Consider the following 56,542-nt stretch of genomic DNA (forward strand, 5'->3'; position numbering starts at 1 on the left):
GGCGAGGGCGTGAAGGAGGTGGGGAAGAAGGCGAAGCGCGGGGAAGGCGAGGCGAAGAGGGGTGGTGCGGAAAGGTGGGGTCGAGAAGAAGGGCCCGCCAGGGTGCTCACCGGGCGGAACGTGGTTACCGCATCAGGCGGGCGAAGACCTCGGCCAGGGCGTCCGCCGAGGTCTCCGGAGGGCCGGACGGCAACATCAGGTGGCTCACGGTGAGCCGCACGATCGACTCGCCGGCCAGCCTCGTGGTCGCCGGATCGGCCGCCGGCAGGCAGGCCGCGGCCCACTCCTCGATCACCGCGCAGGCCGCGCTCAGCAGCAGGTCGGAGCGGGTGGTGAGGAAGGGGAGCAGCTCGCCGGCCCCGCCGGGCGCGCTGGTCAGGATCGCCTTGATCAGCGGGTTGCCGGCGGCCTCGCGCAGCGTGTGCAGGATGGCCGCGTGCCCGGCGGCACGGACGTCGTCGCCGTGCTCGTGCAGCCGGGCCCGGACCGCGGTGGTGAACTCGTCGATCTCCCGGACGGCGAGCGCCTCGGCGAGACCGGCCCGGGTGCTGAACTCGTTGTAGACGGTCTGCCGGCTGACGCCGACCGAACGGGCCACGTCGGCCATCCGCACCCGGTCCCAGCCGTTGGCCACGGTCAGCTCCCGGGCCGCGGTGACCAGGGCGTCCCGCAGCCTGGCCCGGTTGGCGTCACGGTAGGAGAGCGCTGATTCCATGGCGCGCCCAGCTTACCCAGCACCCGGGTCACCGGCTTCCGGCCGTACCGAAAGCTATTCAGCGGTGATGTGCCACAGCCGGACCTTGTCGTCCGCGCCCGCCGTGATCAGGCGTTTGCCGTTGCGGCTGATCCGCAGCGCCCAGATCGGGCCGGTGTGCCCGGTCAGCGGCTTTCCCTCGGGGCTGCCGGTGGCCGGGTCCCACAGGCGTGCGGTGCCGTCGTCGCTGCCGGTGGCGAGCACCTTTCCGTTGCGGCTGAACCGCATGGCGCGCACCGGTCCGCTGTGGCCGGTCAGGGGAGCGGTGGCCGCCCGGCGGGTTGCGGTGTTCCACAGCTGGACGCTGTTGTCGCCGCCGGAGGAGGTGGCCAGCAGTTTGCCGTGGCGGCTGAAGGTGAGGGCGTAGACCGGCCCGGTGCTGGTCGTGATCGGTTCGCCGGCGGGCTTGCCGGTGGCCGGGTTCCACAGCCGGACCAGGTTGCCGCCACCGGAGGCGGCCAGCAGCTTGCCGTCCGGGCTGAAGCTCATCGCGTAGATCGGGGCGGCGCCCACGATCAGCGGCTCGCCGATGGGCCGGCCGGTGCCGGTCTCCCACAGCCGCACCGTGTTGTCCGCGCCGGAGCTCGCCAGGCGCTTGCCGTCCGGGCTGAACACCACCGAACCGATGGCGCCGGCGTGACCCCGCAGGGTGCGCAGCGCGCGGCCGGTGGCCGGATCCCACAGCCGGATGGTCGCGTCGTCGCCGGCGGTGGCGAGCAGGTCGCCGGCCTTGGTGAACGCCACCGAGCGCACCGCCCCGTCGTGGCCGGTCAGCGGCGGCCCCGATCGCTTGCCGGTGGCCGGATCCCAGAGCGACACCTCGCGATCACCGGCGACCGCCAGCAGCTTGCCGTCGGAGCTGTACATGATGGTGCGGACCGCTCCGGCGTAGCCGGCGAGCGGCGGTCCCGACGGGCGACCGGTCGCGGCGTTCCACAGGCGCACCGCTCCCTTGCTCACGGTGGCGAGGACCTTGCCGTCCGGGCGCAGGGCGATGAGCCCGTTCTCGCCGGGCACGACGGCGCGGGAGCGGGCGGTCCTGGCGGCCGAGGCGTGCCCGACGGCGCGGGAGCGGGCGGTCCTGGCGGCCGAGGCGTGCCCGTCGGTGCGGGAGCCGGCGGTGCCGGTGACCGAGGCGTGCCCGACGGGATTCGGCGGCGCGGCGAGCGCGGGCTGCGAGATGGCGATGACGGTGGAAGCGAGCAAGCCGGTCACGGCCGCGGCGACGACCCCGTAGCTGATGTTCTTGGTAGTCACTTTGGCAATGTAACCGCCTTGTTGGGGGGATTTGCGCTGTTAGTCGCAGTCCATCACCCCGGGTGGTCACGGACCTCGGTGCGGAAGGGCTGTCCCGCCGGGGGAGTGCGGTCACGGCTCCAGCGGTACCGCGTACCGCGCCGCGATCTCCGCCCGGCCGGTGTCCGGCCGAGCCGGCCCGCACCGCCGTCGGGGTGACTGCGGTGCGGGCCGGGGGACTCGGCTCAGAAGGTGACCTGGGCCGGGGTGAGGTGCGCGGTGGTGGTGCCGTCGCCGAGCTGGCTGTTGGCGTTGTTGCCCCAGCACCAGAGGCTCGCGTCGGCGCGGAAGCCGCACGTGTGGTAGCCGGTGACGTGCTGCGGCGTCCAGGTGGTGGCGGTGCCCACGCGTACCGGAGCAGTGCGGTTGGTGGTGGTGTCGTCGCCCACCTGGCCGGCCATGTTGTTGCCCCAGCACCACAGGGTGCCGTCGGTACGGTCGGCGCAGACCGAGTTGAAACCGGCGTCAACCCGGCTCCAGGTGGTGCCGGCGACCTGGACCGGCGCGGTCTGGTAGGTGGTGCCGGTGCCGAGCTGGCCGTAACCGTTGTCGCCCCAGCACCACAGGGTGGCGTCGGTGCGGGTGGCGCAGGCGAAGGCGTATCCGGCCGAGACGCTCGCCCAGGTGGTGCCGGTGCCGACCTGGGCCGGCGTGGTGGCGGCGGTGAGCCGGCCGAGGCCCAGCTGACCGTCGCCGTTGTCGCCCCAGCACCACAGGGTGCCGTCGGTACGCGTCCCGCAGGTGTGCCCGAACCCGGTGGAGACACCGGCCCAGTTGGTAGCGGTACCAACCTGCAGCGGGGCCGTCGCGTAGTACACCGACGAGGTCACGCCCAGCTGGCTGAGCCGGTTGAAGCCCCAGCACCAGAGCGTGCCGTCGGTACGGGTGGCGCAGGTGTGACTGTCCCCGGCGCTGACGCTCGCCCAGCCGGTCAGGGTGCCCACCCGGGTCGGGGTGTTGCGGTTCGTGGTGCTGCCGTCGCCGAGCTGGCCACGGGTGTTGGCGCCCCAGCACCACAGCGAGCCGTCCGCCTGGGTGCCGCAGGTGTAGCTGGTGCCGGCGTCGATGCTCGCCCAGGTGGTGGCGGTGCCGACGCGTACCGGACTGGTCTTCTTGACGGTGGTGCCGTCGCCGAGCTGGCCCTTGGTGTTGTCGCCCCAGCACCACAGGCTCGCGTCGGCGCGGATGGCGCAGGTGTGCGAGTAGCCGGCGGCGACGGTGGTGGCCGATGGCGGGGCGGCGGTGGCCGGCCCGGCCGTGCCGCCCAGAGCCAGCACCGTCAGTGCGGCGGTGGTGAGAAGGCGCGCCATGAATGTGCGCATGTGTCGATCACTCCAAGCCGGGTCGGGATGTGTGGGAGCGCTCCCACGACTCGTAACAAAGTTCATACCATTGACAACCGACATTGACTAGGAGCGATGTCGTCAGGCGGGACCCGCGGAACCGCCCGGCCGGCGTGCCGATACCGGCTTCGTGCCAGACCCTCTCCCGGGTGCTGTCCCGGCTTCCCGGCCGGCCATAGAGTGCGCGGAAAGTCGGCCCGGCCAGGGAGGATCCCCGTGAGACGGCGTTGGTTCATCGCGGTTCTGTGCGCCATGGTGGTCCTGGCGGTCATCGCCGGGATCGCGTTGTCCCGGATGCGACACCCCCGGGACAGCGCCGCCCCCAGGGTCTCCGTGAGCGCGACCGCCGGCTCGGAGCCGGACGTCACCGCCAGTCCGGAGCCGGACGTCACCGCCACCCATCGCCCGAGGTCCGTACCGACCCACCACGTCACGGCAGCGCCGATCGTCACCGCGACCACGGACGGCCCGGCCATCGCCTACTTCCGGGTCACCGGCAAGCCGTCCTGCCCGTCCGGCACCAACCAGGCCCCGCACCCCGGCGACCCGGTCACCCTGGAATGGAAGGTGACCGGCGCCGACAAGACCACCCTCTCGGTCGACGGTCCCGGCGTCTATGCCGAATACCGCGCCAAGGACTCCGCCACCCTCACCTTCTCCTGCGGCGGCGACCCCGGCGCCTACCAGACGCACACCTACCTGCTCACCGCGATCACCCCGGACGGCACCAGGACCAAGAAGCTGACCGTTCAGGCGAAGATCAACGAGATCACCACCGTCTGATCGGCCCGGGCCGTCCACCCCGAGGCGAGACCGATTTCCGGTACGGCCGGGGCGCCCCCGCGCCGTCGCCGGCGGCACGGCACCGGGAACGGGCGACGGCAAGCGACGACTAGAAACCGTTGTCGGCCAGCCAGCGGGGGTCCGGGGCGACCGACTGGAGCACCTCGACCAGCAGCCCGTCCGGGCCGGCGACCTGGAACCGGCGCTGCCCCCACGGCTCGGTCACCAGCGGCATGACCACCTCCAGGCCGGCGTCCCGCAGCCGGGTGTACTCGGCGTCGACGTCGGCGACCAGGAACGCCAGCAGCGTGCCGACCACGTTCTTGCCCCGCGTCACGGCCGGCCACGACGGGTGGTCGCGCTGCACGAAGTCCAGGCTCAGGCCCGGGTGGCCGGCGTGCCGGGTGTTGACGTACCAGCCCAGGTCGATGCCGACGGCGAACCCGAAGTGCTCGGCGAACCAGGCGGCGCTGGCGGCCGGCTCCACCGCGGCCAGCGCCATCCCGACCAAACTGAACTTCATCAGTGCCTCCTAGCGGGAACCACGATCTGTGGCGGTTCCACGATCGCCGCCGAGCCGGAACCGATCAACGGCGAAGCCGGCAACCGCCGATAACCGGCGGGTTATCGGCGGCCGACCAGCTCGCCGACCTCGGTCCGGGACGAGACGCCGAGTTTGCGCAGGATGTTCGACACGTGCACGGCGGCGGTCTTCGGTGAGATGTAGAGGCGCCGGGCCAGCTCCGTGTTGGTCAGGCCGTCGCTGATCAGCACGGCGACCTCACGCTCGCGCGGCGTCAGCGCGGCCGGACCGGTCACCGCCGCCGCCGCGTCGGCCGGGGCCATCCCCAGCCGGGCGCGGACCTGGTCGAGCTGCGCCACCCGCCAGCCCCGCCACTGGGCGAGCAGCGACGCGGCCGCCTCGACCTGGGCGGCCGCCTCCGCCCGCCGGTCGGCGGCGAGCAGGCAGCGGGCCGCGCCGACCCGCACCGTCCCGCGGGTCGACGGCCCGAGGATGTGCGCGTCGGCCACCGACAGGTAGAGCTCGAGCGCCTCGGCGTGCCGGCCGAGCACCTCGGCCAGCTGGGCGTCGACGACAGTCCGGTACGCGTCCCACACGCTGGCGTCCAGCAGCGTCCCGGCCAGCCGCTGCAGCCGGTCCGGCGACAGCCCGGCCTGCAGCGCCGCGGAGATCAGGTCGTGCGCCTGCTCGCCGCTGCGCCAGGTCTGCTCGTCGATGGCCACGACCAGCTCGTCCATCGCCGCCTCGGCGCGGGGCAGGTCACCGCGGCGGCAGGCGAGGTGGAACACCAGCCCGGGAAGCATCGCCGGCGGATTGTTGGGCAGCGACGCCAGGTCGGTGATCAGCCGCTCGACCCGGTCCAGCTCGCCGGCCTCCAGGTAGAGCCCGGCCAGGAAGACGCCGTGATAGTCGGCCCACCGGCCGCGCCGGCGGAAGCTGAGGTCCTGCTCCCGGCCGTTCTCCAGGGCGGTGAGCGCGCCACCGAGGTCGCCGGCGCGGACGGCGAGCCGGGCCCTGTTCTGGTAATAGGTGGCCTCGGCCAGGGACTCGAAGCCGGCCCGCTCGGCGTCGACGCGCATCCGCTCCAGCATCGCGGCGTGCTCGGCCGGCGACGTCGGTGGCTCGCCCTGCACCAGCGCGTTCAGGGCGCGGGCGGCCAGCACCCACTCGCCGGCGCGTTCCGCGTCGTCGACCAGCCCGGCCAGGATCTTGCGGCCGTCGGCGGCGGTCCGCGGCCGGTCGGCGAGCACCGAACCCTTCTCCACCAGCGCGGCCAGGCGCACCGCCGGCAGGTCGAACTCGTCGGCGAGCGCCAGCGCCCGGTCCGACCAGAGCAGGGCGGCGTCCAGCTCGTCGCGCAGCGTGGCCGACTGGGCGATGGCGGTCATCGCGCGGGCCTGGTCGGCGCCGGGCGGCAGCTGCGCGATGAGCGTCTCGATGTCGTGCGTGAGCGCCCGCATCTCGTCGGTCGCCCGGGCCTCCCAGGCGACCCGGACCAGCAGGTACAGCGACTCGGCGCGATCGGTGGCGGTGGCCGCGAGGTCGCGCCAGCGCCGGCCGTAGCGCAGCGCGTCGTCGAGCAGCCCGGCCAGCCACGCCGCCCGGGCGGCCGAGGCCAGCAGGCCGGCGTCGTCGGCGACCTCGTCGAGCCCCATCTCGGCCAGCTGCAACGCCTGGTAGGCGGAGCCGATCGACAGGTACAGCGCGGCGCCGTCGCGGGCCGCGGCGACCATGTCGTCGTACCGCCCCGCGCCGCGGGCGTGGTGGGCCACCATGGCCGGATCGGAGGTGCCGCCGCGCAGCAGCGTGTCCAGCGCCGCCTCGTGCAGCCGCCGCCGCTGCCGGCCCAGCATCTGGTCGGCGATGGCCTCGCGGACCAGCGCGTGCCGGAACGCGAACTCGTCCTCGCCGGACTCCACCAGCACGCCCCGGGTGACCAGGTCGCGCAGGACGGCGATCAGCTCGTCCTCCCCGCTGCCGGTCACCGCGGCGAGCAGGTCGAACGGGATGCGGTGGCCGAGCACGGTGGCCGCCTCGACGATCCGGTGGCTGACCGGGTCGAGGTCGTCGACCTGGCGGCGCAGCACGTCGGCGAGGCTCCACGGGAGGGGCTGCTCGACCAGGCCCTCCACGTCGTACCCCGGAAGGGCTCGCAGCAGCTCCTCCAGGAAGAAGGGATTGCCGCCGGTGCGGTGATGCAGCGCCGTCGCGGCGCGCAGCGGCGCCGGCGCGCCGGTCGCGGCCGCCAGCATGGCGGCGGTCTGCGCCGGGGTCAGGCGATCGAGGCGTACGTGGGTGAGCGCGTGCCGTCGCTCCATCCGCGCCAGCAGCCCGGCCACCGGCTGGCGGTGCGACACCTCGTCCGGCCGGTACGTCCCGATCAGCAGGTGCGGCCCGTGCTGGTCGGCGATCCGCTCGAACAGCGCGGCACTCTCCGAGTCGGCCCAGTGCAGGTCCTCGAAGACGATCACCGCCGGCGCGTCCCCGATCAGCTCGGTGACGATCGCCAGGCCGACGTGCAGCCGCTCGACCGGGCTGCGCCGCGGGTCGCCGAGCGCGGCCAGCTGCTCCTCGTCGACCTCCGGGCGCCCGTCGATCGCGTCCAGCAGCACCTCGTAGGGCCGCGACAGCGAACCCGGCTCGGCCTGCCCGACCAGCACCACGGTCCCGGCCGGCACGGTGCCGAGCAGCTCGTGCACCAGCCGCGTCTTGCCGATCCCGGGCTCGCCCGCGATGATCGCGACCGCCGGCTCACGCGCGGAGGCGAGCCGCGCCAGGCGGCGCAGCTCGCTCTCCCGCCCGATCATCACTGGGCTGGCACCGCCGCGGACCGTTCGCACGACGCCAGCGTACTGGTGGGCTGACCGCGCACCGCCGAGGCGTTGACCACCCTGCGGGCCAGGCGGCTCAGACGGGCGACGCGCGCCAGCCGCTCCCGGTCCGCCTCCGCGATCAGCTGGTCGCGGCGCTCGTTCGCCACCGTGAGCAGGATGTCCGAGTGCATCATCATGGCCGATCTCCCTATCGTCGTCCGATGTGTCCATCATCGATCGACAGGATCACTGCCACATCCGGCGCGCTTACCTATCTTCCCAGCTCAGGTCGCTTTAGGTGGCTCGCGTGAGCGGCCTAGGCATACCTACGCGGCCCTCCGCGCGCTGCTTGATGCCGAGCAGCATCCGCCGCTCCATGATCAGCGATCCGGGCTCCATCAGCAGCCGGTCGACCAGCCTGCGGACCCACGTCGGGTCCGGCACGCTGATCCGGTTGCGGCTCAGCAGCCGGGTGCCCGGCGCCCGGTCGTCCAGCTGGAAGGTCCACAGCCAGGCGCCGTCGGTGGAGCGCAGCGCCAGTGTGCGCGCCGGATCGCAGATCTCCACCCGCATCGCCGGGCCGTCCGTGCCCAGCGGCAGCACGTCACCGGTGGACAGGTCCTGGAACTGCGGCAGGATCACGTCGCTGCTGTGCATGTCGAGGCCGAACAGGTTCTCGATCCAGTCGTAGGTGTAGGCGCCGGCCCGGCCACTGCCCATCTGGACCAGCCACGGCCAGACCGCTTCCGGCGCCGCGTTGATCGTCACGGCGCGGGTCGACTGCACCCGCGGCCGGGGCACCAGGTCGTCGCCGGGCAACGGCCGGGCGGCCTCCGCAGCGGTGGCGCCGTAGGTGAGGTACCAGCGCCGGGCCGGCGGCGCGTAGGCCACCGCCACGAGCAGCGCCGCCGTGCCCACGCCGAGCCATCTCCGGTTCATGGCCGCCTCCCTCCGAGGTCGTCCCGCCCATCGTCGCGCCGCCGGTACCGCGCGGCCCAGGGGCGCAGGTCATCGGCACACCTGTCACCCGGCCCGGTGCTACCGCCCGCGGGGTGGCGGGGGACCGTACTTGGCGGCTGCCGCGTTCGCGGTGGGGCAGCGGCCCTCGTCGCGGCCGCAGGCGTGCAGGTCGCAGAGGCGGCAGATCCAGGCGCCGCCGTCCTTGTCCTCGACCACGGCGGCCAGCAGCCGGCCGAGCAGGTCGTGCAGCGTGCCCCGCTGGTCCGGGCTCAGGTTCCGCAGGGCCCGCTCCAGCACCGTGGAGCGGGCGCCGGACACCCGGGCCGCGGCCTGCCGACCGGCCGGGGTCAGGGTGACCGCCCGGGACCGGCCGTCGCCGCCCGGACCGCGGGTGACCAGGCCCTCCGACACCAGGCGGTCGACCAGCCGGACCGCGCCGGAGTGGGTGAGGCCGAGGACCCGGCGCAGCGTGTCGACGCTCGGCGCGTCCAGGAAGTGGTGGAGGGCGGAGAGGGCCGCGCCGCGGGCGCCGGACTCGCCCGCCTCGGTGGCCGCGCGTGCCGCCATCTGGTCGGTGAGGACCAGGGCGAGGGCGCCGAGCACGTTCGCCTCCGGACTGAGCGGGTCAGCCACAGTCGTACGCCAGGGTGAGCGGCATCCAGGGATAGTCGCCGTGGGTGGAGCTGCTGGTGGCGGTGCCGGTGAGGCCGGACAGCTCGCCGGTCGCGTCGATCACCCGGAACTCGCCGCGCGCCGTGGTGCCGTCGAAGGTGCCCTCGCCGGCCAGGACCACGGTGCCGGTCCGGCCGTCGAGCGTGCCGGCCAGCGACATCAGCGTCACGTAGGTGCTGGTGCCGTCGGCGCGGTAGTACAGCAGCGCCTCGAAGGCACCCTCGGTGAGCTGCTCACCGCCGGCGAGCACCACCTCGGCGCGGGCCAGCTTGGTGCCGTCGGCCCGCTCCCGGTACGGCTTCTCGTCCCACGACTTGATCTCGAATGTGGTGGCCAGTGTCGTCGTCATACCGGCACCATATATGAGTCAGTCATATATCGCGTCCGGGGGCCGGCCAGCGGACATCCGGTGACCGCAATGGCGGGCAGGCTGGGCACATGACATCGACGTGGAAGATCGAGTTGATCCCGGTACCGGTCGCCGACGTGGACCGGGCCAAGGCGTTCTACCAGCGGATCGGCTTCACCGCCGACATCGATCGGCAGGTCCGCGCGGGGCTGCGTTTCGTGCAGCTCACCCCGCCGGGCTCGGCCTGCTCGATCGCGATCGGGGAGGGCATCACCGAGAAGGTCCCGGGCACCCAGGAGATCCAGGTGGTGGTGGCCGACGCCGAGACGGCCCGCGAACAGCTGCTGGCGGCCGGTATCGAGGCGAGTGAGGTCGACGTGCAGCCGTGGGGGAACTTCGTGTACTTCCGGGACCCGGACGGCAACCGGTGGTCGCTGCAGGCGGTCGAGTACCGCCCGAACGGCTGACCGGCCGCGGACGTCCCGGCCTCCGAGACCCGGCGTGGCCGCCGGATCACCGATGGGTACGACTGGCTAGCGTCGACCTCGCGACAAACCGTGGGCAGAGGTCGGGGAGGCACAGTGGGGACGACATCCAGCACGGCGACGGTCCGGTTGCCCGGCTCCAAGTCGGTGACCGCCCGGGCGCTGTTCCTGGCGGCTCTCGCGGACGGCACCAGCCGGCTGATCACGCCGCTGGAGTCGGCCGACACCATCGCCTTCGCCAACGGACTGGTCGAGCTCGGCTTCCCGGTGCGGCGTGACGGCGACGTCTGGACCGTCACCGGCAACAGCACCGGCCCGCTCGCCGGCGCGGCGAACGTGTGGTGTCACGACGCCGGCACCGCCGCCCGCTTCCTGCCCGCGCTGGCCGCGCTCGGCACCGGCGAGTACGTGATCGACGCGAGCGAGCAGATGCGGGCCCGGCCGATGGGCCCGCTGCTGAGCGCGCTGCGGGCCCTCGACGTCCAGGTGCAGGCGGCGGACGGCGACCGGCTGCCGTGGCGGATCGCCGCCGACGGGGTGGCCGGCGGACCGGTGCGGGTGGACGCCGGCACCTCCAGCCAGTACCTCAGCGCGCTCTGCCTGATGGCCCCCGGCACCAAGAACGGCCTGGTCATCGAGGTCCTCGACGAGGTCTCGGTGCCGTACGTCGAGCTGACCCTGGCGATGATGCGCGACTTCGGCGCGGACGCCTCGCGGCGGGGGTCGACGATCACCATCGCGCCCGGCGGCTACCGGGCCCGGGAGTTCGTCGTCGAGCCGGACGCGTCGACCGCCTCGTACTTCTTCGCGGCGGCAGCCGTCACCGGGCGGACGGTCACCGTCCTGGGGCTCGGGCGGGACTCCCGGCAGGGCGACCTGCGGTTCGCCACCGAGATCCTGCCGGCCATGGGCTGCGAGGTCGTCGTGGCCGACGATCGGACCACGGTGACCGGTCCGGATCGGCTGCGCAGCCCCGGTGAGGTCGTGATGCGCGACATCAGCGACACGATGATGACGCTGGCCGCGATCGCGCCGTACGCCGACGGACCGGTCCGGATCACCGACGTGGGTAACTGCCGGGTCAAGGAGTCCGACCGGATCGACGCGATGGCCGTCGCGCTGGGCGCGTGCGGCATCGAGACCAGCACCGGGCCGGACTGGCTGGAGATCGTTCCCGGCCGGCCGCGGGCGGCGCTGGTGCGGACCCGGGCCGACCACCGCATCGCGATGAGCATGAGCGTGCTGGGCATCCGCACCCCGGGCGTGCGGTTCGACGACCCGGACTGCGTGCGCAAGACGTTCCCCGGTTTCCACCAGGCCTTCGCCGACCTGCAGCGGACCTGGCACGACTGACGCCGGGCGGCCGTCGCGGGTGCGGCGGGCCCGGAAGCGATACGGTGGGCTCAGGTGTGCCGGGAAGCCTGGTCGGCGAGTCGTCGCCCGCTGTCCCCGGAGCCCGCCATGCTGATTCGCCTTCTGCTCGCCGCCGCCGGCCTGGTGCTGCTGACCGTCGCGGCCGACCATCTCGTCATCGGCTCGTCGCGACTGGCGGCCCGGATGCGGATCCGGCCGGTGGTGGTCGGCGTCGTGGTGATCGGGATCGGCACGTCCACGCCGGAGTTCCTGGTCTCCGGCGTGGCGGCCGCCCGTGGCGACGCGGGCATCGCCCTGGGCAACCTGATCGGTTCCAACATCCTCAACCTGACCCTGATCCTCGGCGTCGCCGGCCTGATCGCGAGGGTCGCGTTCGCCTCGACGGTGATCCGCCGTGAGGTGCCGCTCGCCATCGCCGGAACCGTCCTGTTCGCGATCCTGGCCTGGAGCGGGATCAACCTGCTCAGCGGCCTGATCCTGGCGGTCGCCAGCGGCGCGGCGCTGTGGCTGCTGGTCCGCTGGGCGGAGCGCGGCCGCAACGCGGAGCTGGCCGGGGAGACCAGCGAGTTGGTGGCCGAGACGCCCACCCGGCCCGCGTGGCTCGAGCCGCTCCGGGCGCTGCCCGGCCTGGCCGGCGTCCTGATCGGCGCGCAACTGCTGGTCACCAACGCGTCGGCGATCGCCGCCCGGCTCGGCGTCTCGCAGCTGATCATCGGCTGCACGCTGGTCGCCCTCGGCACGTCGCTGCCGGAACTGGTGACCACCGTGCAGGCCCAGCGGCGCGGCGAGTCCGAACTGGTCATCGGCAACCTGTTCGGCTCGAACCTGTTCAACAGCCTGATCGGCGGCACGCTGGTCGGCCTCGCCGCGCCGGCCGGCGTCGGCCCGGCGAGCGGCGTGCTGTTGCTGGTCATGGTGCTGACCGGGGGTGCCGCCTGGGCCCTGCTCCACCGCGGCATGACCCTGACCCGGCCGGAGGCGGCGCTGCTGCTCGCCGCCTACGCCGCGACGATGCCGCTGCTGCTCACCACGTGATCAGCGGAGCGGACGCCACCTGAGCGTCCGCGCGGGCCCGTCCCGGGCCGCGGCCCGGTGAGCTGACCGGTCCGGGGCGCGCTCGCCCTGCCCGGCGAGGTGCGATCCGGCCCGGCGATGGCACGGACGTCGCTCACCCGGCCCGGATGGCGAGCACCGTGATGTCGTCGTGGCCGGCGCTGGCCAGCCAGTCGTCGGTACGTTGCGCGATCCGTTCGGCCAGCAGTGCGGCGGACCGGCCGGCGTACCCGGCGACCAGGGCGGCGAGCCGGTCCCGGCCGAACGCGTGTCCCTGCGGGCCGCCCGCGGCGTCGGTCACCCCGTCGGTGTAGAGCAGGCACGTCTCGCCGGGGGCGAGCCAGACGTTCGCCTCGGTGAACGTGGCCCGGTGCTCGGCACCGAGCATCATGCCGCCGACGTGGACTGTGTTCACCGTGCCGGTCTGCCGGATCACGAGCGGAGGTGGGTGACCGCCGGCGGCCAGGCGCAGCAGTGCGCCGCCGTGCGGGAGCGCCTCGGCAACCCCAATGATCATGGTGGCGAACTGCGTCGCCTCCGCCGCGTCGGGATCGAACGTCGTGTCGTTGAGCACCTGGAGCATCTCCAGCGGTCGCCCGGTCAACCGGCGCAGCACCTGGACCGCCTGCCGCAGCCGGTTGCCGGCCACCGCCGCCTCGACGCCCTTGCCGCACACGTCACCCAGCACGCAGAGCGCGCCACCGCCGGCCCGTGGCTCGACGTGCAGGATGTCGCCGCCGATCCGGAGCGCCTCGCGGGCCGGACGGTACACCGCGGCCAGTTCGAGGCCGGCGATGACCGGCAGCGGGGCGGGCAGCAGCGTCGCGCGCAGGGCATCGGCGAACCGGGCCTGTTCGCGGTAGAGCAGGGCGCCCGTCATCGCGCGGCTGACAGCGCCGCTGAACTCGGCCACCAGCGACAGGTCGGACTCGGCGAAGAGCGGCTGGTCGCCGTCGCGCAGCAGCACCAGCGCACCATGACCCTGAAACGGGCAGGTGATCCGGACGACCACTCCGTGGCCGTCATGCGTCACGCCGTCGGGCAGCACCCACCGGCCCGGCGGCAGCCGGCGCATCCCAGCGCCGGCATCGGCGAGGTCGGCCCGGATCCAGCCGGGCAGACCGGCCACCGCGGCGTGCTCGTCCGCGCCGGACGGCGTCCACCACTGCGCCTCCCGCTCGTCGAGCGCGAGCACCAGCGCCGCGGACCGGGCCAGCCGCGGCACGGCGAGCCGGACCGCGGCCACGCCGTTGCGGTGCAGGTTCAGCGATCGGCCCAGGGTCCGGTAGGCCGTGATGAGCAGGTCCCGCCCCGGCTCGTACCGCTGAGCGCCGCTCATGACGACAGGTCGGTTCTCCCATCGGTGACGGCGAAGACCAGCCGTACCGTGGTGCCGCCGGGACCGGTGTCGATGTCGACCCGCTCACAGATCCGCCGGGTCACCCACAGCCCGGCGGCGCCGATCCGACCGGGCCGGGGACGGGGCTGTTCCCCGAGGTGGCGGCGCGCCATGCCGCGCCCGGTATCGCGAATCTCCAGGAACAGCCGGTCGCCGCGGCCGGTGACCCTGATCCGGCCGTGCCCGCCGCCGTGCCGGACCGCGTTGGACATGATCTCCGATGCCGCGAGCAGCAGTTTGTACCGTTCCTCATCGGACAGGCCGACGCCGGCGGCGTACTGGGCCAGTTGCTGCCGGACCGTGGCGATGGTGTGCCGGTCGAACGGCTCGTCGAGGATCTCGACGAGCGCCGCGTCGTGATGGTCCGGGATGCCGGCCCCGCCGGGGGGATGCTCGCCGGTGGTCAGGCGCGCGGCGTCGCCCGGCGGCTCCAGTCCGAGCAGCGAGGTCACCCCGGCCAGGTGCAGATGCCCGGCCACCGCGGGGGCGGCCCCGTACAGCTGGAAGGTCTTGCCGGCCCGCAGCGCTCTGCGCCGGATGAGCAGCAGCAGGGCGACGCCGGAGGAGTCCAATGCGGTGACCTCGGTGAGGTCGACGGACACCCGGACGCTCGACTCCAGCTTCAACGCCTGGTCGAGCTGGGAGAGCACGTCGTCGTGGCGTACCAGGATCACCGCTCCGGCGAGCGCGACACGGATCGTTTCTAGTGCGCTGACATCGATGTGAACGGGACGCTCCATCGGAGGATCCTCGATTCGTCGGCTGTCGTTATGAGCACAGTAGCCAGCCGACGCGATCGGTAAACACCAGGCGCCGCCCGTTCGGGTGACCGGCCGGATGGCGCGTCCGGGCGGTTCTCTGCGTGGGCGCGGCGGGCCGGCTCCGCTTGACCGGCGGCCGAAGGGTGCTTGGATCCATCCATGAACGGTGATGGCAAGGCTCTGGTGCTCGGCGGCGGTGGCGTCACCGGGGTGGCCTGGGAGATCGGCCTGCTGCACGGGCTGGCCGAGCACGGCGTCGACCTGACCGACGCCGGGCTGTTCGTCGGCACGTCGGCGGGATCCGTGGTGGCCGCGCAGGTGCTGTCCGGCGTACCGATCGAGGAGCTCTTCGCGGCGCAACGCGCCGCCGGGACCGGGGAGATCGCCGCCCGGATCAGCGCGGCGGGCCTGCTGAGCTTCGTGATCGCCGGCCTCTGGCCCGGCGACCCGGCGCGCGGCCGGGCCTGGCTGGGGCGGCGGGCGCTGCGGGCCCGGACACTGCCCGAGGCGGACCGCCGGGCGGTGATCGCCCGGCGGATCGGCGAGCGTGACTGGCCGGCGACCCGGCTGCTGATCACCGCGGTCGAGGCGGCGACCGGGACACCGAAGATCTTCGACGCCGGCAGTGGCGTGTCGCTGGTCGACGCCGTCGCGGCCAGCTGCGCGGTCCCGCTGACCTGGCCGCCGGTGACCATCGACGGGGTGCGCTACATCGACGGCGGGGTCCGGTCGGTGGCCAACGCCGACCTCGCGGCGGGCAGCCGTCGGGTGGTGGTGCTCGCCCCGATCGCGCAGTCGGCGCGGCGTGCCGGCCGGCCGGCGGCCCAGCTGGCGGCGCTCGGGCCGGGCGTCCGCGGCGCGGTGGTATCACCGGACGCGGCGGCGCGGGCCGCGATCGGCCGGAACATGCTGGACCCGGCCCGCCGGCGCCCGGCCGCGGAGGCGGGCCGCGCCCAGGCCGCCGCCGAAGCGCGGCGGCTGCGCGAGGTGTGGGGATAGCGCCGGGCCGGCGTCGCGGCCCGGGCCCGGCCGGGTCCGGGCGTATCGTCGATGGGTGACTGTCGAGGAGCGGTTGTTCGCACTGTGGCGGGTCGCGCCGGACGACGAGCCCGATCCGGACGGGCGTTTCGGTGCTGTCTACACCGATCCGGTGACCATCAACGGCACGCCGATGGCGGTCGGTGACCTGGTCGAGCGGGCCCGCACGCTGCACCGCGCCTTCACCGGGCACGAGATCGAGGTCGTCGACCGGGTGACCGCGCCGGGCAAGCTGGTGGTGGCCTTCCGGCACACCGCGCGGCACACCGGCCCCTGGACCACCCCGCTGGGTGAGATCGCCCCGACCGGCCGGACCGTCACCGGGCTCGGCATCGACGTGCTCACCCTCGCCGAGGACGGGCGGGTGACGGCGATCTGGGTGCTCGCCGACGAGTTGCAGCGGATCCTGCAGGTGCACGACGTCAGCTGACCGGTGCGCGGCACGCTCGGCTTCGGCCGCTGTTCACGGTACGGCTGGACGCGTACCGTGAAGCGCCGCGAGCGAACCGTGACCGGATTGCCTCCCGAACCGCCGATTATGGGTGTGTCGGTGACCACGCATCGGTCATCTGACCGTCATCCTGCGTGTCCCTCGCGTAGCTTTGAACGCTGCCCCGGCGACCGAGTGCCGTGCGCCGGGCCGACGTTCAGCCGTGAGGTGGAGATGGAGCACGCCCGGTGACGGTGACGACCGACGAGCAACTGTTCGCGTTCCCCGCGATCACCGAGGGCCCGGTCCTGCCGGCGGTGTTCCGCTCGGCGTCCGCGCCGGCCCGCCGCACGCTGGTCGACATCCTGGACGCGACGGTGCGGGCCCACCCGGACAGCGACGCGATCGACACCGGCGCTGTCCAGCTGACCTATCGGGAGCTGGCCGCCGAGGTCGACGCCCTGCGGACGACCCTGCACGAGCACGGGATCGGCGCCGGTGACCGGGTCGGTGTCCGGGTCTCCTCCGGCACCGCCGAGCTGTACCTGGCGATTCTCGGCGTGCTGGCGGCCGGCGCCGCCTACGTCCCGGTGGACGCGGACGATCCGGAGGAGCGCGCCGAGCTGGTCTTCGGCGAGGCCGCCGTCTGCGCGGTCATCGGCGACGGGCTGAGCGTGACGCCGCGCGGCACCCCGGGCGGCCGCCCCGGCCGGCCCGGACCGGCCGACGACGCCTGGATCATCTTCACCTCCGGTTCCACCGGCACACCGAAAGGCGTCGCCGTCTCGCACGGCTCGGCCGCCGCGTTCGTCGACGCCGAGGCGCAGCTGTTCCTGGTCGGCGAGGACACCGCCGGGCTCGGCCCGGGGGACCGGGTGCTGGCCGGGCTGTCGGTCGCGTTCGACGCGTCCTGCGAGGAGATGTGGCTCGCCTGGCGCTACGGCGCCTGCCTGGTGCCGGCCGCCCGCTCGCTGGTGCGCAGCGGTGTCGACCTGGGCCCGTGGCTGACCGAGCAGCGGATCACCGTGGTGTCCACGGTGCCGACGCTCGCCGCGCTCTGGCCGGTCGAGGCGCTCGACGAGGTCCGGCTGCTGATCTTCGGTGGCGAGGCCTGCCCGCCGGAGCTGGCCGAGCGACTCGCCGTCGAGGGCCGCGAGGTGTGGAACACCTACGGGCCCACCGAGGCGACGGTGGTGGCCTGCGGCGCGCGGATGACCGGCGAGGGGCCGGTCCGGATCGGGCTGCCGCTGGCCGGCTGGGAGCTGGCGGTAATCGACGCGGCCGGCGATCCGGTCGCCATGGGCGAGTCCGGCGAGCTGGTGATCGGCGGCGTCGGCCTGGCGCGCTACCTGGACGCCGCCAAGGACGCCGAGAAGTTCGCGCCGCTGCCGTCGATGGGCTGGCAGCGGGCGTACCGCAGCGGCGACATCGTGCGCGCCGAGCCGGCCGGGCTGCTGTTCCTGGGCCGCGGCGACGAGCAGGTCAAACTCGGCGGGCGCCGGATCGAGCTGGGCGAGGTGGACGCCGCGCTGCAGGCCCTGCCCGGGGTGGCCGGTGCGGCCGCCGCGGTGAAACGGACCGCCGCCGGCACCCAGCTGCTGGTCGGCTACGTGGTGCCGCGCGAGGGGTTCGACGCCGCCGCGGCTGCGCTGCGGATCCGCGAGCAGCTGCCGGCCGCGCTGGTCCCGCTGCTGGCCGAGGTGGCGTCGCTGCCCACGCGTACCTCGGGGAAGGTGGACCGGGCCGCGCTGCCGTGGCCGCTGGCCACCGGCGGTTCGGACGACGAGCTGACCGCCACCCAGCAGTGGCTCGCCGGCGGGTGGGAGCAGGTCCTCGGGATCCGCCCGTCCGCGCCGGACGCCGATTTCTTCAGCAGCGGTGGCAGCAGCCTGGGCGCCGCCCAGCTGGTCGCCTGGATCCGGGCGAAGCACCCGCGGGTCTCGGTCGCCGACGTCTACCAGCACCCGGTGCTGTCCGACATGGCGGCGGTCATCGATGCGCTGGACACCTCCACGGCGGTGCGCCGCGAGGTCCGGCCCACGCCCCGGCGGACCGGGCTGTTCCAGGCCCTGCTGATGCTGCCGATGCTGGCGCTGGTCGGCCTGCGCTGGATCACCGTGCTCGCGGCGCTGGGCAACCTGCTGGTGCCGTGGGCGCCGCGGGTCTCCTGGTGGTGGATCGCGGCCGGCGGGGTGCTGCTGTTCAGCCCGCCCGGCCGGATCGCGGTGGCCGCCGCCGGAGCCCGGCTGCTGCTGCGCGGCGTCGGCCCGGGCGACTATCCCCGCGGCGGCGGTGTGCACCTGCGGCTCTGGGCGGCCGAGCGGCTGGCCGAGCTGACCGGCGCGACCGGCGTCGCCGGGGCCGGCTGGATGATCACGTACGCGAAGGCGCTCGGCGCGCAGATCGGCAAGGACGTCGACCTGCACTCCGCGCCGCCGGTCACCGGCCTGCTGAAACTCGGCCGCGGCGCCGCCGTCGAACCCGAGGTCGACCTGTCCGGCCACTGGGTCGACGGCGACGTCGTCCGGGTCGGCAAGCTGCGCGTCGGCGCCGGCAGCCGGATCGGCTCGCGCAGCACGCTGATGCCCGGCGCCCGGGTCGGCAAGGGCGCGGACATCGCCGCCGGGTCGACCGTCACCGGCGCGGTGCCGGCCGGCCAGCGCTGGGCCGGTTCTCCGGCCGCGCCGGCCGCCAAGGGCACCGCCGGCTGGCCGGCCCAGCGTCCCGAGCACCGGGCCAAGATCTGGGTGGCCGGGTACAGCCTGACCGCCCAGCTGCTCGGCGTGATCCCGGTGGTGGCGGTGCTGCCCGCCGTCGCGCTGCTGGCCCGGCAGTCCACCCCCGGCGCCGCGCTGCTCCTGGTCCCGGCCGCCGCGGTGGCCTACTTCCTGACGTACGCCCTGCTCATCCTGGCGTCGGTCCGCCTGCTCGGCCTCGGCGTGCGAGCCGGCTTCCACCCGGTCCGCAGCCGGGTCGCCTGGCAGGTCTGGACCACCGAGCGGCTGATGGGGATGGCCCGGTTCGCGCTGTTCCCGCTCTACGCCAGCCTGTTCACGCCGGTGTGGCTGCGGCTGCTGGGCGCCAAGGTGGGCCGCAACGTGGAGGCGTCGACGGTGCTGGCGCTGCCGGTGATGACCACCGTCGACGACGGCGCGTTCCTGGCCGACGACACCATGGTCGCCAGTTACGAGCTGCGCCACGGCTGGCTGCGGGTCGCCCCGGCCCGGATCGGCAAGCAGGCGTTCCTCGGCAACTCCGGGATGGCCGCGCCCGGCCGCTCGGTGCCCAAGCGGGGCCTGGTCGGTGTGCTGTCGTCGGCGCCGCGCAAGGCGAAGAAGGGCACGTCGTGGCTGGGCGCCCCGCCGATGCCGCTGCGCCGCACCGTCGAGGCGGCCGACGCCAGCCGCACCTACCAGCCGCCGCTGCGGCTCAAGCTGGCCCGCGCCGCCATCGAACTGTGCCGGATCGTCCCGGTGATGCTCGCCGGCGGCCTCGCCGTCCTGGTCCTCGCCGCCCTCGCCCGGATCTGGGCGGCGGCCGGCGCGGTCGCCGCCGCGCTGGCCGCCGGACCGGTGCTGCTGGCCGCCGCGATCTCCGGCGCGCTCGTCGCTACTGCCGCGAAATGGCTGCTGGTGGGCCGGTTCCGGGTCACCGAGCGGGCACTGTGGACGTCGTTCGTCTGGCGCAACGAGCTGGCCGACACGTTCGTCGAGGTGCTCGCCGCCCCGTGGCTGTTCCGGTTCGCCACCGGCACACCCCTGCTCAACCTGTGGCTGCGCACGCTCGGCGCGAGGATCGGCCGGGGCGCCTGGCTGGAGACGTTCTGGCTGCCGGAGTACGACCTGGTGCGGCTCGGCCCGGGCGCCACCGTCAACCGGGGGTGCGTGGTGCAGACCCACCTGTTCCATGATCGGATCATGAGCATGGACGAGGTGACTCTGGGCGCGGGCGCGACGCTCGGCCCGCACGGCATCGTGCTGCCCGGCGCGAGCATCGGCGCGCGTACCACGGTGGGCCCCGGCTCGCTGGTCACCCGCGGCGACGCGGTGCCCGCCGACAGCCGCTGGCTGGGCAACCCGATCGCGAACTGGGCATGACCCCAGGCGCCGGGCCGCTCGGCGCCACACCCGGCGCCGAGCACTCGACAGACCCGTACCTGCCCGCGCACGGCAACGGCGGGTACCGCGTGCTGCACTACGACCTCGACCTCGACTACCGGATCACCACGAACCGGCTGGCCGGGAAGGCGACCATCACCGCCCGGGCCGTCCAGTCGCTGTCCCGGTTCAGCCTCGACCTGGGCGCCTTCCGGGTGCAGGACGTCCGGGTCGACGGCCAGCCGGCCAAGTTCCTGCACCGGCCCGGCAAGCTGCGGATCAAACCGGACCGGCCGATCGGTTACGGCGCCACTTTCAAGATCGAGATTCGGTACGCCGGCACCCCGGTACCCATCTCGGGCCGGTGGGGCGACATCGGCTGGGACGAGCTCACCGACGGCGCGCTGGTGGCCAGCCAGCCGAACGGCGCGTCGTCCTGGTTCCCGTGCAACGACCGGCCCGCCGACAAGGCCACCTTCCTGGTCACGCTGACCGCCGCGGCGCCGTACACCGTGCTGGTCACCGGCGACCTGGTCTCCCGGCGACGCCGCGCCGCCACCCAGACCTGGGTGTACGAGCGCAACGAGCCCACCTCGCCGTACCTGATGGGTGTGCAGATCGGCCGCTACGAGCTGGTCGATCTGGCGGTGGGCGGGGTGCCGCAGCGTGCCGCGATCCCGCCCCGGCTGCGGACCGTGCTCGGGCACGACTTCGGGCGGCACGGCGACATCATGGCCGCCCTGGAGGGCCTGTTCGGCCCGTACCCGTTCCGCGAGTACGTGGTGGTGGTCGCCGACGACGACCTGGACGACCCGATCGAGGCGCAGGGCATGGCGGTCTTCGGCCGCAACCACCTCGACGGGCAGCGCACCCACGAGCGGCTGGTCGCCCACGAGTTGGCCCACCAGTGGTTCGGCAACAGCCTGACGGTCGCCGACTGGCGGCACATCTGGCTCAACGAGGGCTTCGCGACGTACGCCGAATGGTTGTGGTCTGCGGTCTCCGGCGGTCCGACGGCGGACGCGCACGCCGCGCACTGGCACGCCCGGCTCGCGGCGCAGCCGGCCACCATCAGCATCGCGAACCCGGGCGTGGCCCGGATGTTCGACCCGATCGTCTACAAGCGTGGCGCGCTGACGCTGCACGCCCTGCGCACCCGGATCGGCGATGCGGCGTTCTTCGCCATGGTGCGCACCTGGGTCGCCGAGCATCAGCACGCCACCGTCACCACCGAGGAGTTCCGGGCGCACGCCAGGCGGTTCGCCACCAGGCCCGTCGACGATCTGCTCGACGCGTGGCTGGACCGCCCGGCGCTGCCCCGGTTGCCGGTTTTCGGTCTCTGACCCCGGCGCCGGGACCTCCGGTCAGGAGGTGGCGGAGACCTCCTCCGGCACCGCGCCCGCCCTCTCGGCGCCGCGGAAGACCAGCTTGGACTTGTCCACGTTGGCCGGGTCGCCCTCGCAGTCCACCACGACGGTCTGGCCGGGGCGCAGTTCGTTGAACAGGATCTGCTCGGACAGGGTGTCCTCGAGGTCCCGCTGGATGGTGCGGCGCAGCGGCCGGGCACCCAGCACCGGGTCGAAGCCCTTGGCCGCCAGGTACCGCTTCGCGTTGTCGGTCAGTTCGAGGCCCATGTCCTTGTTCTTCAGCTGGCGCTCGATGCGCGCGGTGAAGATGTCGACGATCTGCAGGATCTCCTGCTCGCGCAGCTGGTGGAAGACGATCGTGTCGTCGATGCGGTTGAGGAACTCCGGGCGGAAGTGCTGCTTCAGCTCGTCGTTGACCTTGGTCTTCATCCGGTCGTAGTTCGACTCCTCGGCCTCGGAGGCCTGGAAGCCCAGCGACACCGCCTTGGCCACGTCCCGGGTGCCGAGGTTGCTGGTGAGGATGATGACGGTGTTCTTGAAGTCGACGATCCGGCCCTGGCCGTCGGTGAGCCGGCCGTCCTCCAGGATCTGCAGCAGCGTGTTGAAGACGTCCGGGTGGGCCTTCTCGATCTCGTCGAACAGCACCACGCTGAACGGCTTGCGCCGCACCTTCTCGGTCAGCTGGCCGCCCTCGTCGTAACCCACGTAGCCGGGCGGGGCACCGACCAGCCGGGACACGGTGTAGCGGTCGTGGAACTCGGACATGTCCAGCTGGATCAGCGCGTCCTCGGAGCCGAACAGGAACTCCGCCAGGGCCTTGGACAGCTCGGTCTTACCGACACCGGACGGGCCGGCGAAGATGAACGAGCCGGACGGCCGCTTCGGGTCCTTCAGACCGGCCCGGGTCCGCCGGATCGCCTTGGACACCGCCTTGACCGCGTCCTCCTGGCCGATGACCCGCTTGTGCAGGTCATCCTCCATGCGCAGCAGCCGGGAGGTCTCCTCCTCGGTGAGCTTGTAGACCGGAATACCGGTCCAGTTGCCCAGCACCTCGGCGATCTGCTCGTCGTCGACCTCGGACACCACGTCCAGGTCGCCGGCCTTCCACTCCTTCTCCCGCTGCGCCCTCTCCTCCAGCAGCCGTCTCTCCCGGTCCCGCAGGTCGGCGGCACGCTCGAAGTCCTGCGCGTCGATCACCGACTCCTTGTCCCGGCGCACCTGGGCGATCCGCTCGTCCAGCTCGCGCAGGTCCGGCGGCGTGCTCATCCGGCGGATGCGCATCCGGGCGCCGGCCTCGTCGATCAGGTCGATCGCCTTGTCCGGCAGGAACCGGTCGGAGATGTACCGGTCCGCGAGGGTGGCCGCCGCGACCAGCGCCGCGTCGGTGTAGGTGACCCGGTGGTGTGCCTCGTAGGCGTCCCGGAGCCCCTTCAGGATCTCGATCGAGTGCGCCAGCGACGGCTCACCCACCTGGATCGGCAGCAGCCGGCGCTCCAGCGCCTTGTCCTTCTCGACGAACTTGCGGTACTCGTCGAGCGTGGTCGCGCCGATCATCTGCAGCTCGCCGCGGGCCAGCATGGGCTTGAGGATCGAGGCGGCGTCGATGGCACCCTCGGCGGCGCCGGCGCCGACCAGGGTGTGGATCTCGTCGATGAACAGGATGATGTCACCGCGGGTGCGGATCTCCTTGAGCACCTTCTTCAGGCGCTCCTCGAAGTCACCGCGGTACCGCGAGCCGGCCACCAGCGAACCCATGTCCAGGGTGTAGAGCTGCTTGTCGGTGAGCGTGTCGGGCACGTCACCGGAGACGATCGCCCGGGCGAGACCCTCCACCGCCGCGGTCTTGCCCACGCCGGGCTCGCCGATCAGCACCGGATTGTTCTTCCGCCGCCGGGACAGGCCCTGCATGACCTGCTCGATCTCTTTCTCCCGGCCGATCACCGGGTCGAGCCGGCCCTCCCGGGCGTCCTGCGTCAGGTTGCGGCCGAACTGCTCCAGCAGCGGCGAACCGGCCGGTGCGGACTCGCCGGACGCCGGCGACGACGACTCCGTCTCGCCGTGCCCGGCCACCAGCTGGATCACCTGCTGGCGCACCCGGCTCAGGTCGGCGCCGAGCTTGACCAGGACCTGGGCGGCGACGCCCTCGCCCTCGCGGATCAGGCCGAGCAGGATGTGCTCGGTACCGATGTAGTTGTGCCCCAGCTGCAGCGCCTCGCGCAGGGACAACTCCAGCACCTTTTTGGCGCGCGGGGTGAACGGGATGTGCCCGCTCGGCGACTGCTGGCCCTGACCGATGATCTCCTCGACCTGCTGGCGGACGCCCTGCAGGGAGACGCCCAGGCTCTCCAGGGCCTTCGCCGCGACGCCCTCGCCCTCGTGGATCAGGCCGAGCAGCAGGTGCTCCGTGCCGATGTAGTTGTGGTTGAGCATCCGGGCCTCTTCCTGGGCCAGGACGACCACCCGGCGGGCACGGTCGGTGAAACGTTCGAACACGTCACTCACGTCCTCGTGGCGAAGCCCCACGCACCCCGCCCGATGAGGCGCACGCAGACGTGCGGAACCGGCAGGTGTCACATGCGCTGAGTCGGGGCCTCTTGGCGTCGATGCGGGGTCCGCGTGGGCGACCCCGCGACGCTCGTGCAGGCGCGGCTGCACCACGAGCCTACAACGATCCGGCCTACGATGAGCGTGGGAGGCAGGCCATGAACGAGACCCGGAACCGACGATCCGTACCCGATCGGGCCCGCAAAAGGGCGGTCCGCGCGCTGGCCGCCGAGCTCGGCGTGGCCTACTCGGTGGCGTCCCGCCTGCTCGCGGAGCGTGCCGCGGCCTCCGCCGAGCCCCGGCGGCCCGGCCTGCCGGCCGACGAGCACCGCGCCTGGGTGTTCGCCGCCCGCGAACAACGCACCTTCCACTCCCGGGTGCACGACACCCGGACCGCTGCCGAGTTGCCGCTGGGCCGCGCCGCCCACCTGGCCCGCCGGTTCCCGCCGCTGCGTGACAGCGGGGGGTCGGGCCCGCTCTATCACGGCGAGGGCCGCGAGACGATCATCGCGATGCTCTACGCCGTCCTCGAGCACGAGTCGCCCGATCTGCTGCCGCCGGCCGACGAGTTGGCCTGGGCGGCCGAGCTGGGGGAGGAGACGGCTGTCGACATCGCCTGCCGGGCTCTCGACCGGGCCGCCCGCCACCTGCTCGACGAGGACCGCTGGCGGCTGTGGGCGCGCGTCGAGGCCGCGCTGACCGCCGGCGACCGGGCGGCCGACCGGCGGATCCGGGACGCCGCGATCGTCCTCGGTCGCGAGCTGCGGTCGACGAGCCTGCGCGGTTCGCTGGACGGCGCCCGGCACACCCTGGACGCGCTGCTGGCCGAGGCGTACGACGCGCTGCCGCCGGGCGCGTCGGTGCGGGTCGACGGGCGGGCCGCGACGGTCGTCGGGGCCTGCTGGGCGGCGGCCGGCCCGCCCACCGGGTACCGGGTCCGCTTCGGCGCCGGTCCGGGCACGCACACGGTCGCGGTACCGGAGACCGGCCATCAAGATCTTCACTTACCCGGGTAGTCCCGGGTGCGGATCGCATGCTCCCGCCCGGGCCCGGCGGGCTGATCCGGCTACCGACCCGGTTCCGACGGGGTGGGGCACGCGGTGCGGAGGCGGCCGAGGATGTCGTCCAGGACCGCGCGGCCGGTGGCGAAGTTGAGGCGCGCGAAACCGGTGCCGGGCGGCCCGAACTCCGGCCCGCGACTGAGCATGACCCCGGCCCGTTCCAGGAAGTGCGCGGCCGGGTCGGGGCCGAGACCGAGCGCGCGGAAATTCAGCCACGCCAGGTAGCTCGCCTCCGGAAGGTGGTAGCCCACCCCGGCCGGCAGCCCGGCGGCGACCAGGCAGCGGTTGCGGTCCAGCAGGGCGCGCACCTCGGTGAGCCAGGCGTCGCCGTGCTGCCAGGCCGCCAGGGTGCCCAGCACGCCGAGATTGCCCGGCTGGCCCAGCAGCAGCGACGGCAGGGTGTCCAGCGCCGAGCGCACCCCGGCATGGCCGACGTGTGCCACGCAGCAGCGCAGCCCGGCCAGGTTGAACGCCTTGCTGGCCGACTGCAGGGTGACAGTGCGGGCGGCGATCTCGGGTGCCAGCGCCGCGACCGGGAGGTGCCGGTGCGGGTCGTACGTCAGGTCCGCGTGCACCTCGTCGGCGATGACCAGCAGGTCGTACCGGTTCGCGATCTCCGCGACGGCGGTGAGCTCGGCCCGGGTGAACACGCGGCCGGTCGGGTTCTGCGGGTTGACCAGGATCAGCGTGCGGCTTCCGGTCCGCGCCACGTCGGCGGCCATCCGGTCCGCGTCGAACGACCAGCCCGCGGCGGTGTCGGCCAGCGGAACCGGGACCAGCCGCCGGCCCATCGCGGTGAGGGTCGCCAGGAACGGCGAGTAGGCCGGCACGTGCATCAGCACCGAGTCACCCGGGGCCGTGGCGACGTGCAGGATCGCCTGCAGCGCCTGGATCACCTCGGTGTACACCCGGACGTGTTCCGGAGCCGGGGTGAACCCGTACCGGCCGGCCATCCGGGCGGCGAACGCCTCGCCGAGCGGATTCCGCTCCGGCCGATCGTCCCAGAACGGATATCCGAGGTCGGTCCGCACGGCGTCCACCAGTGCCGCCTGGATCGGCTCGGCAACCGGGAAGTCCATGTCGGCGACCCACGCCGGCAGCGCTCCGGCCGCCGTGGCGTCCGCCCACTTCACGCCCGGCCGCCGGCGCAACGACGCCAGGTCGAGGTCATCCAGCATGACGCGATGCTAGCCCGTGTTTCGGAGTCCGAAACACGGGCTGGGCGAGGCCGGCGCGGCGGCGACGGAGGCTTGCCGCCGGCTCCCCGCACCGGTCCCTCCGTTGTGGATCGGTGCGGGCTCAGCGCTGGAGGAGGCCGAGGACGTTGCCACAGGGGTCCTCGACGACGGCGGCCAGCCGTCCGCCGCCGACGTCCTTGGCGTCCTGACGCACGTGCCAGCCGGCCCCGACCGCCGCGCGCAGGCACGCCGTGACGTCATCGACGTGGTAGTAGCCGACCGGACCGGTCATCCCGTGGCTGTGGCCGTTGGGGTCCAGGCCGATCTCCTGGTCCTCGACCCGGAAGCCGACGTAGTAGGGCTCGTCCGCGTACGGCTCGACGCCCAGGACGCTGCGGTACGACGACCGGGCGGCGGCCAGGTCCCGTACCGGAATGATGATCGTCTTGATGGACATGGGGAAAGCCTGCCGCCCGGCGGGTGCCGCGGGCATCCGTGCTGACCACGGAGAGCACCCCGGAGAGGAAGCACCGAGGCGCACGGCACAATGCACGCGTGTCGAAGCAACCAGCACCGCCGGGGATCTCACCACGCGAGGCCGAGATCCTGGCCCGGCTCGGGGAGCACCGCAGCAACGCCGAGATCGCCGCTGAGCTGTTCATCTCGGTGCGCACCGTGGAGACCCACGTGTCGTCGCTGCTGCGCAAGCTCGACGCGCCCGACCGGCGGGCGCTGGCCGGTCTCGCCGCCCGGCTCGCCCGGCCGGCGCCGGCACCGGTCACCCTGCCGGCGCCGCTAAGCCCGTTCGTCGGCCGCGCCCGGGAACGCGAGGCGTTGCGCGACGCCGTGACCGCGCATCGCCAGGTGACCGCCGTCGGCCCCGGCGGTGTGGGCAAGACCCGGCTGGTGCTGGCCGTCGCCGCCGACCTGGCCGGCGCCTTTCCGGACGGGGTGTGGTTCGTCGACCTGGTGCCGGTCACCGACCCGGGCATGGTGACGGCGGCGGTGGCGGCCGCGCTCGGCCTCGGCGAGCAGCAGGGCGGCGGCTTCGACGACGCGGTGCCGGCCGCCCTCGCCGGCCACCGCGCCCTGCTGGTGCTGGACAACTGCGAGCACCTGGCCGACGGGGTGGCGCCGTTCGTCGAGCGGCTGCTGGCCCGCTGCCCGCAGGTGAGCGTGCTGGCCACCAGCCGGGCCCGGCTGATGGTGCCGTTCGAGTGGGTCTACCCGGTGCCGCCGCTGTCCCTGGACGGCGAGTCGGACGCTGTCGCGTTGTTCCGGAACCGGGCCGCCGCGGTGGGCGCGACGATCGAGGACGCGCAGGTCGACCAGGTCGCCGACCTGTGCCGGAAACTGGACGGCGTGGCGCTGGCCATCGAGCTGGCCGCCGCGCGCCTGCCCACACTGGGCCTCGACGGATTGGTCGCCGGCCTCGGCGACCACCTGCGGCTGCTCGTCGGTGGATACCGGGCCGACGACCGGCACCGCTCGGTACGGGCCATGCTGGACTGGAGCCAGGCGCTGCTCAGCGGCGACGACCTGGCCCTGCTGCGCCGGGTCGCGGTGTTCGTCGCGCCGTTCACCGCGCCGGCCGCCGCGGCCGTCGCCGGGTTCGACCCGCTGGCGCCCGGCCACCTCGCCGACGGCCTCGCCCGGCTCGCCGACCAGAGCCTGCTCGGCGTGACCGCGTCGGCCGGCGGCACCCGCTACCGGGTCCTGGAGACCATCCGGCAGTACGGGGCCGAGCAGCTGGCCGCGGCCGGCGAGCAGGACGAGGCGCCGGCCCGCCACCTGCGCTGGTGCCTGACCGCCGCCGGGGAACTCGCGGACTCCGGGCAGGAGGGCTGGCGAGCCCGGTTCGACGCGGTCGCCGACGACCTCCGGGCGGCCCTGAGCTGGGCCGCCGACCGGCCGGACCGGCGTGCCGACGCGTACCGGCTGGCCCTGCTGCTCGGCGGCCTGGCCTTCGACCGCAACCTGATCGGCGAGTCCCAGCAGCGGTACGAGCAGGCGGCCGCGCTCGCCGGCGATCCCGCCCCCGCCCTGCGGCATGCCGCAGCCGTGGCCGCGTGCCGGATGCGCGGCGACGACGCGTACCGGCTGTGGCGGGCCGCCGCGGACGCCGCCGGCGACACCGCCGCCGCGCGGGACCTGGCCGCCGCGACCACCACCTACTACCGGAAAGCCGGTGCCTTCACCCGTCGTCCGCCGCGTGCGGAGCCGATGGCCCTGCTCGCCCGGGCGCGTGAGCTGGCCGGCGACGACCTCGCGGCGCAGACCGCTGTCGCTCTCGCCGACTGCGCCGCCGCGGGCTACGCGTTCTTCGCCGAGCAGGCCGAGGAGGCCGCGTCGCGGATGCTCACCCTCGCCGGACGTGCCGTGGAACTGGCCCGCCGGCTCGGCGATCCGCTGGCCGAGGGCGCCGCCCTGTTCGCCCTGACCGGCGCGCACCGCCGGGCCGGCGACGAGTTCGCCGCCGCGGCGACCGCCCGCCGCCGCGTCGAGCTGCTGGAGATCGCGGCGGGCCGCTCCGGCGGGCCCGCCGGAGCGGCCCCGGGCGGCGGCAACCTCACCCCGGACATCGCCGACGAGCTGATCGACGCGCTGTTCATCGCGACCGTGACCAGCATCGGCACCGGCGACCTGGTGGCGGCCCGGAGCTGGGGCCGCCGCCTGCGCGACCTGCCGCTGCTGGCCGAGGCCGGACACGTCGCGACCGCCCGGATCCTGATGGCCGACGCGCTCGCCGGCCACGCCACCGACGTGCTCGCGGAGAGCGGCCGATTCCTCGACGGCTGGATCCGCGCGGGCCGCCCACCGGCCCGCCACCTCGGCCCGGCCGCCGCCGCCGTCGCGATGGTCCACGACCTGCGCGGCGACCGGCCCGCCCGGGACGAGTGGCTGGCCGTCCTCGACCAGCTGGGCGTCACCGCCGAGGACCGCGCCGGCTACCACCCCGTCTTCGAGGCCATCGCCCTGCTGCATCACGGCGAGCCGGCGCGGGCCGGGGAGCGGCTGGCCGTCCCGGGCGCCTGGCGTACCGGCATCCTGATGCACTGGCACGTCGCCCTGCGCGTGGAGGCCGCCGTGCTGGCCGGCCACCCCAAGGCCGCCGACCTGCTGACCGAGACCCGTCCGCTGGTCGCCGGAAACCCGATCGCCGGCGCGCTCCTCGACCGCGCCGCCGCGCTGCTCGACGACGACGGGAAAGCCGTCCTCGCCACCGCGGCCGCGTTCGAGGCCGCCGGCTGCCCCTACCAGCGGCAGCGGACGCTTCACCTGGCCGGTCTCGTATAGTCGCGCGGTGCATGACGAACAGGTCCGCGACGCGTACGCCGGGATGGCCGGCCTCTACATCGAACTGCTGGGCACCACCCGGCAGGTGGACGCCGCCGACCTGGCCTTCATCGGGCGGCACCTGACCATCCCGGACGGCGAGGTGCTGGATCTGGGGTGCGGGCCCGGCCACCTCACCGACTACCTGCGGTCGCGGGGCGTCGACGCGACCGGGATCGACATGGTGCCCCCGTTCATCGCCTACTCGCGGACGGCGTACCCGGACGGCAGGTACCGGCTGGGGTCGATGGCCGGCCTGGACGCCGAGTCCGGGTCGGTCGCCGGCGTACTGGCCTGGTTCTCGCTGATCCACGTGCCGGCGCCGGAGCTCGACGTGCTGCTCGCCGAGATCCGCCGGGTGATGGCGCCGGGCGGCACCCTGGTCACTGGGATCTTCACCGGCGACGCGGTCGAGGAGTTCGACCACAAGGTCGTGACGGCCTACCGCTGGCCGGCCGACGAGTTCTCCGGGCGGCTGGCGCGCCTGGGCTTCACCGAGATCGACCGCGAGCACCGGCGGGCCGAGGGGACCAACCGGCCGTACGCCGCGATCGCCGCGGTCCTGGACGCCGGCTGAGCGGTCAGCACCGGGCAGCTCAGCGGTCCGGCAGCAGCCAGGTCTCGCAGTCCAGGCGCCGGCCGAGGTCGTCGAGCAGCCGGCGCAGGGCCCGCGCACCGGCCCGCCGGTGTCCACGCCCGATGGTGAACGGCACCAGCCGGCCGACCGGCCCGGCGGCGCAGTTGAAGGTCTGCCGGCACACGACGGTGTGGCCGGAGCCGTCCTCCGCCACGCTGAACCGGCCGCACCACCACCACTCGCCGCGGGCCTGCACCCAGCCGGCGTCCCGATCGACCTCGATCGTCATCGGAACGCCGGCGACGGTCGCGCGGAACGCCCCGGGCCCGCCGGTGACCACCACCGGGCGATCGCCCTGGTCGCCGATGACCAGCGGCACCTCGGCGCCGCTGAACTCGCCGGTCGGCACCGTGAGGACGAGGTCGCGCACCCGGCCGATCGGTGCGGCGACCATGCCGCGGTGCTCGGACAACACCGGACCCGGATCCTGAGACGCCATGACCCGATGGTGAACGGTGGGCGCCACAGTCACCGGTCCCGGCGAGCTACCCACTCCGGTGGGCGGTGGGCGTACCGCAAATCGACGGTCCGCGGGGGAAGCGGACCGCGAGCTTTCCGGACGGTTCGGGCCGGTAGGTGGCGCTCTGGTAGAACGGGACGATGGCAACTCTGGCGGCCGCCCACGTGATCGCCGGCGCCGTCGTGGACGTGACCGGGGCGGCGACCCGGTCGGTGATCCTGCACGGGTCGCTGGCCGCGGGCGGGTTCCAGCCCGGGCGCAGCGACCTCGATCTGCTGGTCGTCGTCGACGGCGTGCTGACCGACGCGCGGGCGGCGGAGCTGACCGATGTCGTGCGACGGGCCGACGCCGGCGCGGCGGCCGGGATCGACCTGCACGTGGTGACCGCCGAGACCGCGGGCACGGCTTCCCGGGCGCCGGCGCTGGAGCTCTATCTCGGCCGGCACCGATCGTCGCCGTCCGAGGTGGCGATCGAGCGGCGGGTGGCGGCCTCGCCCGACCTGGTCACCGAGCTGTCCATGGCGCGGGCCGGGGGACGGGCGCTGGCCGGTGCGCCGCCCGCCGAGGTGATCGCGCCGGTGCCGGCCGAGTGGGTCGTCGATCGGGGCCGGCACTGGCTGACGGTCTGGCGGTCACTGACCGACGACGTCGCGCACGCGGCGTTCATGGTGCTCACCACCTGCCGCGTCTGGCGGTTCGCCGTGGAGCGGGTGCACTGCTCGAAACCCGAGGCCGCGGCGTGGGCACTGCGGCGGGACCCGTCGCTGACCGTGGTGCGGCAGGCGCTTCGACAGTACGCGTACGACCCGTCCACCGTCGTCAGCCAGCCGGGTCTGGCCGATCTGCTCGACACCGTCCTCGGCGAACCCGGAATTGTCGGGGGGTGCCGCTAGCGTGCCTCCCATGGGGAACCCTGAGCTGGCCGAGCTGATCGTCGCGGACGCCGAGGCGCTGCGGGCCTGGTTGCTGGAGCACCACGACACCTCGCCGGGGGTGTGGCTCGCCCTGACCAAAAAGGGTGGCACGGTGACCACGCTGACCTGGCAGCAGGCGGTGGACGAGGCGTTGTGTTTCGGGTGGATCGACGGGCAGGCGCGCAAGCGGGACGAGGGTTCCTCGTGGATCCGGTTCACGCCGCGCCGTGCGCGCAGCGCCTGGTCCCGGCGCAACGTGGCGAACGTCGCCCGGCTGGAGGAGCAGGGCCGGATGATGCCCGCCGGTCGCGCCGCGGTGGAGGCGGCGAAAGCGGACGGGCGGTGGGCGGCCGCCTACGCCCCGCCCTCGGAGGCGGAGGTGCCCGCCGACCTGGTGGCCGCGATCGCCACCGACCCGGCCGCGCAGGCGATGTTCGACGTGCTCACCAAGGCGAACCGGTTCGCGCTGATCTACCGGCTCAACGCGGTCAAGCGCGCCGAGACGCGCGAGCGGAAGATCGGCGAGTTCGTCGCGATGCTGGCGCGGCAGGAGACGTTCCACCCGCAGAGGGCGAGGCCGCAGTGACCGGTTCGGGCCGGCCCGCGTTGAGCTTGTCGTTCGCCTTCCGGTCTGCTCCAGGGGCGGCCCTACCCGCTTCCGCGCCCACGGACGGGATCCGCGGCGTCCGCTGGGGCGGACGCCCCCGCGCCAACGGGTCGTAACCGAGACCGGTCATTGTCTGCGGCTCGTACGGGCGGCACGGTTCACCGAGCGTGGACGGGTGTCCAGCGAAGGGTCAAGTCCGGCAGGTTTTCCATGTTGCGATCACCGTCGCTGGTGTCGAGAACGGCGAAACCGTGGCACTCATAGAACGCGCGGGCGTCGGTGTTCCGCTGAAAGACGTGCAGAGACACCCCGCCCGGGCTGTGCCGCCTGACCTCGTTGAGAAGTAGCGTGCCGATGCCCTGCCGACGGACGTCGGGGCGCAGATAGAGGTGTTCGAGCACGTCGCCGTTGAGGGCGGCATAGCCGGTGATCTCCGCATCACGCACTGCGACCCAGGTGCGACATTGCTTGAGCAAGACGTCCCGAACCCATCGGGTCACCTGCTCGTGATTGCGCTTCTGCGGCGGCAGATAGGGCATAGTCACCGACCGAGAAGCCACGTGGATGCGGGCGATCACGCCTGCATCCGCCTCCGCCGCGAATCGAATCTGAGTCTTGCCGTCGTCACTCACGCCGGGAACCTACAAGGCAGTCAGGAACTCCATCCAACGGTTAACCCGGTGAACGGTGCCGGTCACGGCACTAGATGCGGGTGCCGGTGGGGCGCGTTGAGTCGGCCGCCAACCCCAACGGCCGAGACCGCAGCGTGACGGCAGCTAATCGAATCGGCGCGCACGATCAGCGGCAAATCCGGATGGCGTTGCCCGCTGTCGGTCGGAAAGATTCACGCAATGGATGTGGCTGGTAGTCGGGAGCTTGCGTGGGACGGGTGCGTCAATGTTCGTGATCTGGGCGGTCTCGGACAAGTGCGACCCGGCGCGGTGGTCCGTATGGAAGCGCCGACCCGGTTGAGCGAGTCTGGGTGGGCGACGGCTTGGGCGCATGGGGTCCGGACCGTGGTCGATTTGCGCCATGCCGACGAGTGCCAGCCGGACGTCGCGCCGAGACCGCCGGGTATCACCACCGTGCGGGTCCCGCTGGATCCGCTGGATACACCGTTCTACGAGCACTGGCAGAAGATCGACAACCTGGCCTCACCGCTTTACTACCCGGCGATGCTGGCCGAGCATCCCGAGTTGGTAGTCGCCGTCACCCGGGCGATCGCCACCGCCGACCCGGGATGCGTGGTGTTCCACTGCGCCGGCGGCAAGGACCGTACCGGGTTGATCGCTCTGGTGCTGCTGACGTTGGCTGCGGCGACACCCGAGGAGATCATCGCCGACTACCTGCTGACCTTCGAGCGGATGAAGCAGCGGTACGCCGAACTTGGTTTCGGTGACCAACTCACCGCCGTAAAGGAACGCCTTGCGAGCCACGACACCACCATCGCGGCATCACTGACCTCGACCATCGGGTCGCTGACGATGCCCGACTATCTCCTGGAAAATGGTCTGCCCGAGGCCGACCTCGTCGCCCTGCATGCCCGCTTGATGACCTGATACGGCCGTGGCACCCAAGCCCGTGGTCGGCTCGCCGAGCAGCGACATGGGTGGACGGGCCGGTGCGGCGGGCGGCCAGGTCGAAGCGTTCGACGATGGACCGTGTCCGTCGCCAGACCGCTGCCCTTGGCAGCCGACTCGAAGACCAACACTCGCCCATGCGCGAGCCGCCGGAGCCGCGCATTAGCGGCAAATAAGTACGTCCCCGATGCTCTTCACGCTCATGTCGGGACCGCCTACCAGGCCGCCACCATCACCGCGTTATTGGCGGCGGCCACGGCTCCACTCCAGGCGGAGAGTACACGCACTCCAAGCGCCGATCTGCGAATATCGCAAGTCGCAAGGCACTCTCGAAGTTTGAACCCATATCCCATAACCATCCGCCAATTCCGGCGGCAACGACCCGTCCTTCAGCTTCCAGGTATACGCTCGAATAGCTAAGCCATTCGCCGAGTGGACAGTGAGCCCTTTTCATCCTGCGTAGCGGTTGGCTTCGACGTGATGCAGGACGAGGATGGCCTGCACGATCGCGGTCGCGCGGCGCGGGCAGCAGCGCAGCTTGGACAGGATCTTCCAGGTCTTGAGGGTTGCGATCGCGCGTTCGCCGCGGGCGCGGATCTTCGCGTGCGCCCGGTTGACCGCCTTCTGCCGGCGTGACAGCTTCGGCCGGAAGCGCCGCTGCTTGAACGGGGTGCGCACGCTGCCGCGGGCGCCCTGGTAGCCCTTGTCGGCGAAGGTCATTACGTCGGCGCTGGTGAGCGCGTCGATGATGCCGTGGGTGCGGGCGGCGGTCAGGTCGTGGGTCGAGCCTGGCAGCGCCGGCGAGGCCCACACGAGACGCCCGGCTGCGTCGGCGATGACCTGCGCGTTGACGCCGTGCCGCTTGTGCTTGCCGGAGTAGTACGGCTTCTGGTCGGCGACCCGGTCGATCGAGATCAGTGTGCCGTCCAGGATCGCGTACGCCAGCTGCTGGATACGCCGCATCGCGCTGGCGAGGTCGTCGGCGGCTGCGCTAAGCAGGGCGATCGCCTCCTGGACGTAGCGCCAGGCGGTGGCGATGCCGATCTCGAAGCCGGCGGCGAGGCGGGTGTAGGTGTCGCCGTTGCGAAGGTGGGCCAGGGTGAGCAGGGCCTGACGGCCGGGGTTCAGTCGCCGCCATCGCGATCTGCGCTGCTGGCGGTGGGTGCGGATGCGTTCGGCGAGGTGGTTCAGGGTCCGGCTGGACAACGTGATCGTGGCAGGGTAGGACAGCATGGCGAGGCTCCCGGTCGGGGCTTCGAGTCTTGGTCGACAGCTGTCCTACCTGGAGCCTCGCACCCATCGATCACCGGCCCTGCTATACCTGCCATGAGCTGCAAGATCAGCTTGGAAAAAGCTCAGTATTTTCCGCGCAGGATCGACTCGACATCTTTTACCGTCTTGAGTTGGCCCGAGCCGGCCAGAATTGGATCGATGTTGAAGGGCTCATCATTGAAAAAGTTCGGGCCTATTCCTCCGACTGGCTCCAACGACAGACCGGATAAGGTAGCGAATACTTCTCGCGCCAGCGAGTGAACCTGGTGGCCTTCGAGTTCTAGTGCGGCAACCAAGGGCTGAACGTCAATCTGGCGATTGGCCGTCCATCCTGATGCGCCGAGCGCTTCGGCGAGATCAGGAGGAAATCGGTCTAAAGTCCGCATATCGGCTGCTTTGCTTGTCCTTCTTCGTGGCAGACTTCACGCTAGTCCCAGCGATATTATCTTTGTCAATTTTAAATTGTGTCGGCTTACCAGTCAACATCGCCCCACCGCCACCGCCACCGCCACCGCCACCGTCACCACGAATCGGACCGCTGCACCCCCCAAGCGAGACTTCATCGAGTTCCGATCGGGGCGTCGAACACGGACAGGCCCGACCGAGCGCGATTGCTCTGCGGCAAAAGAGTGTGCAAGGTGGCCCCGGTTGCGCACCTGCATAGGGGGCAGATGAAGACTGGCCGTATGGCCTACGAGCGCGGTCGTCAATCGCGGCAAACTTCCACCTTCATGCTTCCTGCCGATGTGCAAGCGTTCGACGAGGTGCTGGGCCCGCATATCCGTGGGATTGCCTGCTGGACGACGGACACTCCCGAACTGGAAGGTTCGGTGATCATGCATCGTTCTCTCAGCGAAGCGCTCATCGAGGGCACTCAGGCGTTCCTCTGGCTTACGGAAGACGGAACTCCGATGGGCCCTCGACTGCAGTACCTACCGACTGACATGGTCGGCGGTTCGTGGGCGGGGCCGAGTGTAGACCCCGAAACACCGAATGCCTTCATCCGCGCTGGCAGGCTCGCCTACCTCTGGTTCCCCGACGACGAGCCGAACCCGGTCCGAGCCGGATTCGTCGAGTTGGCCAAGGTGGCATGGGCGGCGCTCCATGCCGTGACTGCGGTACATCTCGTTCAGTCGGACGGCAAGCTTGCTCGATCCACCCGAATCGGCTCGGCGGCCAGAGAGTGGGTCAAGGAGCACCCAAGCCAGCAACTGGTGGCTTGGAATACGTACATGCGACTGCGATAACGGGAAGCTTCAGCATCGCCAGCGGCGGCCCGCGCGCGGATCGCGGCATGAGAGTCAACCACCTCCCTGGCCGGATGGCGACGCTATTGACAACTTTTGGGCGCATAACTTGCGCGGGTCGCGATAGATAGCAAGGCTAAATCTTGACCCTTGGTGATCTCGCTTGCTTGGAGGGGCATGAAGATAGACCGCAAACCCCTCAGCACTGCTTGGCTATTTCTGTCTGTTGCGCTTGCCCTGTCATCTGGCGTCGCTCAGCTCGTAGTGAGTGGATTGGGACGATTTGCACTTGGACTCATCTTCGCCATATCGCTGACTCTGCTGATGTTGAATTTCGCCCGCCGGCGAATCGCCGCTGGGCTCATTGAGGCACTACACGAGAGGGGCAGACTTCGTGATGGCTTGAACTACGTTTTAGATTTCGGCGACGCTTCGTGTTCGGAAGAAATTTACCTTACCCTTCGAATCGGGGACTCTGGCGCCGGTGACAAAGTTCGATATGAGGTCGTAACAACCCCGACAAAGCCGCTCCGGTACCGGACTTTTCACCCCATAATTCCGGACGACCGAAGCCCTCCGAGCTTCGAAAGCATGAGCTTCTCCGGTGGAATGCTTTCGCCTAGATCTACTAATATTGAGATTCTGCCAATCCGGAAAGATCGCTGGATTCGGGTGGTGGCTTTGTTCCGGCCCGCAGTCGACAGGCCGTGCCATTGGATTGTCGATTACTGCTCGCCGAAACTGTGGAATCCACTGCGGGAGTCCGGCTGGGACGTGCTAACCTGGAGAATGCGACATGACCCAGGCGTCGTCGACAATTCAGTGGCCGCGCTCACGTTCAAGTTCGTGGCCCCGGCGAAATTCCGCATATCAGTTAGCGAGCGAGGCGGAAGAGGGACCATCGAGTCTTCTTCCGACTTGACCGAATTGCACTGGTCGATTTGGCGGGTTCCCGAGGCCAAGTCAGGCGATACATTCGTCTTCGACCTGCAACTAGCGGCTGAGGGGTAAGTCACTGGCCGGCGCGCCGGGTCATCCAATGACTAATCGGGTCCTTTGCTGGATTCCAGACGCACTCTCGTCGGCATGGTCGTCTGTTGAGATTGGCTACGTTCCGGAGGCCATGAAGGCGGCGAGGATGTAGTTGGGGTGGCGGTCGAGGTTCTTGCGGGCGCGGTCGTAGCGGATGGCGGTGCGTGGGTCGGCGTGGCGGGCGGTGGTGCGTGGGTCGGGGTGGCGGGCGGCGATCTGGACGTCGCGGAGGCTGACGCCGGCGTCGAGCATGGTGGTGACGAAGGTGTGCCGCAGCATGTGCGGGTGCATCTTCGGGATCCGCAGGTCTGCGTCTCGGCCAGGTGCCGGAGCCGCCGGGCCGCTGCATGCCGGTCTATCCGGGCGCCGCGGGCGTTGCGCAGAATCGGGCCGTCGTCACGCCCTTCGACGGCGCGGTCAATTGCTCGGGCTACGGCTGGAGGCAGCGGGACGAGAACGACCTTGCCACCTTTGCCGCGGACTTTGAGTATCCGGTGTCCGTGTTCCTCACCGAGGTCGGCGATATTGGCGCCGCAGGCTTCGAAGATCCGCAGCCCGAGCAAGCCCAGCATGGCGTCCAGTGCGAAGTCCTTGATGTTGGCCGACAGTCTGGCGGCGGTGATCATCGCCTCGAATTGCAGGTGGCTCGTGTTGCTTGCAGCGGGTCCAGTGGCTGGTCAGCCGACCAGCGCAGGAAGACCTTGAGGTCGGAGTCGGTGTGCATCCGTGATTTACCGCGGTACCGGCCGAGGTACGCGGCGATTGCGGCCGCCAAGAGCCGTAGGTCGTATGTGGTCGGGTTGGGCTGGAATGCTGTTGAGGTAGTCATACTGCTCGGTTCGACCGGGCCGGCGCTGGCCCTGATAGTCCCGAGCCGTCCGTGATACGAGGCGCCTACCCTGTTCAGGTGGCGGGCAGCGGCGCACCTTCGTGCGGTTCTCTCCCGTGATGGCCTCTGCTCGGCACCGCATCGTCTTTCCACGGCCATCACGCTCGCGGCGGCACGAGAGTGCGCTGGCCGACCGCCTGACCCCTGCTCGGAGCATCCCCACGTGCTTGGTGCGCTTGATTCATCTCGACGACATTTTTTGTCGGGGGGTGTGCCTAAGGTGCTCCGCAAGATCACCGGCTCGTGCCGGATGTGGATGAACCTGGCTGGGGGCAGAAATGCGCTGGTGGAAGAGGAAGCCCGAAGACCGGGCACAGTGGGTGCTCGATCCGCTGGTGGCCGTGGGCCCATTGCGGTTCGGGATGACTTCTGGCCAGGTCGAGGCGGTCCTCGGTGAGGGTCTGCTGGGGTCGTATCAGGGTGCGAAAGGCGAGGAGGACTTGCAGCGGTACAGCGACCTGGGCGTGACCGCAATCTATCAACGCGGGCACTTGGTAGCGGTGGCGATCGATGCGATGGACGGGCCCCTGATCCGGTTGCGGGACGTCGAGCTGATCGCCAGGACGCCGTCCGGTGTGCGCGCTGACATCCACCGCCTTGCATCTGAGGATAATGTCGCGGTCCGGGTGAACTGGAGCGGCGATCCCGAGGTGGCGGCATGGGGGCTTTCCATGGGAGCCCGGCCGGGGAGGGGCCTGTCGGCCGCCGGGTTCTCCGAGCGCAAGGACACGATGATCACGGATGCCCTGCTGGTCTGCGCAGAATTGGCGGAGGCACCGTATCTGTCGGAGCCGGTCATCCAGTGGTGCGATGTCCGAGAGTTGGAGTCGAACCCTGGGGCGTGGCCGGTAAAGCCCGACGCGGATCGTCCACGGTGGGACTGGACGCCGTTGGAGCGTATCGGGCCGCTCCAGTTCGGGATGAACCCCTTGCAGGTAGCGGATGCTCTGGGCGGCGAAGCGCCGGCGGCACGACACGGACACTTCCCCTGGCCCTTTCTCAACAAGCCCGGACTGTGGTCTGTCAACGCGGAACGATTCGACGAGGCCGGGGTGACCGCGCACTACTGGGGCGAACACGGGATTCCTCGCCTCACGGCGGTGACCGTGCACGGGCGAACCGGTCCACAAGTCAGCTACGCGGGCACCGAGTTGATCGGCAAGAAAGTTTCTGTCATCGACGATGTGCTATGCCAGCGCGCGGAGCGCGACGAGATAGGTCTGCTCGCCGGTTGCAACGGAGACCTTGGACCGGATGGGCTCGGCATGTGGGTACGGGCCACCCGTGCCGGAGATGCCGTGATCAGCGAAGCCCGGTTCTGCGCGGAGGGTTGGGAAGACCACGGCTGACGCGGGCCAAAGCCCTCGGCAAACCAGATCAACGAGTACCTGGCCAGTCCGGCAACATGGCCGAAGCACAACAACTCGGCACTCAAGTGAACGCTTGTCCGCGGTTGGCCGGGCGGATGCGGCTCCGCACTTTCTACCGAGCCGGAGCCGCCGCCCCGGCCTCCCGACACCGCACGCTCCACCACCACGCGCGGGTGTTCCGCTTGATGCGGCAGGCTGCTTCGACCCCGATGGTCCGGTCCTTCCGGAATGCGAGACGCCTACCCTGTTCACGGGGGCGGGCAGTGGTGCATCTTCGTGTGGTTCTCTCCCACGGTGACTGCTGCTCGGCACCTTATTGGTCTACGGCCACCGGCCCGTAGCGGCAGGTCCGAATGTGAAGGCGAGCCGCCGTTCAGGCTGTTGCGTCAGCGCAGGGCGCGGTGCGCGACCTGGAGTGCGATCGCTCCGGCAAGCACCAACCAGGCTGTCCAAGTGACGGCGGTACCAACCACGCCCGTCGGCCACCGAAGCCGATTGGCGGTGGCCCCGACGACTGCGATGAGCGCAGCGCTGAGCCCGACGCCTGCCGATGCCAGCGGCGCGCCGTAAAGGATGACTCCGGCCACCGCCCAGTCGCGCGAGTTGAAGCATCCCGAACCGTCGCATGGGGGCGCCGGATCCGCCGTCGACGCGACGTAGACATAGCACCCTGCCCAAGCGGCGATCCACCACAGGGCAGAAACGCCCATCTCCGGAAGGAACCACCCAGCGTTCGGGCGAGACGAAACGGCAGACGTCATGGGTACCCCCATCGGCGGCAGCGGCCTCAACTCGAGAAGTGTGGGGGTTCAATTTCAGCGGACGGTGTAGGCGCTATCCGGGCGCCTCAGTTGTGGGCCATGCCAGCTTGTCCACCGGCGCCAGGGCCGCTCATCGCGCGATGGACACTGAGCGATGCCCCGCCAGCCGTGCTTGCTGGAGTAAGCGGACCGCGGCAGAAGAGTACGCCGCTCCGGTGGGCAGCCCCCACCGCTGATCCGATGCCAGGCAACTTGCCGACCGGAAGGCCAGGTCACAGCGTCCCGCTGCATCTCTATCATGATCAAGATGATGCCGTACAGATCGTTGGGTCCCGGAGACGTGACCGCCCCGATATCGGATGCGATGCTGTTCCGGCACTCGGTACTGCGGGCGCTGTTCATCCTTGTGCCCGTGATGATAGTCGCGTGGGCGCTGTCAATGATGCTCGCCTCTACGCTGCTCGGTCATCCTGTGGGCTGGGGCATCCACGACTTTCTACCGCCCCCGCTGGTGGGAATGGCGGTCGGTTTCGGCGTTGGGGCCCTACGGCAGCGTAGGCGCCCGACATGGATCCGGGTCTCCAGTCTCGGCATCGAGTTGGCGCAGCGTGGCGACCCGGTGTTCGTACCGTGGTCGAGCATCACGGCGGCCCGGGTACGCCGACGGTGGATCTTTGCAGTTCTCGAGGTGATCCCGGCAGATCTGCACGCCGTCAAGGCTGTGCTGCCCAGCCCCTACTTACCAAGGGTCTGGTACAAGCGCGGCGTTGCGATGTTCCGCATCGAGGTCGGCATGATTAGGCCGGGACTACGAGATCTCCGGGCCGCCCTGGTCCAGTATCGGCATGCACCGGAAGAATTCGCTCTGAACCAGACGGCTGTATGAAGAATGTGTACGACATCAGGCTTCCATTTGGCGGAGACGGCCAGCCATGAGCGGGCAACCGCGGTTCGACCACGGCTACTGGCGTCGTTGCGCCGCCGGCACCGGTGCGACGACGCGGAGTTCGGCGGTCAGCCGCGCGGCCAGGTCCAGCGCGGACTCCGACGGCGGCGACGGGGTGGGCTCGAAGAACGTCACCCGCAGCCGGGGGCGTCGCGGGAAGCGGGCGATGTCCACGGTGCCGGAGACCGCCGCGCAGACGATGCGGGCCTGCGGGACGGCCTGAGCGAGGCGTCCGGCACCGCTGCGGGCACGCAGCTGGCGACCCTGTGAGCGGGTGCCTTCCGGGAAGATCCCGAGGCAGCCGCCGGCGGAAAGGCACTGCACCGCGGTATCCAGCGCGTCAGTGTCGCCCTGGCCGCGTCGGACCGGGATCTGCCCCATCCCGTCCAACACCCGGCGAACCAGCGGATTCTTCCAGAGCGAGGCTTTGGCGAGAGCCTGGATCTGCCGGCGGCGGCGGGCGGCGAAGGCAATGACCAGGGGGTCCCAGGCGCTGTCGTGGTTGGCCGGGACGATCGTCGCGCCGCGCGCCGGAAGGTGGTGCAAGCCCACCACTTCGAGACGCCCCCACCAGCGGACGATCGGCCCCACCGCTGCCATGACCGCTCGATAGACAGGCGGGATCCGGCTCACGGTGCTGGTCTCAACGGCAGAACGGTCGCGCTCCATGACTCAGTCTCTCACCCGGACAGACAGCCGGTTCGGGTGGTTCGGGCTGATGCGCGGTGGTGGCTTTGCTCTGCTCGGGCCGGCCGGGCACGGCGGTGAGTTGGGCGAGCTGACGGGCGTACCGGAAATCCGCGGGCCGCGGGTGGAGCGTGCCGGGCGCGGCCCGCGGATCTCGGTCAGGCGGGTTGGCCGCGGACCGCGGAGCTCTTGCGGGCGCGGCGGGCGAGGCGGCTGAGCCGGGCGCCGGCGAGCAGGCGCTCCTGGTCGGCTTCCGCGATCAGCTGGCGGCGGCGGTCGTTGGCCAGGACCAGCATCGTCTCCGGGTACATCATGGTGGGTCTCCCTTGTCGTCGTGCGATGAGTCAATCGTCGATCGGTCAGGGCTCCCGGGCATCCGGAACGCTTACCTATCTTCGCAGGTCAGCGCGGTTTAGGCGGGCGTTCGAGGGCTCCTAGGTATACCTAGGAGCTGCTACTGTGCCTGGCGTGATCGTCTCGGACCTGTGGCGTTATCCGGTCAAATCCCTGGGTGGGGAGCGCCTGCGCGAGGCCCGGGTGGACCGGTGGGGGATCGGCGGGGACCGGCGCTGGATGGTGGTCGACCGGTCCGGGGAGAAGTTGTGGGCCGGCGAGTTCCGGCAGCTTGCCGCCGTCTCCGCGGTGCAGGCCGGCGGCGGCGTCCGGCTGAGCGCACCGGGGCATCCGGAGCTGCTGCTGGACGAGCCGATCGGCGGTGAGCGGGTCGAGGTGGGACTGCGCGGGGTCGGGTACGCGGTGGCCGCCGGTGACGCGGCGGACGCCTGGCTCAGTGCGGTGCTCGGCCTCGACGTGCGGCTGGTCTGGCTGGACGAGCCGGCCCGCCGTCCGATGTCGGAGCGGCACGGTGGCCGGCCCGGCGACGTGCTGAGCTTCGCGGACGCGGCCCCGTTGCTGCTCACCACGATGCCGTCGCTGCGGCAGCTGGACGCGTGGATCGCGGAGAACGGCGGTGGCGGCCCGGTGCCGATGACCCGGTTCCGGCCGAACCTGGTGGTGGACGGGGAGATGGCCGCGTTCGCCGAGGACGGCTGGAGTGAGGTGCGGGTCGGCGAGGTGCGGTTCCGGTTCGCCGAGACCTGCGACAGGTGCGCGGTGACGACGCTGGACCCGGCGACCGGGCGGACCGCCAAGGAGCCGATCCGCACCCTGGCCAAGCATCGGCGGTGGGACGGGAACGTGTGGTTCGGCGTGCGCGTCGTCCCGGTCGGCCCGGGCACGATCAGCGTGGGCGATCCGGTCCAGCCGATCTAGCCACACCGCCGACTACGGCGCCGATACCCATGCTTGATCCATATACACGCTACTTGTATATTCGACCGCCATGCGATCATCCTCGCGCGTCTCCCTCCGGGAACCGTCGTACTTCGTCCTCGCCGCCCTGCTCGACGGGCGGCTGCACGGGTACGCCGTGGTCAAGCGGGTCGAAGAGTTGTCCGCCGGGCAGGTCAAGCTCGCCGCCGGCTCGCTGTACTCGGTGCTCGACCGGCTGCTCGGCGAGGGCTACGTCATCGCGGACGGCGAGGAGATCGTCAACGGGCGAGCGCGGCGCTACTACCGGCTGACCGAGACCGGCCAGCAGCTGCTCGCCCAGGAAGCGGACCGGCTCGCCCAGGCAGCGCGCGTCGTGCACGAGCGGCTGCCGCAGGCGACCACCAACCGACCGACCTGGAGGACTTCACCCGCATGAGTGTCGACATCCTGGAGCGCCGATACCGGGCGCTGCTGCGGTCCTACCCGGCCGACTACCGGCGGGAGCGCGCCGACGAACTGCTCGACGTGCTGGTCACCGACGAGGCCGGCGGCCGGCGCTGGCCGGAGCCGCGGCAGGCGATCGCGCTGGTCCGCGGCGGCCTGCGGGTGCGCGCCGGCAGCGCGGCGAACCGGCCGGCGGTCCACCTGCTCTGGCAGGGTGTGCAGTTGGCCGCCCTGGCGGTGCTCGCCCTGGGCGTACTGATCGCCGCCGACGATACGGTGGAGGCTTTTCAGTACGGCGGGCTGGACGCGCCCATCGCCGTACTCAAAGATCTCGGTCCGAATCTGATCCTGTCTCTCGCGGCTCTGGTGGCGCTGGTCCTGGGCCGGCAGCGGATCGCGATCGGACTGGTCGTCGCGGCGATCGGGGTGCCGACCGCGGTGTCGCAGTACCTGTACCTGAACGGCATGCCGCAGTGGTGGGCGCCGGTCGTGGCGACGCCGCTGGTCATCGCGGGCCAGTGGCGGCCGCGTGACGTCCCGCTGGTGGAGCGCGGCAACGCGGTGCTGGTCACGGCAGGGGTGGTGGCGCTGCACCTGGTGCCGCTGGGCGGGCTGCGGATGGTGGACCCGGCGTCGCGGGCGCTCGCGGTGGCCGCCGCCGTGGTGGCCGCCGGGGTCTTCCTGTGGTTCGCGACGGCCGACCAGCGACTGCTGATCGCGGCGGCGCCGACCTTCGCGCTCACCACGCTGCACGAGCTGATGGTGGGCGGGGACGTGGTCGGGCAGACGCTGCCGTTCCTGGCGGTCGGGGTCGCGCTGGTGATCTGCGCGGTCGTGCTGACCCGCCGGCGCCTCGCCCGCGTCTGAAGGCCGCCCGCCAGGCCGAGGGCTGGTCGTCACGGTGGTGTGGAGGCCCCGGAGACCACCGTGACGACCAGCCCCGGGTTGACCGGCTGGTTGTCACGGTGGTGTGGGGGGCCCGGAGACCACCGTGACGACCAGCCCGGGGTTGACCGGCTGGTTGTCACGGTGGTCTGCCGAGCCCGGAGACCACCGTGACGACCAGCCGAGGGTCAACCGGTGACGCCGGTCCAGCCGGCCGGCACGTGCGCGAGCCGGACCCGCTGCGGGTGGTCACCGACGGCGACCGAGGTGACCTTCCGCCCGGTCGCGAAGTCGATGGCGGTGACCTGGTCGGCGCCGCTCTCCGAGATGACGCAGGCGCGGCCGTCACCACTGACCGTGGCCCAGTACGGCTTGGCCGCCGGCACCAGCGTGCCCTCCTGCAGCGTGCCGCGGTCGACGATGGTGGCGTAGTCGTCCATCGTGCCGGCCACGCAGAGCCTGCTGCCGTCCGGGCTCATCGACAGGCCATGGTGCCGCGAGTCGTTGACGTACGTGGTGCGGTCGTCGCTGGTCGCCGAGTTCTTCGGCAGCGTCTTCACCCGGGTGATCTTGTCGGTGGCGACGTCGTACTCGACGAGGCCGTTGAAGAACGACACCTGGAAGTACAGCTTCCCGAAGTCCGGCGTGAACACCCCGGGCCGGACCGCGTTGGACAGGTCGCTGCGACCGAAGGCGTTCAGCCGCGACCGCATGTCGATGGTCTTCACGGTCTGGAAGGTGGTGGTGTCGACGACGGTGATGTGCCGGTCGCCCTTGGTCCAGTCGAGCAGCGGGCTGTCCAGATCGGTCTCCACGTTGCCGATCGACATGTTCCAGATGTAGCGGCCGCCGTTGGTGAAGACGTTCTCGTGCGGCTTGTCGCCGGTGGCGAACGAGCCGAGCTGCGCGCCGGTGTTGATGTCCAGCACGTGCACGGTGTTCGAGGTGGACGCGGAGACGGCGAGCTTGGTGCCGTCCGGGGAGACGGCCATGTGGTCGGCACGGTACCCGGAGACCGGGAACCGCCACTTGAGCTTGCCGGTGGCCAGGTCGATCGAGACCACGTCGGCGAAGCTGGGCCGCGACGCCACCAGCGCGGTGCCGTCCGGGGTGGAGTACAGGTCGTCGACGAGCTGGTCGTGGCCCTCACCCGGCCCGTTGCGGATGCCCAGGAAGTAGATCAGCTTGATCGGGTTGAGGTAGATCTCGGCCAGCCGCTGACTCTTGTCCGGCACCACGTTGATCCGGCCGATCTTGGCGAAGTCGCCGGTGGAGTCGATGACGTCGGCGGTGCCCTCCCAGTTGTTGCCGACGAACATGACCTCGCGCAGCGCGGCGGCGGAGGCGGGGGCGGCGAGGGCGGTGACTGTGGTGGCGGCCAGGACGACCGCGGCGGCGGCGCCCAGTAAGCGGTGGGTAGCGCGCATGTGAGCCTCTCCCAGCAAGTTTGAAACTCTCGAGTGTTCTTATTGACGCCCCTGGATGGTATGCAGCAGTGGCACAGATCACAAGGTCAGCCGTGCGATCATCGGCGGATGGCGGACCGGACGGCTGCGGCGGTAATGGCTCTGCGCGGGCTCGCGCTGGGCGACGCGTTCGGCGAGACGTGGTTCTTCCGTCCCGCCGATCAGGTCACGACCGCGGTCCAGGAGCGGCGGCTCAAGGACGGGCCGTGGCCGTGGACCGACGACACCGCGATGGCGCTGTCGCTGCTGCGGGTGCTGAGCGAACACCGGCGGGTCGAGCAGGATGCCCTGGCGGTCGCGTTCGCCGAGTCCTACGCCGCCGATCCGTACCGGTCCTACGGCTCGTCGATGCACGACGTGCTGATCGCCATCGGGCAGGGCGAGGCGTGGCCGGAGGTGACCCGGCGCAAGTTCGACGGGATGGGTTCGTGGGGCAACGGCGCGGCGATGCGCGTGGCGCCGCTCGGCGCCTGGTTCGCCGATGACCTGGACCTGGTGGTGACCGAGGCGGCGAGGTCGGCGGCGGTCACCCACGCCCACCCGGAGGCGGTGGCCGGTGCCGTGGCGGTGGCGGTGGCGGCGGCGCTGAGCGTCCGGGGTGTTCCGGGCGGCGAGCTGATCGAGGCGGTCGCCGGCCGGGTGCCGGACACCGAGGTCGGATCGCGGCTGCGGCGCGCCACCAAGCTGGCGGCGACCGCCGACCCGCGGCACGTGGCCGGGATGCTCGGCTGCGGGATGCAGATCTCCGCGGTCGACACCGTGCCGTACGCGATCTGGTGCGCCGCCACGCGCCTCGACGACCTGACCGAGGCGCTGTGGGCGACCGCGCTGCCCGGCGGCGACATCGACACGACCTGCGCGATAGTGGGCGGCATCATCGGCGGGCGCCGCGGGCTGGCCGGTGTGCCGGCGGACTGGCTGGCCGCTTGCGAGCCGTTGCCGGCCTGGGTCGACCGGCTCTGATCGCCGCGTTCCGCGGACGTTCGACACCCGATTTCGGTACGCCTTCGTGAACGGCGCGACAGGCACGGGCGCTATCGGTCACCCGTGCCTGTGCGTCGTTCGCCAGTCGTCCGCTGTGGCCGGACCGCTCGCCTCTCCGTCAGCGCGCCACGCAGCTGGCGCTGGTCGGGCCGGTGCCGGTGCCCTGGAACCCGAACTGGGTCTTGCCGCCGGCCGCGAGGGATCCGTTGTAGTTCACGTTGGTGAAGCTCACCGCCCCCGACGTGCCACTACCGGTGGCGCTCCACGAGTTGGTGATGGCGGAACCGGACGGCAGGGTGGTGCCGACCGTCCAGCCGTTGATCGCCGACGCGCCGGCCGTGACCGTGACGGTGGCGACGTAGCCGCCGGTCCACGAGTTCAGCGAGATCGACGCGGTGCAACCACTCGGGACCGGCGGCTGCGACGACGGCGGGGCGGATGACGGCGGAACGGACGACGGCGGGGCGGACGACGGCGGCGTGGACGGCGGGACCGGGGCCGCGTCCAGCCCGAAGAAGCTGATCGCCATCTTGGCCTGGCCGGCCATCGGCAGCGCGTGGCCCACCCCGGCGAGGCTGATGGCCTGGACCGGCGGCTGGGCCGAGGAGTCGCCGTACCAGGTGCGGGTCCAGCCGGACTGCGGCGTGTCGGTCTTGACCGGCGTCTGGCTGACGCCGAGCACGTTGGTCCACTGCTTGATCTCTTCGCCGAAGTTGTTGTAGTGCAGCGTGGTGTCGTTGGTGCCGTGCCACAGCTGCATGCGCGGCCGCCGCCCGGTGTAACCCGGGTAGGAGTTGCGCACCGCGTCGCCCCACTGCGCGGGGGTCTTGATGACCTGGCCGTTCGCGCACGCGCTGTTCCACCCGGCCTGCTGGCTCGGGTCGGCCGGGTTGCCGGCGGTCGCCTGGAAGCAGGTGTCCGGCACGCCCATGAACGCGGCGCCGGCGGCGAACACGTCCGGGTAGTCGGCGAGCAGCACGTTGGTCATCATGGCGCCGGACGAGGCGCCGGCGACGAACGTGCGCGCGGTGTCCGTGCCGTACCTCTGCTGCACGTACTTGACCATCGAGGTGATGCCGACCGGGTCGCTGTTGCCGTTGTGGGTCAGCGCGCCGGCCGAGGAGACGTCCCAGCAGTTGCCGGTACGCACCGTCGACGGGTAGATGACGATGAAGCCGTACTGGTCGGCCAGCGACTTGAACTCGGTGCCGGAGTAGAACGCCGGCCCGGAGCCGGTGCAGTAGTGCACCGCGACCAGCACCGCCGGCTTGGTGGGCAGCCGGTCGGGCACGTAGAGGTACATGCGGATGCCGGTCGGGTTGGTGCCGAACCCGGTGACCTCGGTCAGCGCCGCCGCGGCGGCCGGCGACGGTGGGAGGAGCGTGGTGGTGACCACCAGGCCGGCCAGGACCGCGGCCACCGCGGCCAGCAGGGTACGCCAGAGTTTTCTCATGGACGGTTCCTCAGGACAGGGATGTGGGGGAGCGGGCCTGATCCGGATCGACCGAAACATTACAAGTGAGCTCCGGCAGTTACAACACTCAATATTTGCTCTTCATGCCACTCAAGCATTGGCGTGAGTCTTCGGGGCTGCATTCACCAGGGGCAATGTGATTATCGCCTGGGAGATTCATTTCCGGAAGTTTCGGGGATGCGTTCCGAAAATATGGCCTTGGTTTCGGGCTCAGCGGCGGGCGAAGGTCAGGTGGGTGACGCCGCTCGGGGTGGTCACCGGCTCGACCGTGAAGCGGTCCTCGAGGCTCTCCAAGCCGTCCCACAGGCGCACGCCGCGGCCCAGGAGGATCGGCACCAGGACGACGTGCAGGTGGTCGACCAGGTCCGCGTCGAGGAACTGGCGGACCGTGGTGGGTCCGCCGCCGATGCGCACGTCCAGACCGCCGGCCGCGTCGCGGGCCCGCGCGAGGGCCTCGGCCGGGGTCGCGTCCAGGAAGTGGAAGGTGGTGCCGCCGTCCATCGTCAGGCTCGGGCGCGGGTGGTGGGTCAGCACGAAGACCGGCGTGTGGAACGGCGGGTTGTCACCCCACCAGCCCTTCCACTCCTCGTCCTGCCACGCGCCCCGCTGCGGCCCGAACTTGTTGCGCCCCATGATCTCGGCGCCGATGCCGGGCGCCCACGCCGAGGCGTACGCGTTGTCGGCACCCTCGCTCCCGCCGTCCCGGCCGATCATCGACCGGAACGCGCGGGTCTCGAAGAACCACTCCATGAGCCGCGTCCCCGCGTGCCCGAACGGCGCCTCCAGGGTCTGCCCCTCCCCGGTGGCGAACCCGTCCAGCGAGACGGCGAGGTTGTGCACCCGTACCTTCGACATCGCCCCACTCTAGGGCGCTCGCCGCCGCCGGTGGTGGAACTCGTCAGTCGAGGCAGAACTCGTTGCCCTCGACGTCCTGCATGGTGATGCAGGACTCCTCCTCGCCGTCGGCGTACTGGGTGTAGAGGTGGACCGCGCCGAGGGCGGTCAGCCGGTCGCGCTCGGCCTCCAGGGCGGCCAGCCGCTCGGCGCCGACCAGTCCGGTGCCGGCCCGGACGTCGAGGTGCAACCGGTTCTTGACGACCTTGCCCTCGGGGACCCGCTGGAAGAACAGTCGCGGGCCCACCCCGGTGGGGTCGGTGCACCAGAACCAGCGATCGCGCTTCTCCGCCGGCTGCGCGTTGTTGTACTCGTCCCAGCTTGCGAAGCCCTCCGGCGGTGCCGGTGGCTCGTATCCCAGCACCTCGCACCAGAAGCGGGCGACCCGCTCCGGCTCGGCGCAGTCGAAGGTGATCTGGACCTGCTTGATCGACGCCATCCGACCACGATAGAACGATCACCGTGGCGCCCGCCCCGGGCCACCCCCACCGCGCGGACCCGGTAGCCTCCGGCTGTGGGCGACCTCGATCACTACTCGGGACATCGGCGTGACCGCGAGCCGCCGGCGGCGATCGGCGCGCGCCTCCGCGCGGCCGGGCTGCCCTCGTGACCGGGCCCCTGCTGGAGCGGGTGCGGCGGGCCGGGCTGCACGACGTCGTCTCGGTGGCCCCGGCGGCCGGTGGGCTCGCGGCGCTCGCGGGCATCGCCACCCGCCGGGACGCGCCGCCGGTGTTCGTCAAGGCGTTCGCCGACGCGCCGGCGGAGGACGTCTTCGCCGCCGAGGCCGAGGGGCTGGCCGCGCTGCGCGAGCTCGGTGACGTGACGACACCCGACGTGCTCCTGGCCACGCCGGACCTGCTCGTGCTGTCGATGCTGGAGCCGCGGCCCGGCGACGAGGCGTTCTGGGAACGGTTCGCGCACGTGCTCGCCCACCTGCACCGGAGCACCGTCCACCACCGGTTCGGCTGGCACCGCGACAACTGGCTGGGCCGACGGCGGCAGATCAACACCTGGGCGGACGACGGTTTCGCGTTCTTCGCCGAGCGCCGTCTGCTGCGCTGGCTGGGCGAACCCCGGGTGGACGCGGCCCTCGACGCGGGTGACCGGGCGGCGCTGGAGAGGCTGTGTGACCGGCTGCCGGAGTTGCTGCCGGAGCGGCCGCCCTGCCTGACCCACGGTGACCTGTGGACGCAGAACGTGCTGTCCACCCCGGACGGGCGGCCGGCGCTGATCGACCCGGCGGTGTCGTACCTGTGGGCCGAGGTCGACCTGGCTCACGTGTGGACCACCGCGCCACCGCCGGAGGCACGGCGGTTCTTCGCGGTCTACGCGGAGCTGACCTCTCTGGACGACGGGTGGCCGGTCCGGATGCCGATCCTCCAGCTGCGGCAGCATCTCGCGGTGCTGGCCCAGTTCGACGACGACTGGGGGGCCGCCGGCCTGATCCGGGACACGCTCGCCCCGTTCCGCCCGCTGCGGTGACCGGGCCGCCGGGTCGCCCTCACTCCGGACCGGCCGGGCGCCGGTCGGGACGAAGCGCCGGCAGCATCAGCAGGGCGGTGAGCACGCTCAGCGCGGTCAGCGCCCACCACAGCATCGCCGGGGCGCGGCTGAGCAGGGAGGTCACCAGCAGCGGCGACAGGGCGGTGGCGCCACCGACGAAGAGCTGGTTGAACGCCAGGTACGCGCCCTTCTCCCGGTCCGGCGGCAGACCGGTGAGCATGACCAGCGCGGCCTGGGAGACGGCGAGCTCACCCAGGGTGTACGCGGCCACGCCGGCGACCAGCACCACCACCCGCAGACCCGGTGGCGTGCCGCCGGCCGCGAGCAGCGCGGCGTAGAGCCCGGCGTAGGCCAGCCCGCCCAGGGCCAGTACCACCGCCGGACGCAACCGGTCGAGCACCCGGCTGAGCGGCAGCTGCAGCACGGCGAGCAGCGCGGTGTTCGTGGCGAACAGCACACCGACCGTCCACGCCGGCAGGGCGAGCGTGTCGAGGACGAACACCGGCATGCCGGTCTCCACGGCCAGCGCCGCGGTCAGCAGCAGCGCGTTGGCGAGCGCCACCCGCATGAACGCCCGGTGCCGCCACGGTCCGGCCGGGCGGCTGCGGGCCGGTCCGGCCGGGGCCCGGTCGCGGGCGGGTACCCGCCGGGTCGCGAAGTAGAGGGCGGCGGTGAGCGCCAGCGCGCTCGCGTAGATCAACCCGAGGACGGCGAAGCCCTGTGCGGTGTCGACGATGAAGACGCTGGCGATCAGGGCGCCCAGCCCGATGCCCGCGTTGAAGACCACCCGGGACAGGGCCAGCCACTGGCTGGTCTGCTCCTCCGGGGCCAGCCGGTACGCCAGCAGTGGTGCCGCGGCGTTGTCCGCCCGGGTGGCCAGCGCCAGCAGGAAGCTGAAGACGGCCAGCGGCACCAGGCCCGGGATCGCCACGAACCCGAGGAAGCACAGCGCCCGTACCACCCCGGCGGCGGCGAGCACCGGCTGCGGCCCGACCCTGTCGACCAGCCGGCCCACCAGGTGCAGCGCCGGCAGGACGGCCAGGGCCGTGACGGTCAGCACGGCCCCGACGGCGCGCAACGGCACCCCGGACAGCGAGGTGTAGAAGAGCAGGCTGAAGGGATAGAAGAAGCCCATCCCGAGGGCGTTGACGAAACCCGCCGTCCCGAACAGCACCACGCCGGGACCGCGGGGCAGCACCCGGGCGGGCGGGGCGCTGCGCACCGATCGGCTGCTCATAGGAACAGCAGGTGGCCGCGCTGCTCGGTGGCGGTGCAGCCGCGGGACCGCTTGGTGTCCACGCTGCCCAGCCCGTAGTGGACGGTCCGGACACCGGACATGGCGGCCTCCTCGATGAGCCGGTAGTAGAGCAGTTCGAAGTAGAGCGGGGCGCCACTGCGCTGCTGGTAGGCGTAGTCGTAGCCGGTCTGCCGGGCGTACCAGCTGTCGCCGTGGCGCAGGATCAGCGCGAAGCCGCGCACCTCGCCCTCGGCGCGGGCCACCATCGCGAAGGCGTCGTCGCCGAAGCAGTCGCGCACCTGGTGCAGCAGTGGCAGCAGCTGGCCGGGGCGGAGATCGATCTCGTACTTGGCCAGCAGCTGCGATTCGAGCTCGGCGAACCGGTCCAGGTCGGCCGCGTCGAGCGACTCCGCGGCCACCGTCACGCCGGCCTGGACGATGCGCCGGCGTTCCGCCCCGATCGACACCCGCCGCTTGCGGGGCAGCGCGGCGAGGTAGCCGGGATAGCCGTCCGGTGGCACCCGCAGCGAGCTGTAGTGCCCGGAGGTGAACGCGCGGTAGCCGCGCTCGGCCAGCAGCCGGACCAGCGACTCCTCCCGCTCGTCCAGATAGAGGAAGCAGACGGTGGCGGCACCGCTGTCGCGGGCGAGCGCCTCCGCGGCGGCGACCAGCGACGTGACGTCGGCGGCGGTGGCCTCCGGCCCGGTCAGGAGCCGGGTGCCGCCGACCTGCCGGCCACCGGCCAGCAGGGTGGGCATCAGGCGCCCGGTCGGGTCGTCGCCCAGGCCGGCCAGCAGCTCGGCCGCGCCGGGAAGGCCGGCCGTGACGCTGTTGCGCAGCACCACGTCGGGTCGTCCCAGGGCCCACGGAACCGTGTCGCCGGCCAGCGCGGTGGCCAGCCCGGCCACCGGACGGCCGTCACGCTCCGTCCACAGATAGGTCATCGGGACCCCGGCCGTGGCCTCCACCACGTCCAGCCATCGGCAGGTGAGGAAGATGTCCGACGGCCCGGCCAGCGCGTCCCAGCCCGCGCGGGGCAGGTCGGCGGCCCGGCTCGTCGCACGCACGTCCGCCGGCGTCGTCCCCGCCGTTGTTGTCAGCACCGGCCCAACCTCCCCGTGAGATGCCGTCGACCACCGATCCTAGACATTCCGGTGAACGGGAAGGTGCCCGGGAGGTAGCCAAATGCTAATGCCGCAGGTCAATTGGCTTCTACTCGTCAGTAACTTATGAGTTGGCCCGAAAACGGCGGGAAAGTGTTGACGCGCAAACATGCTTCTGGATACGTTCGATCTCGTTGAGCAGTCACGCCCTGAGTGGGTCGTGCCAGAAGTCGGCCCACGGGGGGGCCACTGAGTTAATCGGTCACCGATTTTCTGGCTGCACCGTCGCAGCCGGTTTCCGTTTTCTTTCAAGAATGGATCCGTCATGACTGCTGCCGCTCTGCCGGTGGTCCGTACCGCCACCGACGTCATCGCCTCGGAACTGACCACCGAGACCCTCATTCAGCTGGCCGAACGTGAGATCGGCGCGATCCACGTGCGCGGCTACTACCCGGTCGACGTCGCCGAGAAGGTTGCCGAGAAAGCAATCAACCATCCCGCGCTCGGCAATTATCACAAGCAGCACACCAGCAGTGTCGGTCGCGTTTACATGCCGCACATCGACACCAAATGGGACCCGGAACTGAGCAAGAAATACCATGACGCGGCCCTTCCCGCCATCGCTGACGTCCGGAATATGTTCCACCCGTATCTGTCGCCGGTCGACCGCGTCCGGCTTGAGCTGCAGGAATTGTGGCCGGCCGGGGCCAACCTGCTGCGCCTGCGCAAGCGTGCCTGTTTCGTCGGCGCATTCCGCGTCTTCCAGCCGACCACCTCGGAGTTCTACCCGCACAACGACGCGATCGACCAGGAGACCGACGCCCCGGAGATCGAGGGCGTGCTCAACCAGCTCGTCGCCAACATCTACCTGCGGGTCCCCGAGGAGGGCGGCAACCTGCAGCTGTGGCTGCGCGAGCCGACCGCCGCGGAGAAGGAGGTCATCCTGGACGTGGAGGGTCTCGACCCGGCGACCGTGGAACCGCCGGTTCACGTGATCCACCCGGCGGCCGGCGACCTGATCATCTTCAGCCCCCGGATGCTGCACGCCGTCACTCCGGGTAGCGACTACCGGGTCGGCGCGGCCGCCTTCATCGCGTCCAAGGGACGGGACGAGCCGCTCGTCTACTGGAGCTGATCTCCACCGACCGGCGGCCGGTGACGGCCGCCGGCCGGCTCCGGCCGATCTCGACCCTCCCCAAAGGATTACGGCACATGCTCCCCGCGCTGGTTCGTGCGCACGCACAGTCCCATCCGGATCGCATCGCCGTCGTCGCTGGCGCACAGCGCATGTCCTACGGCGAGCTGGACCGTCTCGTGTCCCAGCTGCGCTCGCGCCTGTCCGGCGACGGCATCGGTCCCGGCCATCTCGTCGGTATCCATCTCGATCGGACCGCGGCGACGGTAGTGGCCATGCTGGCCGTGCTCGGCTGCGGCGCCACGTACACGATCGTCGAACCCACCGACCCTCCGGCGGAGGGCGCGGGCCGGCTGGCCCGGGCCCACCCCGACCTCGTCATCGCCGGCCCGGATCACGAGCCGGTTCTGACCCGGCACGGCCTGCGCACCCTGGGCCCGGACGCCGCCGGGCCGCCGGCACCGCCGGCCGAGATCGCCGGCGACGACGTCGCGTACCTGCTCTACACCTCCGGCTCGACCGGGGTGCCCAAGGGCGTGATGGTGTCCCACGACAACATCCGGCACTACACCGAGGCGTTGCGCGACCGGCTCGGCATCGGCGAACCGCTGCGGTACGCCCACGTCACCACGCTCGCCGCCGACCTCGGCAACACCTGCCTCTTCCTGGCGCTGTGGACCGGCGGCACGCTGCACCTGGTCGGCGACGAGGACCGCCGCGACCCGCGCGGGCTGCACGACTACCTGCGCCGCGAGCGGATCGACGTGCTCAAGACGACACCGTCGCACTGGGACGCGGTGTTCCGGGCGATCGGGCCGGACGCGCCGGCCGAGCCGCTGCTGCGATTCCTGATCCTCGGCGGCGAGCCGCTCGGCCTCTCGCTCGCCCGCCGGGTGCTCACCTCGGGGATCACCCGCACGCTGGTCAACCACTACGGCCCGACCGAGGCGACCGTCGGGGTCGCGGTCCACCTGCTCGACGACCCGGCCGAGGTGGACGCCGTCGCCCACCTGGGCTCGGTGCCGATCGGCACCCCGCTCGGCGCCACCCGGCTGGTCGTCCGCGACGCCGGCGGCGAGCTGCACGAGCGGGACGCCACCGGCGAGCTGTATGTGGCCGGCCCGGCCGTCGCCCTCGGCTACCGCGACGAGGACGCGGCCACCGCCGCCGCGTTCCCCGCCGCGCTCGGGACGTACGGCCGCGCCTACCGGACCGGTGACCGGGTCCGCGCCGACGCCGAGGGCGTGCTGGAGTTCCTGGGCCGCGACGACCGGCAGGTCAAGATCCGGGGATACCGGGTGGAACTCGGGCATGTCGAGGCCGCGTTGCGCCGCCTGCCCACGGTTTCCGCCGCGGTCGCGGTGCACCGGAAGGGACAGCGCCCGGCCCTGGTCGCCGCGGTGGTCGCGGAGGACGCCGCCGGGCTCCGGGAACAGCTGCGGGAGAACCTGCCGCACTACCTGGTACCGGATCGGATCGAGGCCTTCGGTGCCTTCCCGCGTACCGGCAACGGCAAGACCGATCACCGCGCGCTGCGGGACCTCCTCGAGGAACGGCTCACCGCGCCGGTCACCTCGGGACCGGCCACCTCCGATCCGATCCTGGCCGACGTCACCGCCGCCTGGCGCGGCGCGCTCGGGCACGAGGCGTTCGGCCCGGACGACGACTTCGCCGCCGCCGGTGGCACCTCGATCGACGCCATCGCGGTGATCGCGCAACTCCAGGTCCAGGGCTATCCGGTCAGCACGGCGGCGTTCCTGGCCGCGCCGACCGTGACCGGTCTGGCGGCGGTGCTGCGCGACGGCGGCGCCGACGACGGTCGCGGCGACCCGGACGGGCCGGCCGACGACGGCCTTGCCCTCTCCCCGGCGCAGTCCTGGTTCTTCCGGCAGGACTTCCAGCAGCCCGACCACTGGAACCAGGCACTGCTGCTGCGGGTGGACGCCGGCGTACGCGAGGCGGAGCTCGAGGCCGCGCTGCACGACGTCGCCGACATGCACCCGATGTTGCGTACGGCGTTCGTCCCGCAACCGGGCGGCGCCGGGATCCGCCGGCACGTCACCGCCGCCCGGGACCTGCTCACCACCTCGGCGCTGCCCCCGGGTGAGCGGGCCGCCGCCCAGCACA

At 71.8% G+C, this 56,542-nt stretch carries 52 protein-coding genes (1 of these 52 running past the window's edge); 25 read left to right on the forward strand and 27 right to left on the reverse strand.

All coding sequences use genetic code 11. From position 1 onward, the window contains the following. Positions 1-124 precede the first annotated feature (124 nt). The 3 genes from Actob_RS17215 to Actob_RS17225 all read right to left on the reverse strand — a co-directional run bounded on the left by Actob_RS17215 (position 125) and on the right by Actob_RS17225 (position 3,372). Complete coding sequence (locus Actob_RS17215; RefSeq protein ID WP_284921217.1) at positions 125-715, reverse strand: TetR/AcrR family transcriptional regulator; 591 nt, start codon at positions 713-715, stop codon at positions 125-127. Positions 716-769: 54 nt separating this feature from the next. After that, positions 770-2,011, reverse strand: coding sequence for a WD40 repeat domain-containing protein (locus tag Actob_RS17220; RefSeq protein WP_284921218.1), 1,242 nt, complete (start codon positions 2,009-2,011; stop codon positions 770-772). Between the two features lie 224 nt (positions 2,012-2,235). Beyond that, the gene (locus tag Actob_RS17225) at positions 2,236-3,372 is read right to left on the reverse strand and encodes an RCC1 domain-containing protein (RefSeq protein ID WP_284921219.1); all 1,137 of its coding nucleotides are present in this window, start codon (positions 3,370-3,372) and stop codon (positions 2,236-2,238) included. 237 nt (positions 3,373-3,609) lie between these two features. On the opposite strand from Actob_RS17225, the gene Actob_RS17230 reads away from it, so the two are divergent. After that, complete coding sequence (locus Actob_RS17230) at positions 3,610-4,176, forward strand: hypothetical protein (RefSeq protein ID WP_284921220.1); 567 nt, start codon at positions 3,610-3,612, stop codon at positions 4,174-4,176. 109 nt (positions 4,177-4,285) lie between these two features. Here Actob_RS17230 and Actob_RS17235 read toward each other — a convergent pair whose 3' ends face one another. From Actob_RS17235 to Actob_RS17260, 6 genes are all read right to left on the reverse strand, one after another. Then, positions 4,286-4,699 (reverse strand): VOC family protein, encoded by a 414-nt coding sequence (locus tag Actob_RS17235; protein ID WP_284921221.1) that lies wholly within the window; start codon positions 4,697-4,699, stop codon positions 4,286-4,288. Between the two features lie 101 nt (positions 4,700-4,800). Beyond that, a complete protein-coding gene (locus tag Actob_RS17240; RefSeq protein WP_284921222.1) occupies positions 4,801-7,539 on the reverse strand; it encodes an ATP-binding protein in 2,739 nt (912 codons plus the stop codon). Beyond that, positions 7,506-7,709: a hypothetical protein gene (locus Actob_RS17245; protein WP_284921223.1), complete on the reverse strand. Its 204-nt coding sequence runs from the start codon at positions 7,707-7,709 to the stop codon at positions 7,506-7,508. Before Actob_RS17245 ends, Actob_RS17240 begins: the two co-directional genes overlap by 34 nt. 97 nt (positions 7,710-7,806) lie before the next feature. Beyond that, positions 7,807-8,451 carry an SRPBCC family protein gene (locus tag Actob_RS17250; protein WP_284921224.1) on the reverse strand — a complete coding sequence of 215 codons (645 nt, stop codon included), beginning with the start codon at positions 8,449-8,451 and terminating at the stop codon, positions 7,807-7,809. 99 nt (positions 8,452-8,550) lie between these two features. After that, complete coding sequence (locus Actob_RS17255; RefSeq protein ID WP_284921225.1) at positions 8,551-9,105, reverse strand: MarR family winged helix-turn-helix transcriptional regulator; 555 nt, start codon at positions 9,103-9,105, stop codon at positions 8,551-8,553. Beyond that, positions 9,098-9,493 carry a DUF3224 domain-containing protein gene (locus tag Actob_RS17260; RefSeq protein ID WP_284921226.1) on the reverse strand — a complete coding sequence of 132 codons (396 nt, stop codon included), beginning with the start codon at positions 9,491-9,493 and terminating at the stop codon, positions 9,098-9,100. The genes Actob_RS17255 and Actob_RS17260 overlap by 8 nt, the downstream gene beginning before the upstream one ends. A gap of 89 nt (positions 9,494-9,582) precedes the next feature. On the opposite strand from Actob_RS17260, the gene Actob_RS17265 reads away from it, so the two are divergent. The 3 genes from Actob_RS17265 (at position 9,583) to Actob_RS17275 (ending at position 12,387) form a co-directional block, all read left to right on the forward strand. Further along, positions 9,583-9,960, forward strand: coding sequence for a VOC family protein (locus Actob_RS17265; RefSeq protein WP_284921227.1), 378 nt, complete (start codon positions 9,583-9,585; stop codon positions 9,958-9,960). A gap of 114 nt (positions 9,961-10,074) precedes the next feature. Further along, complete coding sequence (gene aroA / locus Actob_RS17270; protein ID WP_284921228.1) at positions 10,075-11,331, forward strand: 3-phosphoshikimate 1-carboxyvinyltransferase; 1,257 nt, start codon at positions 10,075-10,077, stop codon at positions 11,329-11,331. A 108-nt stretch (positions 11,332-11,439) separates the two neighbouring features. Continuing rightward, the gene (locus tag Actob_RS17275) at positions 11,440-12,387 is read left to right on the forward strand and encodes a calcium/sodium antiporter (protein WP_284921229.1); all 948 of its coding nucleotides are present in this window, start codon (positions 11,440-11,442) and stop codon (positions 12,385-12,387) included. Between the two features lie 133 nt (positions 12,388-12,520). Here Actob_RS17275 and Actob_RS17280 read toward each other — a convergent pair whose 3' ends face one another. Continuing rightward, the gene (locus Actob_RS17280) at positions 12,521-13,744 is read right to left on the reverse strand and encodes a PP2C family protein-serine/threonine phosphatase (protein ID WP_284921230.1); all 1,224 of its coding nucleotides are present in this window, start codon (positions 13,742-13,744) and stop codon (positions 12,521-12,523) included. Beyond that, positions 13,741-14,544 (reverse strand): ATP-binding protein, encoded by an 804-nt coding sequence (locus tag Actob_RS17285; protein ID WP_284921231.1) that lies wholly within the window; start codon positions 14,542-14,544, stop codon positions 13,741-13,743. The genes Actob_RS17280 and Actob_RS17285 overlap by 4 nt, the downstream gene beginning before the upstream one ends. Positions 14,545-14,724: 180 nt before the next feature. Between Actob_RS17285 and Actob_RS17290 the strand changes: the two genes are divergently transcribed. The 4 genes from Actob_RS17290 (at position 14,725) to Actob_RS17305 (ending at position 21,473) form a co-directional block, all read left to right on the forward strand. Continuing rightward, positions 14,725-15,564 (forward strand): patatin-like phospholipase family protein, encoded by an 840-nt coding sequence (locus Actob_RS17290; RefSeq protein ID WP_284921232.1) that lies wholly within the window; start codon positions 14,725-14,727, stop codon positions 15,562-15,564. 55 nt (positions 15,565-15,619) lie between these two features. Beyond that, a complete protein-coding gene (locus Actob_RS17295; RefSeq protein ID WP_284921233.1) occupies positions 15,620-16,033 on the forward strand; it encodes an ester cyclase in 414 nt (137 codons plus the stop codon). 248 nt (positions 16,034-16,281) lie between these two features. After that, the gene (locus Actob_RS17300) at positions 16,282-20,130 is read left to right on the forward strand and encodes a Pls/PosA family non-ribosomal peptide synthetase (RefSeq protein WP_407653665.1); all 3,849 of its coding nucleotides are present in this window, start codon (positions 16,282-16,284) and stop codon (positions 20,128-20,130) included. Continuing rightward, positions 20,127-21,473: a M1 family metallopeptidase gene (locus Actob_RS17305; protein WP_284921234.1), complete on the forward strand. Its 1,347-nt coding sequence runs from the start codon at positions 20,127-20,129 to the stop codon at positions 21,471-21,473. Before Actob_RS17300 ends, Actob_RS17305 begins: the two co-directional genes overlap by 4 nt. Before the next feature lie 21 nt (positions 21,474-21,494). Here Actob_RS17305 and Actob_RS17310 read toward each other — a convergent pair whose 3' ends face one another. Then, the gene (locus tag Actob_RS17310) at positions 21,495-23,990 is read right to left on the reverse strand and encodes an ATP-dependent Clp protease ATP-binding subunit (protein WP_284921235.1); all 2,496 of its coding nucleotides are present in this window, start codon (positions 23,988-23,990) and stop codon (positions 21,495-21,497) included. A 209-nt stretch (positions 23,991-24,199) separates the two neighbouring features. On the opposite strand from Actob_RS17310, the gene Actob_RS17315 reads away from it, so the two are divergent. Beyond that, positions 24,200-25,057, forward strand: coding sequence for a hypothetical protein (locus tag Actob_RS17315; protein ID WP_284921236.1), 858 nt, complete (start codon positions 24,200-24,202; stop codon positions 25,055-25,057). Positions 25,058-25,107: 50 nt separating this feature from the next. Here the strand turns inward: Actob_RS17315 and Actob_RS17320 are convergent, their stop codons facing one another. Further along, on the reverse strand, positions 25,108-26,280 hold the full coding sequence (locus tag Actob_RS17320; RefSeq protein ID WP_284921237.1) for a MalY/PatB family protein: 1,173 nt from the start codon (positions 26,278-26,280) through the stop codon (positions 25,108-25,110). Positions 26,281-26,401: 121 nt separating this feature from the next. Further along, positions 26,402-26,737, reverse strand: a complete 336-nt coding sequence (locus tag Actob_RS17325) for a VOC family protein (RefSeq protein WP_284921238.1) — start codon at positions 26,735-26,737, stop codon at positions 26,402-26,404. 98 nt (positions 26,738-26,835) lie between these two features. Here Actob_RS17325 and Actob_RS17330 point away from each other — a divergent pair, with 98 nt between their 5' ends. Next, positions 26,836-29,577, forward strand: a complete 2,742-nt coding sequence (locus Actob_RS17330) for an ATP-binding protein (protein ID WP_284921239.1) — start codon at positions 26,836-26,838, stop codon at positions 29,575-29,577. Between the two features lie 43 nt (positions 29,578-29,620). Next, positions 29,621-30,193 carry a class I SAM-dependent methyltransferase gene (locus Actob_RS17335; RefSeq protein ID WP_407653707.1) on the forward strand — a complete coding sequence of 191 codons (573 nt, stop codon included), beginning with the start codon at positions 29,621-29,623 and terminating at the stop codon, positions 30,191-30,193. A 19-nt stretch (positions 30,194-30,212) separates the two neighbouring features. Here Actob_RS17335 and Actob_RS17340 read toward each other — a convergent pair whose 3' ends face one another. Then, a complete protein-coding gene (locus Actob_RS17340; RefSeq protein ID WP_284921241.1) occupies positions 30,213-30,692 on the reverse strand; it encodes a hypothetical protein in 480 nt (159 codons plus the stop codon). A 161-nt stretch (positions 30,693-30,853) separates the two neighbouring features. On the opposite strand from Actob_RS17340, the gene Actob_RS17345 reads away from it, so the two are divergent. Further along, a complete protein-coding gene (locus Actob_RS17345; protein ID WP_284921242.1) occupies positions 30,854-31,606 on the forward strand; it encodes an aminoglycoside adenylyltransferase domain-containing protein in 753 nt (250 codons plus the stop codon). Positions 31,607-31,616: 10 nt separating this feature from the next. Beyond that, on the forward strand, positions 31,617-32,213 hold the full coding sequence (locus Actob_RS17350; RefSeq protein WP_284921244.1) for a YdeI/OmpD-associated family protein: 597 nt from the start codon (positions 31,617-31,619) through the stop codon (positions 32,211-32,213). A gap of 179 nt (positions 32,214-32,392) precedes the next feature. Here the strand turns inward: Actob_RS17350 and Actob_RS17355 are convergent, their stop codons facing one another. Then, complete coding sequence (locus Actob_RS17355) at positions 32,393-32,866, reverse strand: GNAT family N-acetyltransferase (RefSeq protein ID WP_284921245.1); 474 nt, start codon at positions 32,864-32,866, stop codon at positions 32,393-32,395. 219 nt (positions 32,867-33,085) lie between these two features. Between Actob_RS17355 and Actob_RS17360 the strand changes: the two genes are divergently transcribed. Beyond that, positions 33,086-33,793, forward strand: a complete 708-nt coding sequence (locus Actob_RS17360) for a tyrosine-protein phosphatase (protein ID WP_284921246.1) — start codon at positions 33,086-33,088, stop codon at positions 33,791-33,793. Between the two features lie 471 nt (positions 33,794-34,264). Here the strand turns inward: Actob_RS17360 and Actob_RS17365 are convergent, their stop codons facing one another. Then, positions 34,265-35,047 (reverse strand): transposase family protein, encoded by a 783-nt coding sequence (locus Actob_RS17365; RefSeq protein WP_284921247.1) that lies wholly within the window; start codon positions 35,045-35,047, stop codon positions 34,265-34,267. Between the two features lie 122 nt (positions 35,048-35,169). Continuing rightward, positions 35,170-35,472: an SUKH-3 domain-containing protein gene (locus Actob_RS17370; RefSeq protein ID WP_284921248.1), complete on the reverse strand. Its 303-nt coding sequence runs from the start codon at positions 35,470-35,472 to the stop codon at positions 35,170-35,172. A 300-nt stretch (positions 35,473-35,772) separates the two neighbouring features. Between Actob_RS17370 and Actob_RS17375 the strand changes: the two genes are divergently transcribed. Further along, entirely contained in the window at positions 35,773-36,333 is a 561-nt protein-coding gene (locus tag Actob_RS17375; protein WP_284921249.1) for a hypothetical protein, read from the forward strand. Between the two features lie 1,107 nt (positions 36,334-37,440). On the opposite strand, the gene Actob_RS17380 is transcribed toward Actob_RS17375, so the two are convergent. Then, entirely contained in the window at positions 37,441-37,656 is a 216-nt protein-coding gene (locus Actob_RS17380) for a tyrosine-type recombinase/integrase (protein WP_284921250.1), read from the reverse strand. A 56-nt stretch (positions 37,657-37,712) separates the two neighbouring features. On the opposite strand from Actob_RS17380, the gene Actob_RS17385 reads away from it, so the two are divergent. The 3 genes from Actob_RS17385 to Actob_RS17395 all read left to right on the forward strand — a co-directional run bounded on the left by Actob_RS17385 (position 37,713) and on the right by Actob_RS17395 (position 41,271). After that, positions 37,713-38,249: a hypothetical protein gene (locus Actob_RS17385; RefSeq protein WP_284921251.1), complete on the forward strand. Its 537-nt coding sequence runs from the start codon at positions 37,713-37,715 to the stop codon at positions 38,247-38,249. Between the two features lie 283 nt (positions 38,250-38,532). Then, on the forward strand, positions 38,533-39,603 hold the full coding sequence (locus Actob_RS17390) for a hypothetical protein (RefSeq protein ID WP_284921252.1): 1,071 nt from the start codon (positions 38,533-38,535) through the stop codon (positions 39,601-39,603). A gap of 1,080 nt (positions 39,604-40,683) precedes the next feature. Then, a complete protein-coding gene (locus Actob_RS17395) occupies positions 40,684-41,271 on the forward strand; it encodes a hypothetical protein (protein WP_284921253.1) in 588 nt (195 codons plus the stop codon). Between the two features lie 75 nt (positions 41,272-41,346). Here the strand turns inward: Actob_RS17395 and Actob_RS17400 are convergent, their stop codons facing one another. Beyond that, positions 41,347-42,000, reverse strand: a complete 654-nt coding sequence (locus Actob_RS17400) for a lysophospholipid acyltransferase family protein (protein WP_284921254.1) — start codon at positions 41,998-42,000, stop codon at positions 41,347-41,349. A gap of 176 nt (positions 42,001-42,176) precedes the next feature. Continuing rightward, positions 42,177-42,332, reverse strand: a complete 156-nt coding sequence (locus tag Actob_RS17405) for a hypothetical protein (RefSeq protein WP_284921255.1) — start codon at positions 42,330-42,332, stop codon at positions 42,177-42,179. A 154-nt stretch (positions 42,333-42,486) separates the two neighbouring features. Between Actob_RS17405 and Actob_RS17410 the strand changes: the two genes are divergently transcribed. From Actob_RS17410 to Actob_RS17420, 3 genes are all read left to right on the forward strand, one after another. Further along, complete coding sequence (locus Actob_RS17410) at positions 42,487-43,290, forward strand: MOSC domain-containing protein (RefSeq protein ID WP_284921256.1); 804 nt, start codon at positions 42,487-42,489, stop codon at positions 43,288-43,290. A 70-nt stretch (positions 43,291-43,360) separates the two neighbouring features. Continuing rightward, positions 43,361-43,726: a PadR family transcriptional regulator gene (locus Actob_RS17415; protein WP_284921257.1), complete on the forward strand. Its 366-nt coding sequence runs from the start codon at positions 43,361-43,363 to the stop codon at positions 43,724-43,726. Then, entirely contained in the window at positions 43,723-44,601 is an 879-nt protein-coding gene (locus tag Actob_RS17420) for a hypothetical protein (RefSeq protein WP_284921258.1), read from the forward strand. The genes Actob_RS17415 and Actob_RS17420 overlap by 4 nt, the downstream gene beginning before the upstream one ends. A 206-nt stretch (positions 44,602-44,807) precedes the next feature. Here Actob_RS17420 and Actob_RS17425 read toward each other — a convergent pair whose 3' ends face one another. Then, positions 44,808-46,046, reverse strand: coding sequence for a YncE family protein (locus Actob_RS17425; RefSeq protein WP_284921259.1), 1,239 nt, complete (start codon positions 46,044-46,046; stop codon positions 44,808-44,810). Between the two features lie 108 nt (positions 46,047-46,154). On the opposite strand from Actob_RS17425, the gene Actob_RS17430 reads away from it, so the two are divergent. Beyond that, entirely contained in the window at positions 46,155-47,048 is an 894-nt protein-coding gene (locus tag Actob_RS17430) for an ADP-ribosylglycohydrolase family protein (protein ID WP_284921260.1), read from the forward strand. A gap of 139 nt (positions 47,049-47,187) precedes the next feature. On the opposite strand, the gene Actob_RS17435 is transcribed toward Actob_RS17430, so the two are convergent. The 3 genes from Actob_RS17435 to Actob_RS17445 all read right to left on the reverse strand — a co-directional run bounded on the left by Actob_RS17435 (position 47,188) and on the right by Actob_RS17445 (position 49,876). Continuing rightward, on the reverse strand, positions 47,188-48,522 hold the full coding sequence (locus Actob_RS17435) for an extracellular catalytic domain type 1 short-chain-length polyhydroxyalkanoate depolymerase (RefSeq protein WP_284921261.1): 1,335 nt from the start codon (positions 48,520-48,522) through the stop codon (positions 47,188-47,190). 231 nt (positions 48,523-48,753) lie between these two features. Next, positions 48,754-49,398 carry a dihydrofolate reductase family protein gene (locus tag Actob_RS17440; RefSeq protein ID WP_284921262.1) on the reverse strand — a complete coding sequence of 215 codons (645 nt, stop codon included), beginning with the start codon at positions 49,396-49,398 and terminating at the stop codon, positions 48,754-48,756. Positions 49,399-49,441: 43 nt separating this feature from the next. Then, on the reverse strand, positions 49,442-49,876 hold the full coding sequence (locus Actob_RS17445; protein ID WP_284921263.1) for a VOC family protein: 435 nt from the start codon (positions 49,874-49,876) through the stop codon (positions 49,442-49,444). 167 nt (positions 49,877-50,043) lie between these two features. Here Actob_RS17445 and Actob_RS17450 point away from each other — a divergent pair, with 167 nt between their 5' ends. Next, positions 50,044-50,919, forward strand: coding sequence for a fructosamine kinase family protein (locus Actob_RS17450; protein ID WP_284921264.1), 876 nt, complete (start codon positions 50,044-50,046; stop codon positions 50,917-50,919). Between the two features lie 19 nt (positions 50,920-50,938). Here the strand turns inward: Actob_RS17450 and Actob_RS17455 are convergent, their stop codons facing one another. Both Actob_RS17455 and Actob_RS17460 read right to left on the reverse strand, forming a co-directional pair. Continuing rightward, positions 50,939-52,177, reverse strand: a complete 1,239-nt coding sequence (locus Actob_RS17455; protein WP_284921265.1) for an MFS transporter — start codon at positions 52,175-52,177, stop codon at positions 50,939-50,941. After that, the gene (locus tag Actob_RS17460; protein WP_284921266.1) at positions 52,174-53,280 is read right to left on the reverse strand and encodes a GNAT family N-acetyltransferase; all 1,107 of its coding nucleotides are present in this window, start codon (positions 53,278-53,280) and stop codon (positions 52,174-52,176) included. Before Actob_RS17460 ends, Actob_RS17455 begins: the two co-directional genes overlap by 4 nt. A gap of 325 nt (positions 53,281-53,605) precedes the next feature. On the opposite strand from Actob_RS17460, the gene Actob_RS17465 reads away from it, so the two are divergent. Then, positions 53,606-54,415: a 2OG-Fe(II)-dependent halogenase WelO5 family protein gene (locus tag Actob_RS17465; RefSeq protein ID WP_284921267.1), complete on the forward strand. Its 810-nt coding sequence runs from the start codon at positions 53,606-53,608 to the stop codon at positions 54,413-54,415. A gap of 77 nt (positions 54,416-54,492) precedes the next feature. Next, positions 54,493-56,542 carry the beginning of an amino acid adenylation domain-containing protein gene (locus tag Actob_RS17470; RefSeq protein WP_284921268.1) on the forward strand. The gene runs 2,156 nt beyond the window's last position, so 2,050 of the gene's 4,206 nt are visible here — the first part of the coding sequence; its start codon is at positions 54,493-54,495; its stop codon lies off the right edge, out of view.

Source organism: Actinoplanes oblitus, assembly GCF_030252345.1.
GTDB classification, from domain to species: domain Bacteria; phylum Actinomycetota; class Actinomycetes; order Mycobacteriales; family Micromonosporaceae; genus Actinoplanes; species Actinoplanes oblitus.

Coding starts and splice junctions, on each gene's coding strand:
- Actob_RS17320 (WP_284921237.1), bottom strand. CDS start 26,280: ATGCTGGATGACCTCGACCTGGCGTCGTTGCGCCGGCGGCCGGGCGTG.
- Actob_RS17285 (WP_284921231.1), bottom strand. CDS start 14,544: ATGGAGCGTCCCGTTCACATCGATGTCAGCGCACTAGAAACGATCCGT.
- Actob_RS17400 (WP_284921254.1), bottom strand. CDS start 42,000: ATGGAGCGCGACCGTTCTGCCGTTGAGACCAGCACCGTGAGCCGGATC.
- Actob_RS17340 (WP_284921241.1), bottom strand. CDS start 30,692: ATGGCGTCTCAGGATCCGGGTCCGGTGTTGTCCGAGCACCGCGGCATG.
- Actob_RS17260 (WP_284921226.1), bottom strand. CDS start 9,493: ATGACGACGACACTGGCCACCACATTCGAGATCAAGTCGTGGGACGAG.
- Actob_RS17425 (WP_284921259.1), bottom strand. CDS start 46,046: ATGCGCGCTACCCACCGCTTACTGGGCGCCGCCGCCGCGGTCGTCCTG.
- Actob_RS17430 (WP_284921260.1), top strand. CDS start 46,155: ATGGCGGACCGGACGGCTGCGGCGGTAATGGCTCTGCGCGGGCTCGCG.
- Actob_RS17380 (WP_284921250.1), bottom strand. CDS start 37,656: ATGCACCCGCACATGCTGCGGCACACCTTCGTCACCACCATGCTCGAC.
- Actob_RS17375 (WP_284921249.1), top strand. CDS start 35,773: ATGGCCTACGAGCGCGGTCGTCAATCGCGGCAAACTTCCACCTTCATG.
- Actob_RS17315 (WP_284921236.1), top strand. CDS start 24,200: ATGAACGAGACCCGGAACCGACGATCCGTACCCGATCGGGCCCGCAAA.
- Actob_RS17290 (WP_284921232.1), top strand. CDS start 14,725: ATGAACGGTGATGGCAAGGCTCTGGTGCTCGGCGGCGGTGGCGTCACC.
- Actob_RS17415 (WP_284921257.1), top strand. CDS start 43,361: ATGCGATCATCCTCGCGCGTCTCCCTCCGGGAACCGTCGTACTTCGTC.
- Actob_RS17370 (WP_284921248.1), bottom strand. CDS start 35,472: ATGCGGACTTTAGACCGATTTCCTCCTGATCTCGCCGAAGCGCTCGGC.
- Actob_RS17420 (WP_284921258.1), top strand. CDS start 43,723: ATGAGTGTCGACATCCTGGAGCGCCGATACCGGGCGCTGCTGCGGTCC.
- Actob_RS17405 (WP_284921255.1), bottom strand. CDS start 42,332: ATGATGTACCCGGAGACGATGCTGGTCCTGGCCAACGACCGCCGCCGC.
- Actob_RS17365 (WP_284921247.1), bottom strand. CDS start 35,047: ATGCTGTCCTACCCTGCCACGATCACGTTGTCCAGCCGGACCCTGAAC.
- Actob_RS17245 (WP_284921223.1), bottom strand. CDS start 7,709: ATGATGATGCACTCGGACATCCTGCTCACGGTGGCGAACGAGCGCCGC.
- Actob_RS17395 (WP_284921253.1), top strand. CDS start 40,684: ATGATCAAGATGATGCCGTACAGATCGTTGGGTCCCGGAGACGTGACC.
- Actob_RS17445 (WP_284921263.1), bottom strand. CDS start 49,876: ATGGCGTCGATCAAGCAGGTCCAGATCACCTTCGACTGCGCCGAGCCG.
- Actob_RS17305 (WP_284921234.1), top strand. CDS start 20,127: ATGACCCCAGGCGCCGGGCCGCTCGGCGCCACACCCGGCGCCGAGCAC.
- Actob_RS17360 (WP_284921246.1), top strand. CDS start 33,086: ATGGATGTGGCTGGTAGTCGGGAGCTTGCGTGGGACGGGTGCGTCAAT.
- Actob_RS17350 (WP_284921244.1), top strand. CDS start 31,617: ATGGGGAACCCTGAGCTGGCCGAGCTGATCGTCGCGGACGCCGAGGCG.
- Actob_RS17455 (WP_284921265.1), bottom strand. CDS start 52,177: ATGAGCAGCCGATCGGTGCGCAGCGCCCCGCCCGCCCGGGTGCTGCCC.
- Actob_RS17225 (WP_284921219.1), bottom strand. CDS start 3,372: ATGCGCACATTCATGGCGCGCCTTCTCACCACCGCCGCACTGACGGTG.
- Actob_RS17385 (WP_284921251.1), top strand. CDS start 37,713: ATGCCGGTCTATCCGGGCGCCGCGGGCGTTGCGCAGAATCGGGCCGTC.
- Actob_RS17215 (WP_284921217.1), bottom strand. CDS start 715: ATGGAATCAGCGCTCTCCTACCGTGACGCCAACCGGGCCAGGCTGCGG.
- Actob_RS17235 (WP_284921221.1), bottom strand. CDS start 4,699: ATGAAGTTCAGTTTGGTCGGGATGGCGCTGGCCGCGGTGGAGCCGGCC.
- Actob_RS17265 (WP_284921227.1), top strand. CDS start 9,583: ATGACATCGACGTGGAAGATCGAGTTGATCCCGGTACCGGTCGCCGAC.
- Actob_RS17335 (WP_407653707.1), top strand. CDS start 29,621: ATGGCCGGCCTCTACATCGAACTGCTGGGCACCACCCGGCAGGTGGAC.
- Actob_RS17465 (WP_284921267.1), top strand. CDS start 53,606: ATGACTGCTGCCGCTCTGCCGGTGGTCCGTACCGCCACCGACGTCATC.
- Actob_RS17250 (WP_284921224.1), bottom strand. CDS start 8,451: ATGAACCGGAGATGGCTCGGCGTGGGCACGGCGGCGCTGCTCGTGGCG.
- Actob_RS17435 (WP_284921261.1), bottom strand. CDS start 48,522: ATGAGAAAACTCTGGCGTACCCTGCTGGCCGCGGTGGCCGCGGTCCTG.
- Actob_RS17280 (WP_284921230.1), bottom strand. CDS start 13,744: ATGAGCGGCGCTCAGCGGTACGAGCCGGGGCGGGACCTGCTCATCACG.
- Actob_RS17275 (WP_284921229.1), top strand. CDS start 11,440: ATGCTGATTCGCCTTCTGCTCGCCGCCGCCGGCCTGGTGCTGCTGACC.
- Actob_RS17440 (WP_284921262.1), bottom strand. CDS start 49,398: ATGTCGAAGGTACGGGTGCACAACCTCGCCGTCTCGCTGGACGGGTTC.
- Actob_RS17345 (WP_284921242.1), top strand. CDS start 30,854: ATGGCAACTCTGGCGGCCGCCCACGTGATCGCCGGCGCCGTCGTGGAC.
- Actob_RS17390 (WP_284921252.1), top strand. CDS start 38,533: ATGCGCTGGTGGAAGAGGAAGCCCGAAGACCGGGCACAGTGGGTGCTC.
- Actob_RS17325 (WP_284921238.1), bottom strand. CDS start 26,737: ATGTCCATCAAGACGATCATCATTCCGGTACGGGACCTGGCCGCCGCC.